48 protein-coding genes and 1 other RNA gene (2 of these 49 only partly in view) are annotated in these 57,671 nt (G+C 70.4%); 38 read left to right on the top strand and 11 right to left on the bottom strand.

The features are described from left to right. Together ACZ6KY_RS11455 and ACZ6KY_RS11450 are read right to left on the bottom strand one after the other, a co-directional pair. Positions 1-451 carry the beginning of an ABC transporter substrate-binding protein gene (locus ACZ6KY_RS11455; RefSeq protein WP_469310086.1) on the bottom strand. 965 nt of this gene lie to the left of the window's left edge, so the window shows 451 of its 1,416 coding nt (coding positions 1-451); it begins with the start codon at positions 449-451; the stop codon falls past the left edge of the window. Between the two features lie 498 nt (positions 452-949). Continuing rightward, positions 950-4,867 carry an FHA domain-containing protein gene (locus ACZ6KY_RS11450; RefSeq protein ID WP_469310085.1) on the bottom strand — a complete coding sequence of 1,306 codons (3,918 nt, stop codon included), beginning with the start codon at positions 4,865-4,867 and terminating at the stop codon, positions 950-952. 512 nt (positions 4,868-5,379) lie between these two features. Here ACZ6KY_RS11450 and ACZ6KY_RS11445 point away from each other — a divergent pair. The 4 genes from ACZ6KY_RS11445 to ACZ6KY_RS11430 all read left to right on the top strand — a co-directional run bounded on the left by ACZ6KY_RS11445 (position 5,380) and on the right by ACZ6KY_RS11430 (position 10,516). Then, a complete protein-coding gene (locus tag ACZ6KY_RS11445; RefSeq protein WP_469310084.1) occupies positions 5,380-7,059 on the top strand; it encodes a serine/threonine-protein kinase in 1,680 nt (559 codons plus the stop codon). Positions 7,060-7,164: 105 nt separating this feature from the next. Next, positions 7,165-8,409 (top strand): serine/threonine-protein kinase, encoded by a 1,245-nt coding sequence (locus ACZ6KY_RS11440; protein WP_469310083.1) that lies wholly within the window; start codon positions 7,165-7,167, stop codon positions 8,407-8,409. Positions 8,410-8,487: 78 nt separating this feature from the next. Then, positions 8,488-9,594, top strand: coding sequence for a peptide chain release factor 2 (prfB, locus tag ACZ6KY_RS11435; RefSeq protein WP_469310082.1), 1,107 nt, complete (start codon positions 8,488-8,490; stop codon positions 9,592-9,594). 337 nt (positions 9,595-9,931) lie between these two features. Continuing rightward, positions 9,932-10,516, top strand: a complete 585-nt coding sequence (locus tag ACZ6KY_RS11430; protein WP_469310081.1) for a hypothetical protein — start codon at positions 9,932-9,934, stop codon at positions 10,514-10,516. A gap of 116 nt (positions 10,517-10,632) precedes the next feature. Here ACZ6KY_RS11430 and ACZ6KY_RS11425 read toward each other — a convergent pair whose 3' ends face one another. Then, on the bottom strand, positions 10,633-10,824 hold the full coding sequence (locus ACZ6KY_RS11425; protein WP_028805018.1) for a hypothetical protein: 192 nt from the start codon (positions 10,822-10,824) through the stop codon (positions 10,633-10,635). Between the two features lie 301 nt (positions 10,825-11,125). Between ACZ6KY_RS11425 and ftsE the strand changes: the two genes are divergently transcribed. From ftsE to ssrA, 5 genes are all read left to right on the top strand, one after another. Then, positions 11,126-11,815, top strand: coding sequence for a cell division ATP-binding protein FtsE (gene ftsE, locus ACZ6KY_RS11420; protein ID WP_266759363.1), 690 nt, complete (start codon positions 11,126-11,128; stop codon positions 11,813-11,815). Between the two features lie 33 nt (positions 11,816-11,848). Continuing rightward, positions 11,849-12,769, top strand: coding sequence for a permease-like cell division protein FtsX (gene ftsX / locus ACZ6KY_RS11415; protein ID WP_389068256.1), 921 nt, complete (start codon positions 11,849-11,851; stop codon positions 12,767-12,769). Positions 12,770-12,836: 67 nt separating this feature from the next. Then, a complete protein-coding gene (locus ACZ6KY_RS11410; protein ID WP_469310080.1) occupies positions 12,837-14,003 on the top strand; it encodes a S41 family peptidase in 1,167 nt (388 codons plus the stop codon). Positions 14,004-14,084: 81 nt separating this feature from the next. Further along, positions 14,085-14,618 (top strand): SsrA-binding protein SmpB, encoded by a 534-nt coding sequence (gene smpB / locus ACZ6KY_RS11405; protein ID WP_469310136.1) that lies wholly within the window; start codon positions 14,085-14,087, stop codon positions 14,616-14,618. 142 nt (positions 14,619-14,760) lie between these two features. After that, positions 14,761-15,149, top strand: a transfer-messenger RNA (tmRNA) gene (gene ssrA, locus ACZ6KY_RS11400). A gap of 84 nt (positions 15,150-15,233) precedes the next feature. Here ssrA and ACZ6KY_RS11395 read toward each other — a convergent pair. From ACZ6KY_RS11395 to ACZ6KY_RS11370, 6 genes are all read right to left on the bottom strand, one after another. Then, positions 15,234-16,247, bottom strand: coding sequence for a LacI family DNA-binding transcriptional regulator (locus ACZ6KY_RS11395; RefSeq protein WP_469310079.1), 1,014 nt, complete (start codon positions 16,245-16,247; stop codon positions 15,234-15,236). Beyond that, entirely contained in the window at positions 16,247-18,502 is a 2,256-nt protein-coding gene (gene yicI, locus ACZ6KY_RS11390) for an alpha-xylosidase (protein WP_469310078.1), read from the bottom strand. Before yicI ends, ACZ6KY_RS11395 begins: the two co-directional genes overlap by 1 nt. Before the next feature lie 11 nt (positions 18,503-18,513). Further along, on the bottom strand, positions 18,514-19,335 hold the full coding sequence (locus tag ACZ6KY_RS11385) for a carbohydrate ABC transporter permease (RefSeq protein ID WP_469310077.1): 822 nt from the start codon (positions 19,333-19,335) through the stop codon (positions 18,514-18,516). Further along, positions 19,332-20,300 (bottom strand): carbohydrate ABC transporter permease, encoded by a 969-nt coding sequence (locus tag ACZ6KY_RS11380; protein ID WP_469310076.1) that lies wholly within the window; start codon positions 20,298-20,300, stop codon positions 19,332-19,334. The genes ACZ6KY_RS11385 and ACZ6KY_RS11380 overlap by 4 nt, the downstream gene beginning before the upstream one ends. After that, positions 20,297-21,592, bottom strand: coding sequence for an ABC transporter substrate-binding protein (locus ACZ6KY_RS11375; protein WP_469310075.1), 1,296 nt, complete (start codon positions 21,590-21,592; stop codon positions 20,297-20,299). Before ACZ6KY_RS11375 ends, ACZ6KY_RS11380 begins: the two co-directional genes overlap by 4 nt. 257 nt (positions 21,593-21,849) lie before the next feature. Further along, on the bottom strand, positions 21,850-23,103 hold the full coding sequence (locus ACZ6KY_RS11370; protein ID WP_469310074.1) for an MFS transporter: 1,254 nt from the start codon (positions 23,101-23,103) through the stop codon (positions 21,850-21,852). Positions 23,104-23,186: 83 nt separating this feature from the next. Between ACZ6KY_RS11370 and ACZ6KY_RS11365 the strand changes: the two genes are divergently transcribed. From ACZ6KY_RS11365 to ACZ6KY_RS11305, 13 genes are all read left to right on the top strand, one after another. Further along, positions 23,187-24,179: a LysR family transcriptional regulator gene (locus ACZ6KY_RS11365; RefSeq protein ID WP_469310073.1), complete on the top strand. Its 993-nt coding sequence runs from the start codon at positions 23,187-23,189 to the stop codon at positions 24,177-24,179. Positions 24,180-24,610: 431 nt separating this feature from the next. Further along, a complete protein-coding gene (locus tag ACZ6KY_RS11360; RefSeq protein ID WP_469310135.1) occupies positions 24,611-25,561 on the top strand; it encodes a hypothetical protein in 951 nt (316 codons plus the stop codon). 109 nt (positions 25,562-25,670) lie between these two features. Beyond that, on the top strand, positions 25,671-27,905 hold the full coding sequence (locus ACZ6KY_RS11355; RefSeq protein WP_469310134.1) for a glycosyltransferase: 2,235 nt from the start codon (positions 25,671-25,673) through the stop codon (positions 27,903-27,905). Further along, positions 27,902-29,302, top strand: coding sequence for an acyltransferase family protein (locus ACZ6KY_RS11350; RefSeq protein WP_469310072.1), 1,401 nt, complete (start codon positions 27,902-27,904; stop codon positions 29,300-29,302). The genes ACZ6KY_RS11355 and ACZ6KY_RS11350 overlap by 4 nt, the downstream gene beginning before the upstream one ends. A gap of 290 nt (positions 29,303-29,592) precedes the next feature. Then, complete coding sequence (locus ACZ6KY_RS11345; RefSeq protein ID WP_469310071.1) at positions 29,593-30,249, top strand: hypothetical protein; 657 nt, start codon at positions 29,593-29,595, stop codon at positions 30,247-30,249. Beyond that, the gene (locus ACZ6KY_RS11340; RefSeq protein WP_469310070.1) at positions 30,237-31,283 is read left to right on the top strand and encodes a hypothetical protein; all 1,047 of its coding nucleotides are present in this window, start codon (positions 30,237-30,239) and stop codon (positions 31,281-31,283) included. Before ACZ6KY_RS11345 ends, ACZ6KY_RS11340 begins: the two co-directional genes overlap by 13 nt. Before the next feature lie 44 nt (positions 31,284-31,327). Beyond that, a complete protein-coding gene (locus tag ACZ6KY_RS11335; RefSeq protein WP_469310069.1) occupies positions 31,328-31,645 on the top strand; it encodes a hypothetical protein in 318 nt (105 codons plus the stop codon). After that, positions 31,642-32,982, top strand: coding sequence for a zinc ribbon domain-containing protein (locus ACZ6KY_RS11330; protein ID WP_469310068.1), 1,341 nt, complete (start codon positions 31,642-31,644; stop codon positions 32,980-32,982). Before ACZ6KY_RS11335 ends, ACZ6KY_RS11330 begins: the two co-directional genes overlap by 4 nt. Positions 32,983-33,179: 197 nt before the next feature. Continuing rightward, positions 33,180-33,695 carry a hypothetical protein gene (locus ACZ6KY_RS11325; protein ID WP_469310067.1) on the top strand — a complete coding sequence of 172 codons (516 nt, stop codon included), beginning with the start codon at positions 33,180-33,182 and terminating at the stop codon, positions 33,693-33,695. Between the two features lie 20 nt (positions 33,696-33,715). After that, positions 33,716-34,405 (top strand): hypothetical protein, encoded by a 690-nt coding sequence (locus ACZ6KY_RS11320; protein ID WP_469310066.1) that lies wholly within the window; start codon positions 33,716-33,718, stop codon positions 34,403-34,405. Between the two features lie 279 nt (positions 34,406-34,684). Next, entirely contained in the window at positions 34,685-35,341 is a 657-nt protein-coding gene (locus ACZ6KY_RS11315) for a hypothetical protein (RefSeq protein WP_469310065.1), read from the top strand. Next, positions 35,329-36,381, top strand: a complete 1,053-nt coding sequence (locus tag ACZ6KY_RS11310) for a hypothetical protein (RefSeq protein ID WP_469310064.1) — start codon at positions 35,329-35,331, stop codon at positions 36,379-36,381. The genes ACZ6KY_RS11315 and ACZ6KY_RS11310 overlap by 13 nt, the downstream gene beginning before the upstream one ends. 100 nt (positions 36,382-36,481) lie before the next feature. Then, a complete protein-coding gene (locus ACZ6KY_RS11305; RefSeq protein WP_469310063.1) occupies positions 36,482-37,510 on the top strand; it encodes a hypothetical protein in 1,029 nt (342 codons plus the stop codon). A gap of 7 nt (positions 37,511-37,517) precedes the next feature. On the opposite strand, the gene ACZ6KY_RS11300 is transcribed toward ACZ6KY_RS11305, so the two are convergent. Further along, complete coding sequence (locus ACZ6KY_RS11300) at positions 37,518-38,579, bottom strand: sigma-70 family RNA polymerase sigma factor (protein ID WP_469310062.1); 1,062 nt, start codon at positions 38,577-38,579, stop codon at positions 37,518-37,520. A gap of 238 nt (positions 38,580-38,817) precedes the next feature. On the opposite strand from ACZ6KY_RS11300, the gene ACZ6KY_RS11295 reads away from it, so the two are divergent. From ACZ6KY_RS11295 to ACZ6KY_RS11255, 9 genes are all read left to right on the top strand, one after another. Next, a complete protein-coding gene (locus ACZ6KY_RS11295; RefSeq protein WP_469310061.1) occupies positions 38,818-39,249 on the top strand; it encodes an SgcJ/EcaC family oxidoreductase in 432 nt (143 codons plus the stop codon). Positions 39,250-39,555: 306 nt separating this feature from the next. Beyond that, a complete protein-coding gene (locus tag ACZ6KY_RS11290) occupies positions 39,556-40,938 on the top strand; it encodes a nitrate/nitrite transporter (protein WP_469310060.1) in 1,383 nt (460 codons plus the stop codon). A 122-nt stretch (positions 40,939-41,060) separates the two neighbouring features. After that, on the top strand, positions 41,061-42,212 hold the full coding sequence (locus ACZ6KY_RS11285; protein WP_469310059.1) for a uroporphyrinogen-III synthase: 1,152 nt from the start codon (positions 41,061-41,063) through the stop codon (positions 42,210-42,212). A 195-nt stretch (positions 42,213-42,407) separates the two neighbouring features. Continuing rightward, entirely contained in the window at positions 42,408-42,995 is a 588-nt protein-coding gene (locus tag ACZ6KY_RS11280; protein ID WP_469310058.1) for a CGNR zinc finger domain-containing protein, read from the top strand. Between the two features lie 225 nt (positions 42,996-43,220). After that, positions 43,221-43,751 (top strand): sigma-70 family RNA polymerase sigma factor, encoded by a 531-nt coding sequence (locus ACZ6KY_RS11275; protein ID WP_037619265.1) that lies wholly within the window; start codon positions 43,221-43,223, stop codon positions 43,749-43,751. Positions 43,752-43,789: 38 nt separating this feature from the next. Continuing rightward, on the top strand, positions 43,790-44,572 hold the full coding sequence (locus ACZ6KY_RS11270) for an anti-sigma factor family protein (protein WP_469310057.1): 783 nt from the start codon (positions 43,790-43,792) through the stop codon (positions 44,570-44,572). An 83-nt stretch (positions 44,573-44,655) separates the two neighbouring features. After that, positions 44,656-47,046, top strand: a complete 2,391-nt coding sequence (locus ACZ6KY_RS11265; protein ID WP_469310056.1) for a HelD family protein — start codon at positions 44,656-44,658, stop codon at positions 47,044-47,046. 484 nt (positions 47,047-47,530) lie between these two features. Continuing rightward, positions 47,531-48,964, top strand: a complete 1,434-nt coding sequence (locus ACZ6KY_RS11260; protein WP_469310055.1) for an NAD-dependent malic enzyme — start codon at positions 47,531-47,533, stop codon at positions 48,962-48,964. Positions 48,965-49,338: 374 nt separating this feature from the next. Next, complete coding sequence (locus ACZ6KY_RS11255; protein WP_007382399.1) at positions 49,339-49,620, top strand: HU family DNA-binding protein; 282 nt, start codon at positions 49,339-49,341, stop codon at positions 49,618-49,620. 167 nt (positions 49,621-49,787) lie between these two features. On the opposite strand, the gene murA is transcribed toward ACZ6KY_RS11255, so the two are convergent. Beyond that, on the bottom strand, positions 49,788-51,128 hold the full coding sequence (gene murA, locus ACZ6KY_RS11250) for a UDP-N-acetylglucosamine 1-carboxyvinyltransferase (protein ID WP_328555266.1): 1,341 nt from the start codon (positions 51,126-51,128) through the stop codon (positions 49,788-49,790). A gap of 281 nt (positions 51,129-51,409) precedes the next feature. Between murA and ACZ6KY_RS11245 the strand changes: the two genes are divergently transcribed. From ACZ6KY_RS11245 to ACZ6KY_RS11215, 7 genes are all read left to right on the top strand, one after another. Further along, entirely contained in the window at positions 51,410-51,982 is a 573-nt protein-coding gene (locus tag ACZ6KY_RS11245; protein WP_469310054.1) for a YqgE/AlgH family protein, read from the top strand. 86 nt (positions 51,983-52,068) lie between these two features. Next, on the top strand, positions 52,069-52,365 hold the full coding sequence (locus ACZ6KY_RS11240; RefSeq protein ID WP_103554931.1) for a DUF3039 domain-containing protein: 297 nt from the start codon (positions 52,069-52,071) through the stop codon (positions 52,363-52,365). Positions 52,366-52,755: 390 nt separating this feature from the next. Next, on the top strand, positions 52,756-53,325 hold the full coding sequence (locus tag ACZ6KY_RS11235; protein ID WP_469310053.1) for a hypothetical protein: 570 nt from the start codon (positions 52,756-52,758) through the stop codon (positions 53,323-53,325). Further along, on the top strand, positions 53,316-54,974 hold the full coding sequence (locus tag ACZ6KY_RS11230; protein ID WP_469310052.1) for a beta-N-acetylhexosaminidase: 1,659 nt from the start codon (positions 53,316-53,318) through the stop codon (positions 54,972-54,974). The genes ACZ6KY_RS11235 and ACZ6KY_RS11230 overlap by 10 nt, the downstream gene beginning before the upstream one ends. A 280-nt stretch (positions 54,975-55,254) precedes the next feature. Then, on the top strand, positions 55,255-56,148 hold the full coding sequence (locus tag ACZ6KY_RS11225; RefSeq protein ID WP_469310051.1) for an FAD binding domain-containing protein: 894 nt from the start codon (positions 55,255-55,257) through the stop codon (positions 56,146-56,148). Then, complete coding sequence (locus ACZ6KY_RS11220; protein WP_469310050.1) at positions 56,145-57,617, top strand: (2Fe-2S)-binding protein; 1,473 nt, start codon at positions 56,145-56,147, stop codon at positions 57,615-57,617. Before ACZ6KY_RS11225 ends, ACZ6KY_RS11220 begins: the two co-directional genes overlap by 4 nt. Beyond that, positions 57,614-57,671, top strand: the 5' end (the start) of a protein-coding gene (locus tag ACZ6KY_RS11215) for a xanthine dehydrogenase family protein molybdopterin-binding subunit (RefSeq protein WP_469310049.1). The gene runs 2,249 nt beyond the window's last position; 58 of the gene's 2,307 nt are visible here — the first part of the coding sequence; its start codon is at positions 57,614-57,616; its stop codon lies beyond the right edge, outside the window. Before ACZ6KY_RS11220 ends, ACZ6KY_RS11215 begins: the two co-directional genes overlap by 4 nt.

Below are 57,671 nucleotides of genomic sequence, written 5' to 3'. Positions count from 1 at the left end.
CGGGCTTCGCCCACTTCTTCTCGACGGCCTGCTTGACCGCGCCGACCTGGGGGAGCAGCGCCACGTCCGGGGGCGCTCCGCCCGCGATCTTCGAACCGAGGAAGTTGATGATCGGGTCCTGCGCCGGTACGAAGGTGACCTTCGCGCCGGTGCGCTTCTCGAACTCCGCCAGCACCTTCTTGAAGTTGGCCTGTTCCGCCCCTGTCCACACGGCGGCGACTTCCAGGGTGGCGCCGTCGAGCTTGGGGAGGGTGACGGAGCCCGAGTCGGTGCCGCCGCTCTGCGTACCCGTGCCGCTGTTGTCTCCCTTGTCCTTGCCACCGCCGCTGCCACCGCAGGCCGTGAGCGTGAGAGCACCCGCGACGACGGCGGCCGCGGCGGCCTGTGCGGCTCTGCGCGAGCGGCGCGTGGAGTGATCGGGCGACCTGCGTATCTGAGGATTGCTGCGCATCACTGCCCCGTTCTTCGTTCTTCGTTGAACGTCAAAGCGGCTGCCCCGTGGGCTCCGGTCTACGCCAGGTCGCTCGGGGGCGGCAAGACCGCCGGTGCTGTCAAGTAGGCGATCGTGATTGGGTCGTGACGTGAGGTCAGGGAAACCGAAGCGCACAAAAGAGGTATGCCGGTTTGCCCCGTGACCCCGGCGCGCGCACCGGCGCCGGGCCCGGCGCGGTGACGCGCGGGGCCCGAAGAGGCGCCGTGGCACGCGGGGGCCGCGGCACTGCGCGCCCGCGCCCGGCGTGACGCGTGCTCCGCAGCACCGGGTGACCCGTGAGGCGCGGGCTGGAGCAGCGCGCGCCCCGCGACGCGGGGGCCGCAGCAACGCGCCCCGTGATGTGCGGGCAGGAGCAGCGCTGCGGGTTGGAGTAGGGCCGGTCCCGTGACGTGCGGGTTGGAGCGGTGCCGGTCCCGTGACGCGCGGGTTGGACCGCGGCCGGTCCCGACGCGCGGGCTACAGCAGGGACGGCATCTCGACCGCGGAGACGGAACGCGCGGCCCGCTCCAGGGCGCTGGCGAGCAGGGCCAGGTCCGTCGGACCGTTGCCCAGCTCGCGGACCGGGCGGCGGGCCGGCGGGTCGCCCATGCGGTGCCACTCCAGGGGGACGACCGTGGGTCGGAGCGTGGCCGTACGGGGAATGCGCCCCGTGACCCGCCCGCCCTGGAACGGCGTCTCCCGGCCGTCCGGACGCAGCAGCCGGCCCCGCCCGGGGGCGGGTTCCTCGGGTCCGGGCGACGGTGCTTCGAGAGTGACGCGCAACGCGGCGGAACGCGCCAGTTCCGACGCCCCCGTACGGCCGCCGACACCGGACGCGGCCACGAGGTGCACCCCGAGCCGGTCCCCTTCCCGGGCGACGGCCTCCAGCGCCCGTACGACCGAACCGGCCGCCGGGCGTCCCGGGGACCCGAGCGGTGGTGACAGCAGGGCGTCCAGATCGTCGACGACCACGACCAGGCGGGCCAGCGCGGGCCCCGGCTCGGTCCGCTGCCGTGCGGCGGCGGGCCGCAGCCGCAGCGTCGAGCTGGCCGGTGTGTCGAGGTCCGAGGCGCCCAGGGACGAGGTCCCGGCCGAGCGCTGGGCCACGATCCGGCCGGGGACCGTCCGCCCGGCGTGCCACTCCGCGAAGCCGAGCCGGCCCAGCAGCTCGGACCGCCGCTTCAGCTCGGCACTCAGCGACTGGGCGAACTCCCGCATCCGTACAGGGTCGTTGGCCGTCAGGTGCGTGGTGACGTGCGGCAGGTCCGTGCAGACCTGAAGTCCTTCCCCGCCGTTCGCCGCGCCATGACCTCCCGTGCCGTCGCGTCCGTCCATCAGGACTATTCCGAGCCGGTCGGGCCGTTCGGCGGCGGCGAGGGACGCGGCGACCGAGCGCAGCAGTTCCGTACGGCCGCTGCCCGGCGGGCCCTCGATCAGCAGGTGCGGGCCCTCGACGGGCAGGTCGACGGCGACGGGTCCGCGCGGTCCGGCGCCGAGCACGGCCCGTGCCCGTCCGCCGAACGCCTCGGAGTCGTCCGCGGCGTCCGCCCAACGCGCCATCAGGGAGGCGGGGGTGGCCCGCGCCAGCCCCAACTCGTCGAGCAGGCGCGCCATCTGGGGCAAGGGCGCGGACACGCGCGTGTGCCGGTCCCCGAGCGCTCCGTCCGTCCGCAGCGGGGCGAGGGACCGGGCGAACCGCTCGGCCCAGGCGAGGGACACGGCGTCCACGGCGGCGACGGTGCCATGGCCCACGGGGCCGCGCGGCGGCTGTCCGGCCATGCCGGAGGACGTACGGACCGTGCGCGGCGCGGTGGTGCCGGCGGGTCCCGCACCGCCTCCGGAACCCGTTCGCCCCGCGGCTCCGGGGTGAGGGATGCCCTTGTGGGTGGATCCGTCGTGCCGGGGACCGGAGTGCGACGGCGCGGTGTGCGTGGGCCCGGAGCGCGGTGATCCGGTGTGCGCGGGCCCGCGTCCGGTGCGGTCGGGTCCGGCGCTGGTGGGTCCGCCGTGCCGGGAGTCGGCGTGGAAGGCTCCCGCGTGCGGCGCGCCCTCCGGGGAGCGCTCGCCGGTACCGCCCGGTGCCACCCGCATCAGCCGCAGCGCCGTCGCCACGTCCCCGCTGAGCAGCGCCACCGCCCCGCACTCGCGGAAGGCCGGCGAGGCCGCGCAGGCCGCCTCGTACGTCTCCGTCACCGGCGACGCGGGCGACGCCGCCGCGGTCTCGGCGAGGCACACCAGATGGATTCCGGCCCGCGCTCCCTCGTGCGCGAGGCGCATCACGGCCTCCCGTACGTCGGCGCTCCCGGGGTCGCCGTCCACGACTACCACCGTGAACGGGCCGTCGTAGCCGTCGTCCGTGTCGTCGGCGCGTGCCCAGGAGGGACGCCGCACCGGGCCCCGCGGGCCGTCGTCGCCGACCGGGGCGACACGCCCGTCGTCGTCATGCGTCCCGGACCGGGCGGCCGGAACGGTCGCGCCCGCGCTTCCGGGCAGCGGGCCACGGCTGCCCGGCGCGCCCTCCGCCTCCGCGAGGCGGTCCTCCAGACGGCGCAGGAGTTCGTCGGTGCGCGCCGCCGCCTGCTCACGGTCGTACGCGAGAAGGAGACGGCAGTCCTGGCCGTGGGCGGGACGCAGATGCGGGAGCCAGCCGAGCCAGGACCACTCGGCGCTGCGCTCCTCCACCGTGCGGGCCCGGTCGGTGCTGATGAGGACGATTTCCAGGGTGTCGGGGGAGTGCAGCGCGGCGAGCTGCGCGACGACCGCGCGGGCCAGCCCCGCGAGACGCGCCCGCGGTCCGGCCAGGCCCAGTGAGCCGGCCTCCCGGAGCCCGGCGGTCACCGGCACCGCGGGGAGCAGGCCCGAGCCGTCCGGCGCCGCCCGGTCGGCCGTGCCCAGCCGCACCGTCAGCGCCTCGGGGTGTCCTGGACCCCGCTCCCACAGCCGGGGACCCGGGCCCAGCGCGGTGAGCAGCAGGGTCGCCGGGTCGGGCCAGCTCTCGGGCGAGCGCCGTACCGCGGGAAGGAGTTCGTCCACCGCGACGGCTCCGTCGTCGTACGCCTCGCGCGCGGTCCCGGCCGGTCCGCCGCGGCCGCCGGCCAGCCGCCGGGCCCACGCGCCGATGCCGCCCCGCCTGCGCTCCCCCGGCGGGATGTCCGTGCCCCGCGTCGGCGTGCCTTTGCGCGCACCCGGGATGCCCGCTCCGAAGGTGCCGGACGCGTCGGCGGCCCGGGGGCCGGAGTTCCCCGCGTTCGCGGTCTCCGTTCCGTGCCGTCCACCGGAAGTCTCCGCGGGCCCGTCGGCGCGACCCGCCCCGCGCGTGGAGGCAGCGGGGCCGGAACCGCGGCCCTCCGCCGTCGTGCCTGGCGGCCTGCTCTCGATCCGGGGTGCTCCGCCCTGCTCCGGGACGGCGGGGGGCACCGCCCGTCCGTGCTCCAGCGCTCCGGGGACGCCGCCACCGGAGGCCCCCCACTCCGCGGTCCCGTACGCGTGATGCGTCTCGCCCATGGGCGGCAGAGCACCGCCCTGCGCGAGGGAGGCGCTCTCCCCGCGCGCGTGGGGGACGGCACCGCGCGGCTGCCGCGGCGCATCCGGCGCCGAGGAGGGCGCGCCCGGCCGGGCGGCGGTCCCGGCGCCCGCCCGGTCGCCGTGCCCATCGAATCGGTCGGACCCGTCGGACCCGTCGACCCCGGAGGGACCGTCCTCGGCCGACCCGGCCCGTACTCGCACATGGCCTTCGCCGTCCGGCGCCGTCTCCACGACGCCCGGGCCTCCCGGCGGGGCGAGCCGCAGGGCGGACTCGCCGACGCGCAGCAGCGCGCCCTCGGTGAAGGGGATCGGACGGCCGCCGACGCGGGAGCCGTCGAGTGTCGTGCCGTTCGTGGAGCCGGTGTCGGCGACCGAGACGCGGCCCTCGGGGGTGACCGTGATCGCGCAGTGCAGGCGGGACACGTCCGGGTCGTCCAGGGGCACGTCGGCGTCCGCGGAGCGGCCGATGCGGATCTGGCCGCCGTGCAGCAGGTGCACACCGCCGGCGTCGGGTCCGGCGACCACATGGAGCTGGGCCGAGACGGTGTCCAGGTCGGGACCGGGCTCGGCGGGCGCGCCCAGACAGAGCACGGCCCCGTCGGTCAGCGGCGGCTCGCCGAGTGTGCAGCGCTGGGCGTCGAGCCGCTCCGCGCCCGCGTAGAGCACGATCTGGCCCCCGCCGGGCTCACGGCCCCGCTCGCCCTGGGAGGTACCCCCGCCGCTTCCCCCGACCGCCGCGGCCAGCCCCGACGCGACCGCGGCCAGCGCCGTCCCGGCGGGCGCGGTGACCAGCACATCGCAGGCCGTGGCTCGCCCCCGCGGTTCCGAGGGCGGGCCCAGCGGGTCTACGACGGTCAGCCGGATCTGCATCGCCGTCAGGGGTCCCTTCCGCGCAGGTGTCCGCGACGAGGACGAGGCTGCGCTGCGGTCCCCCACCGCAGATTCCCCCACCGCACACGGGCACGTCGGCCAGTACTGGAGGCATCCTCGCACCTGCCACTGACAACACGCCCGCCCCCCACCCGTAAGTGATCTTGATTGGTCGGCTCTGCCCGTAAAAGTGCCTGACCAATGCCCGCCGGGTGTCCGCTTGAGATCGGTCACGCCCGGCCCCGGCAACCAACCGACCGGAGTGAGCGTCTTTCCGTCGAACACGAGCGAGCGACTTTCCGTGGACCCTGGTCCGTGGACCGTCGAACAACAACGGGGACGCATACGTAAGCGCTTATGCGGACCACAGGTGCGCATGGGACCTATGGGAAAGCACACGAGGAGGACAGCCCTGTGCCGGGCAGGGCGGCACTACAGTGGGTCGGAAACTCCTGTACCACGGTGATCACGGTGGACGGACCAGGCAGAGCAAGCAACAGGGAGCGCATGACGTGCGGCCGGTAGGGAGCAAGTATCTCCTTGAGGAGCCGCTGGGGCGCGGCGCCACAGGCACGGTCTGGCGAGCCCGCCAGCGGGAGACCGCGGGCGCCGAGGCGGCCGTCGCCGGCCAGCCCGGCGAGACCGTGGCGATCAAGGTCCTGAAGGAAGAGCTCGCGAGCGACGCGGACATCGTGATGCGGTTCCTCCGGGAGCGGTCGGTGCTGCTGCGCCTGACCCACCCGAACATCGTGCGCGTACGCGACCTCGTCGTCGAAGGCGATCTCCTCGCCCTCGTCATGGACCTGGTCGACGGCCCCGACCTGCACCGCTACCTGCGCGAGAACGGGCCGTTCTCGCCCGTCGCCGCCGCCCTGCTGACCGCCCAGGTCGCCGACGCCCTCGCCGCCAGCCACGCCGACGGCGTCGTGCACCGCGACCTGAAGCCCGCGAACGTCCTGCTCAAGCAGGACGGCGGCGGGATGCACCCGATGCTGACCGACTTCGGCATCGCGCGGCTCGCCGATTCCCCCGGCCTCACCCGCACCCACGAATTCGTCGGCACGCCCGCGTATGTCGCCCCGGAGTCCGCCGAGGGACGCCCGCAGACGTCCGCCGTCGACATCTACGGCGCGGGCATCCTGATGTACGAGCTGGTCACCGGGCGCCCGCCGTTCGCCGGCGGATCCGCCCTCGAAGTGCTCCACCAGCACCTGAGCGCCGAACCGCGCCGCCCCTCGACCGTCCCTGACCCGCTGTGGACGGTCATAGAGCGCTGCCTGCGCAAGAACCCCGACGAGCGGCCCAGCGCCGAGAACCTCGCGCGCGGACTGCGCGCCGTCGCCGCGGGCGTCGGCGTGCACGCGACCCCCGCGCAGATCGCCGCCGCCGACGGCGTGGGCGCCCTGCTGGCCCCCGACCCGGCCCCGGCGCCCGTCCCGGGCATGCCCGGCGCGGCCGACCCCACGCAGGTGCTTCCGCAGGGCGCGGGCTCCTACGACCCGTACGGCGCGACCAGCGTGCTGCCGCACACCTCCGGCGCCGCCGACCCGACCGCCGTGCTGCCGCCCGTGCCGCAGCACCAGCCGGGCGGACCGGGCGGACAGCCCGGCCAGGGCGAGGACCCGCACCCCTGGCAGAACCAGCTCCGCGCGGCCCGCGACCGCAACGAACAGACGCAGGTCCAGTACCTCGACCCGAACGAGGACCCGCTGCGCCGCCGCCCCCAGCGGCAGGTCGCACGGCCGCAGCAGCAGCCCCAGCAGCAGCGTCCGCAGCGAGGCCAGCAGCCGCCGCCCGGCTACGGATACCCGCAGGGGCAGCAGCAGCAACAACAGCAGCAGCAGTACGCGCCGCAGCACCAGCAGCAGCCGCAGCGCTACGCCCCCGAGCCGCAGCGGCAGCCCCAGCCGCAGCGGTACGCGCCCGAGCCGCAGCGGCCCCAGCAGCCCGCGCCGCGCGAGCCCAGGCAGCGAGGCGCCAACCCCATGAAGATCCCGGGGCTGGGCTGCCTCAAGGGGTGCCTGTTCACGATCATCATCCTGTTCGTCGCCGGCTGGCTGGTCTGGGAGTTCAGTCCTCTCCAGCACTGGATCCACTCCACCAGGAGTTTCTGGGGCGAGCTGACCCACAGGTACGACCAGGTCAGCAGTTGGATCGGCGATCTCGGCTCGAACACCTCCTCGGGCAACTGACTCTGGGGATTTGTCGATATCTGACGGGTGATTTCGGTCTCGGGAGTGAAGGTTGGCTCCGCGGGCGCGTACTTTAAGCGGCAACACGCGTCTGTAGGAGCAGTCTTGGCACGCAAGATCGGCAGCAGGTACACCGCGCACCAGATCCTGGGGCGGGGGAGCGCCGGCACGGTGTGGCTGGGCGAGGGACCCGAGGGGCCCGTCGCCATCAAGCTGCTGCGCGAGGACCTCGCGTCCGACCAGGAGCTGGTGGGACGCTTCGTGCAGGAGCGCACCGCACTGCTCGGTCTCGACGATCCCCACGTGGTGGCGGTCCGCGACCTGGTGGTGGACGGCAACGACCTCGCCCTCGTCATGGATCTCGTACGGGGCACCGACCTGCGCACCCGGCTCGACCGGGAGCGGCGGCTCGCCCCCGAGGCCGCGGTCGCGATCGTCGCCGACGTCGCGGACGGACTCGCCGCCGCGCACGCCGCCGGCGTCGTCCACCGCGACGTGAAGCCCGAGAACGTCCTGCTCGACATGCAGGGCCCGCTCGGCCCCGGCGGCTCCCACCCGGCCCTCCTGACCGACTTCGGTGTGGCCAAGCTCATCGACTCACCGCGCCGGACCCGGGTCACGAAGATCATCGGTACGCCGGACTACCTGGCACCCGAGATCATCGAGGGCCTGCCGCCGCGCGCCGCCGTCGACATCTACGCGCTGGCGACCGTGCTCTACGAGCTGCTCGCCGGTTTCACGCCCTTCGGGGGCGGACACCCCGGCGCGGTCCTGCGCCGCCATGTCACGGAGACCGTGGTCCCGCTCCCGGGCATCCCGGACGAGCTGTGGCAGCTGATCGTGCAGTGCCTGGCCAAGGCGCCCGCGTCCCGGCTGCGGGCGTCCGAGCTGGGGGCGCGGCTGCGGGAGCAGCTGCCGATGCTGGCCGGGATGCCGCCGCTGGACGTGGACTCGCCGGACGCGGAGTCCGAGGACGGGGACGAGGAGTACGAGGAGACCGCGGCGCCGTCCGCGCCCGCGGCGGCACGTGAGCGGCGCGGGGCCGTCCCCCTCGTGCCGGGGGCCGCGCCCGACTCGAACCGGGACACGCACACCTCGATGCGGGTGCCGGCGCCCGACGAGCTGGCCGGCGGGGCCCGGGGAACGGCTCGGGCGCCCCGCGCCGCGGGCGCGCCCCGGCCCGGGTCCGCCCGGCACCGTGCCTCCGCCCGCCGGCGGCGGATCACGCTGGGGGCGGCGGCGGTCGTCCTGGTCACCGCGGTGGGCGTCGGCACCTGGCTCGCCACCTCCGGTGACGGCGCCGACGCGACCCCCCAGGACACGAAGAACTCGGCCCCGGCCTCCCCCTGACCTCCCGGGCAGGGGCGAGGCGAGGCCCCTCGGGGGCGAAGGGCGAGGCCCGGTTGTCGTAACCGTTACGCTGGAGGCGTGGCAGTCGTCGATGTATCCGAAGAGCTCAAGTCCCTCTCCTCGACCATGGAGTCGATCGAGGCCGTCCTGGACCTCGACAAGCTGAGGGCAGATGTCGCCGTGCTCGAGGAGCAGGCGGCCGCGCCGTCCCTGTGGGACGACCCGGACGAGGCGCAGAAGATCACCAGCAAGCTGAGCCACCTCCAGGCGGAGGTCAGGAAGGCCGAGGCGCTCCGCGGGCGTATCGACGATCTGAGCGTGCTCTTCGAGATGGCCGAGGAGGAGGACGACCCGGACACCCGTGCCGAGGCCGATGCCGAGCTCGTCTCCGTCAAGAAGGCGCTGGACGAGATGGAGGTCCGCACGCTCCTGTCCGGCGAGTACGACTCCCGTGAGGCCGTCGTCACCATCCGTGCCGAGGCCGGCGGCGTCGACGCCTCCGACTTCGCCGAGAAGCTCCAGCGCATGTACCTGCGCTGGGCCGAGCGCCACGGCTACAAGACGGAGCTCTACGAGACCTCGTACGCGGAAGAGGCGGGCATCAAGTCCACCACCTTCGTCGTCCACGTGCCGTACGCGTACGGCACGCTCTCCGTGGAGCAGGGCACGCACCGGCTGGTGCGCATCTCGCCGTTCGACAACCAGGGACGCCGCCAGACGTCCTTCGCCGGTGTCGAGATCCTGCCGGTCGTCGAGCAGACCGACCACATCGAGATCGACGAGTCCGAGCTGCGGATCGACGTGTACCGCTCGTCCGGTCCCGGCGGCCAGGGCGTCAACACCACCGACTCCGCGGTGCGCCTGACCCACCTCGCCACCGGCATCGTCGTCTCGTGCCAGAACGAGCGGTCGCAGATCCAGAACAAGGCCTCGGCCATGAACGTTCTGCAGGCCAAGCTCCTCGAGCGGCGCCGGCAGGAGGAGCAGGCCGCGATGGACGCCCTCAAGGGCGACGGCGGCAACTCCTGGGGAAACCAGATGCGTTCGTACGTCCTGCACCCGTACCAGATGGTCAAGGACCTGCGCACCGAGTTCGAAGTCGGCAACCCCGAGGCCGTGTTCGGCGGCGAGATCGACGGCTTCCTTGAGGCCGGAATTCGCTGGCGCAAGCAGCAGGAGAAGTAGACACGCGCGAGGCGCGGCGCCGGCGGACTTCTCCGCCTCCCGCGAAACCTCTTTATCGACAAAGGCAACTGCCGTCCACCGGACGGCAGTTGCCTTTGTCGTGGGCCTTGTCCGGGTTTTACGTCACAGTCAGATGTCCGCACGCCAGGCAAACGATGGTGTTCCGGACATCGCGTACGCAACGACCTTGACGCTGCTCTGGAAACTGGGAAGGGTGACGTGTGGCACGCGTATCACCGGGGCGCATGTGAACCGGGGGGCCGACCGAAAACCTCCTGTGACGCCGTGGCTCCGGACGCTGCTCCATTGACGATCAGCTACTGGGGGTAGCAGGCAGATGACCAAGAAGACGCGGATTCTCGCGGCACGAATAGCGGCCGGCGTGGTGATCGCCGCCGGTGCCTCACTGACCGCCGCGGGTGTCGCCTCGGCGACCGCCGCCGACGACCCGACCCCGACCCCGACCATCACGGGTATCCCTGAGTCGCCGGTGCCTCCGACGTCGGAGCCTCCCACCGAGGTGCCCCCGACGTCGGAGCCTCCCACCGAGATACCTCCGACGTCGGAGCCTCCCACCGAGATACCTCCGACCTCGCCGGCCCCGACGGCCGGCACGCCCACCGGGAACCCGACCGAGCCGACGGAGGAGCCGACCTCCGGCTCGTCCTCCGCGCCCGCGGGCGGCACCGGCGGCAACGAGAACGACCCCAACGGTGGGTCCTCCACCCAGGAGGAGGGCTCCTCGGCCCTCACCGACACGGGCTCGGACACCAAGGCCCAGGGCAAGGACGGCGCGCTGGCCGAGACGGGTGCCGGTCAGACCGCGTTCCTGCTCATCGGTGCCGCCACGATGATCGCCGGTGGTATCGGCTTCCGGCTGCTGCCGCGCCTCGCCGGCGGCCGCGGCGGTGCCGCCGCCTGACGGGCACACGCGTGACGAAGGGCCCGGAGCAGCTCGCTCCGGGCCCTTCTCGTGTCAGGGGTCCTTCTTCGGGTCAGGGGCGGCCGGCGGGGCCGCTCGGCGCGTCCGCGCGGCTCTCACACCGTCTGGTGGGCCACCAGCGCCAGCGCCGCGATCAGTACCGCGAGCAGGGCGATCAGTGCCATGGGGTTCAGTCCCGCGAAGGGGCTCTCCTGCTGGAGCCGTTCCCGGTTCGCGCGGCAGACGGGGCAGCGGCCCTCGCTGACGGGTGCCGCGCAGTTAGCGCATACCAATCGGTCGTACGTCATGCGCCGGCCCTCCTTGCGACGTCTCCGCGCACGCAGCGTTCTCGCGTACACATCGCTCTCTTAACGCTTCGGCGAACGCAACCGTTCCCTTACCACTGTGCCAGGTTCCGCGGATTTCGGCGCGGCTCGCCCTATCCTGCCCCGCCCGGAGAGCCGTCAGCCGTTCGGATCCGGTGTGAATCGCGCCTCAGATCCCTGACAAATCGTGCAAGCCGCGCGCAACCCCGTACGCCGACTGCGCTCGTACACCCGGTTCGCGTATGGTCACGCACACCTACCCCCGGCGACCCGTGGTGCACCCGTGATCCGATTCGACAATGTCTCCAAGGTCTACCCCAAGCAGACCCGCCCCGCTCTCAGGGATGTCTCCCTGGAGGTCGAGCGCGGAGAATTCGTGTTCCTCGTGGGGTCCTCCGGCTCCGGAAAGTCCACCTTCCTGCGGCTGATCCTCCGCGAGGAGCGGACCAGCCACGGTCAGGTGCACGTCCTGGGCAAGGACCTCGCGCGCCTCTCCAACTGGAAGGTGCCGCAGATGCGCCGCCAGCTGGGGACCGTGTTCCAGGACTTCCGTCTGCTGCCCAACAAGACGGTCGCCGAGAACGTGGCCTTCGCCCAGGAGGTCATCGGCAAGTCCCGCGGCGAGATCCGCAAGTCCGTGCCCCAGGTGCTCGACCTCGTCGGCCTGGGCGGCAAGGAGGACCGGATGCCCGGCGAACTGTCCGGTGGTGAGCAGCAGCGTGTGGCCATCGCGAGAGCCTTCGTGAACCGGCCCAAGCTCCTCATCGCCGACGAGCCGACCGGAAACCTCGACCCACAGACCTCCGTGGGCATCATGAAACTGCTCGACCGGATCAACCGGACGGGCACCACGGTGCTGATGGCGACGCACGACCAGAACATCGTGGACCAGATGCGCAAGCGCGTCATCGAGCTGGAGCAGGGCCGTCTCGTCCGCGACCAGGCACGCGGCGTCTACGGCTACCAGCACTGATCATCGTCCACGGAAAGGTCTGAGGAAGACGCCATGCGCGCGCAGTTCGTTCTGTCGGAGATCGGTGTCGGTCTCCGCCGCAACCTGACCATGACCTTCGCGGTCGTCGTCTCGGTCGCCCTCTCGCTCGCCCTGTTCGGCGGCTCGCTCCTCATGAGCGACCAGGTGAACACCATGAAGGGCTACTGGTACGACAAGGTCAACGTCTCGATCTTCCTCTGCAACAAGAGCGACGCCGAGTCCGACCCGCACTGCGCCAAGGGCGCGGTGACCAGTGACCAGAAGAAGCAGATCGTCGCCGACCTGGGCAAGATGTCCACGGTCGTCCAGAAGGTCACCTACGAGTCCTCGGACCAGGCGTACAAGCACTACAAGGAGCAGTTCGGCGACTCCCCGCTGGCCAGCTCCCTCACGCCGGACCAGATGCAGGAGTCGTACCGGATCAAGCTGAAGGACCCGGAGAAGTACCAGGTCATCGCGACCGCCTTCGACGGCCGTGACGGCGTGCAGTCCGTGCAGGACCAGAAGGGCATCCTGGACAACCTGTTCGGGCTCCTGAACGGCATGAACTGGGCCGCGCGCGCGGTGATGGCGATGATGCTCGTCGTCGCGCTGATGCTGATCGTCAACACCGTCCGCGTATCGGCGTTCAGCCGGCGACGCGAGACGGGCATCATGCGGCTCGTCGGCGCCTCCGGCTTCTACATCCAGGCGCCGTTCATCGCGGAGGCCTCGGTCGCCGGACTCATCGGCGGCGGTGTCGCCTGCGGCTTCCTGCTGATCGCCCGGTACTTCATCATCGACCACGGGCTGGACCTGTCCCACAAGCTGAACCTGATCAACTTCATCGGCTGGGACGCCGTGTTGACCAAGCTCCCGCTCATCCTCGCGACGAGCCTGCTGATGCCCGCAGTGGCCGCGTTCTTCGCGTTGCGCAAGTACCTGAAGGTGTGACGCATACCAAGAGGGCCGTACCGTCAACCGGCGGTGCGGCCCTTCGCGTTGTCCTAGACTCACCGGCATGTCAGGCCGTGACCTGTTCTGCGAGCCCCGCCGCATCCGCCGCGGGGCGGCCCTGACATTGGTGTTCGCGAGTGTCCTCGTCGCCGGTGCGGCGACCGGATCGTTCTCCGACCCCGTCCGGAAGACCCCGGCCAGGACGCCCGGTTCGGCGGCGGCACGCCACCACGACGAGGTCGCCGAGGCCGCCGCCGAGGCGATGGCCGACGGCAAGTCCCCCATGGAGGCCGCCGAACGCGCCGTCAGCCGCAGCGGAGACCGCTGGGGCGCCGTCTACTCCCAGGGCGAGTACGAGGAGTTCGAGGAAGCCCTCGACGGCCAGTACACCGGCGTCGGCCTGTGGGCCCGCCGTGAGCGCGACGGAAGCATCGAGGTCACCCGCGTCAGCGCCGGCTCGCCCGCCGCCGCCGCGGGCATCCACAAGGGCGACCGGCTGCGCACCGTCGACGGCGCGAAGGTGGACGGCAGGCCGGTCACCGAGGTCGTCTCGTTACTGCGCGGTGACGCGGACGACGCGAGTGCCGGCACGAAGGTCTCCCTCGGCCTGGAGCGCGGCACGCAGTCGTGGAGCCGGACCCTGCGCCGCGCCAGGCTCTCCACGGACTCCGTGACCGTCAGCAGGCTTCCCGGCGGTGTCACCCTGATCAAGGTCGACGCCTTCACCAAGGGTGTGGGCGACGCCGTACGGGCAGCCGTCGGCCGGGCGCCGGGCCGGGCCGGGATCGTCCTCGACCTGCGCGGCAACTCCGGCGGTCTGGTCACCGAGGCCGTCACCACCGCCTCCGTCTTCCTCGACGGCGGCCTCGTCGCCACGTACGACGTGAACGGCGCGCAGCGCGCCCTGCACGCGGACTCCGGCGGCGACACCACCAGACCCCTGGTCACGCTCGTCGACGGCGGCACGATGAGCGCGGCCGAGCTGCTCACCGGGGCCCTCCAGGACCGCGGGCGCGCGGTCGTCGTGGGGTCGAGGACCTTCGGCAAGGGCTCGGTCCAGATGCCGAGCCGGCTGCCCGACGGCTCCGTCGCCGAGCTGACCGTCGGGCACTACCGGACCCCCGCGGGGCGTTCCGTCGACGGCCGGGGCATCACCCCGGACCTGGAGGCCGACACAGAGTCGCTGAAGCGCGCCGAGACCGTGCTGAGCGGCCTCGGGGACCCTTCCTGAGCGCCGGACCGCGACTCCGGTAATCGGCTTTCCCCCGAGCCCCCCTGTAGTGCGAAAATGGCCAGCACTATGAGCAAGGGAATGTACGTACCGAAGGAGTCCCAGCCCAAGCAGGGCGGCCAGGGCTCCGGCAAGGCCAAGGACGGCAAGCGCAAGATCGTCGCGCAGAACAAGAAGGCGCGGCACGACTACGCGATCGTCGACACCTACGAGGCCGGGCTCGTCCTGACCGGCACCGAGGTGAAGTCGCTCCGCCAGGGGCGCGCCTCGCTGACCGACGGCTTCGTCCAGATCGACGGGAACGAGGCGTGGCTGCACAACGCCCACATCCCGGAGTACAGCCAGGGCACCTGGACGAACCACACCGTGCGCCGCAAGCGCAAGCTCCTCCTGCACCGCGAGGAGATCGACAAGCTGGAGGCGAAGACCCAGGAGACGGGTCACACGATCGTGCCGCTCGCCCTGTACTTCAAGGACGGCCGGGCGAAGGCGGAGATCGCGCTCGCCCGCGGCAAGAAGGAGTACGACAAGCGGCAGACCCTGCGCGAGAAGCAGGACCGGCGCGAGTCGGACCGCGCGATCGCGACGGCCAAGCGGAAGCAGCGCGGCGAGTAACGCGCCGAGCGGCCGGCCGGGCGGAGCGGGTCCGCTGGAATAGGCTGGCACCGTCGTGCGTCGGTCGCGTACGATGGCACTTGCACCTCACAGCGGGTGCGGGGTTCCTCCTCGGAGGGGCCGAGCTTTGAAAAATCAACATGGGGATGATCGGTTTCGACAGCGGATGTTGAAGCAGGGGAAGCGTGTCGAGGAAGCGGCAATGATCTCGTAAACCATATGTCGCAAAAAATAATCGCCAATTCCAAGAGCGATTCCCAGTCCTTCGCCCTCGCTGCCTAATAAGCAGTGAGTGAGGGACCCTTAATGGGTGTCAGCCCGGGAGTGTTCCCGACCCGGATCCTGGCATAATCTAGGGGACTAAACCAGCGGGCCCGGTCACGGGGTTCGCTGGGAAATCAAACAGTGACTGAGCCCGTCGGCGACTTGTTCGCGTGATTGCCGGGGCTGAGAAAATCACAGCGAACTGCGCACGGAGAAGCCCTGATTTTGCACCGTTGGACGCGGGTTCGATTCCCGCCATCTCCACTCATCCCATGTTTTGATTGAATATCGTGACGAAGGCCCCGCTGCTCCGGCAGCGGGGCCTTCGTCGTGTTCCCGTGCCCCGTCTCCTCAGGAAGTCAGCGTGCGCGGCGCCGTACTCGCGCGTTCCGTCAGCCGGGGAGTCAGTAGAGTCGCCTCCGCGACCGGTGTGCCCGCCAGTTTCCGCATCAGCAACTCCACCGCCCGCGCGCCCACTTCCGCCGACGGGATGGCGATGGAGGTGACCGGGACGCGCAGGCTTCCGGCGAGTTCGTCCGGGCAGATGGCGGTGACCGACAGGTCGGCCGGGACCCGCAGGCCGAGTTGTTCGAAGGCGTCGATCAGCGGCTCCAGGACCGGTTCGTTGTGGACCACGACCCCGGTCAACGCGGGCTGTTCCCGCAGCAGTTGCTCGGCGATCCGGCGGGCGGCGGCGGGCGTGGCCTCGCAGGGGTGGACGGACGAGGCGAGGCCGCTGCGGTCGGCGGCGGCCGTGAACCCCTGTACCACCCGTTGCGCGAACGCCGTGCCCCGCACATACACCTCCGGCGGTGACCCGACCAGCGCGACGACCCGGTGCCCGAGTCCCGCGAGCCGCTCCACGCACAGCTCACCGGCCGCCTTGAAGTCCAGGTCGATGCAGGTGAGCCCGTCGGCGGCGGCCGGGAAGCCGATGAGCACCGACGGCCGGTCCAGCGCGCGCAGCAACGTCAGCCGGGGATCGTGGAGTTGGACGTCCATCACGATCAGCGCGTCCACCAGCGCGGTGTCCGCGACCCGGCGCAGCCCGTCCTCGCCCTCCTCCTGGGTGAGCAGCAGGACGTCGTGGTCGTGCAGTCGGGCCGCCGTCACCACCGACACCGCGAACTGCATCACCACCGGCACATGGATGCCCGCCCGCAGCGGGACGACCAGCGCGAGGACGTTCGACCGGCTGCTGGCCAGTGCCCTGGCCCCGGCGTGCGGGCGGTAGCCGAGCCGGCGGATGCTCTCGGCGACACGCTGCCGGGTCTCCTCGGAGATCGGCCGCTTGCCGCTCAGCGCGTACGAGACGGTGCTGGGGGAGACCCCGGCGTGCCGTGCCACATCGGTGATCTTGACCATCACTCGGACTCCAGGTCCAGGGAGAGGAAGCCCGTCCCGGCACGGGCCCGTACCTCGCGCCCGCCCGCGGCCAGCCCCCAGGGCGCGGAGGGATCGGCGCAGGACGCGCGCAGGGTGGCCCCCTCGCGTACGACGGTGAAGGTCACGCCACCGACCGGCACCGTCACCCGGGCGCCCCGCTTCAGGCCGTACGCGCGCAGGGTGACCCCGTCGGCGTGGTCGTAGTCGGGGCGGTCGTCCACCGCGCCCACCGGGATCACCGCGCCCGGCCGCACGAGCAGCGGCACGCTTCTGAAGCCGTGCCGCTCGCGCACCCAGCGCGGTCCGGTCACCGGCGGCCCGCCGAGGTAGGGGGTCCAGGTGCCCCCGGGCACGTAGTACGAGACGTCCCCCTCGTCGCTGAAGACGGGCGCGACCAGCAGATCCGGGCCGAGCATGTACTGCCGTTCCAGATGCGCGCACCCCGGATCGTCCGGGAACTCCAGGACCATCGCCCGCATCATCGGCACCCCCTCCGCGTGGGCGGTGCGGGCGGCCTCGTAGAGATACGGCATGAGGCCGAGCTTCAGCCGGGTGAACAGCCGCAGGACGTCCACGGCCTCCTCGTCGAACAGCCAGGGCACGCGGTACGAGGACGAGCCGTGCAGCCTGCTGTGCGAGGACAGCAGCCCGAAGGCGATCCACCGCTTGAACAGCGCGGGCGTCGGTGTGCCCTCGAAGCCGCCGATGTCATGGCTCCAGAACCCGAACCCCGACAGGCCGAGGCTGAGCCCGCCGCGCAGCGACTCGGCCATCGACGCGTAGGTCGCCTCGCAGTCGCCGCCCCAGTGCACCGGGAACTGCTGGCTGCCCGTGGTCGCCGAGCGGGCGAAGACGACGGCCTCGTGCTCCCCCCGGTGTTTGCGGAGCACATCGAAGACGGTCTGGTTGTAGAGGTACGTGTAGTAGTTGTGCATCCGCTCCGGGTCGGCGCCGTCGGCGTACGCCACGTCCACCGGGACCCGCTCGCCGAAGTCGGTCTTGAAGCAGTCGACGCCCTGTTCGAGCAGCGCCTCCAGCTTCGCCGCGTACCAGTCCCGGGCGTCCGCGCTGGTGAAGTCGACCAGCGCCATGCCCGGCTGCCACAGGTCCCACTGCCAGACGCTTCCGTCGGGCCGCCTGAGCAGATGCCCGAGGGCCCGCCCCTCGGCGAACAGCGGTGAGCGCTGCGCGATGTACGGGTTGATCCAGACGCAGATCCGCAGCCCTTTGTCCTTCAGCCGCGCCAGCATCCCCTCGGGATCGGGGAACACCCGTGGATCCCACCGGAAGTCGCACCAGTTGAACTCGCGCATCCAGAAGCAGTCGAAGTGGAAGACGGACAGCGGGAGTTCACGGTCCCGCATGCCGTCGATGAAGGAGGTGACGGTGTCCTCGTCGTAGGAGGTGGTGAAGGACGTCGACAGCCACAGGCCGAAGGACCACGCGGGCGGCAGGGCCGGACGCCCGGTGAGCGCCGTGTAGGTGCGCAGGATGTCCTTCGGGGTGGGGCCGTGGATGACGTAGTACGTCAACTGCTGGGTCTCGGCGCTGAACTGGACCCGGGAGACCGCCTCCGAGCCGACCTCGAAGGAGACCCGGCCCGGGTGGTCGACGAAGACGCCGTAGCCCGCGTCCGTCAGGTAGAACGGCACGTTCTTGTAGGCCTGTTCGGTGGCCGTTCCGCCGTCCGCGTTCCACATGTCCACGACCTGGCCGTTCTTGACGAGCGGCCCGAACCGCTCGCCGAGGCCGAAGACCTGCGTGCCGACGCCGAGGTCGAGCTGCTCGCGCAGATAGTGGGCGCCGTCCGCGTCCCGCATGATGCCCATGCCCTTGGGGCCGCTGCTGGTGAGGACGCGGCCGTGCGCGAGGAAGTCGATGTGCCAGGGGGTGGTGCGGGAGAACCGGGCGGACAGCGCGCCGGCGGTGATGGTCGCGTGGCCGTCGTCGTACTCCACGAGCGGTGCGAACTCGGTTCCGCGCACCTCGAACCGGGGCCCCCGCGGCTCCTCGCCCTGGAAGTGGGTGAACGTGACGCCGATGACACCGGGCATCGGCGCGTGGGCGCTGATCGTCACGACCGGTCCCTTCAGCAGGTCGCCGCGGTGCCGGATGGGCTGCGTCGGCGCGTGGATCTCCAGGCCGCCGGCGCCCGAGGTCACGTCGAGGACCTCGACCGGATGGGCCGCGGTGACACCCTCGCGCAGCAGCCAGTAGCCGTCCGTGAACTTCACTTTCGTACCCCCTACTTGACTGCGCCGACGGCGATACCGCGGGTCAGGGTCCGCTGGAAGACGAGGAAGAAGACGATGGCGGGCAGGACGCCCAGCAGGGCGGCCGCGTTCGTCATCGTGGCGTCCATCAGGCGCTGGCCCTGGAGGACACCGAGGGCCACCGACACCGTCTGGTTGTCGTTGGAGATCAGCATGACCAGCGGCAGCAGGAACTCGTTCCACGTCCAGATGAAGAAGAAGACGAGGAGCACGCCGATCGTGGGGCGGCTGACCGGGACGACGATCCGCCACAGCACCTGCCACTGGTTCGCGCCGTCGATCCGCGCGGCCTCGATGATCTCGCGCGGGAACCGTCCGAGGACGGAGGACAGGAGGTAGGTGCCGAAGGACGCCTGGATCACCGTGAAGACGATGATCACGCTGAGCCTGGTGTCGTAGAGGCCGGCCTGCTTGCTCAGGTAGTAGACCGGGTAGACCAGGGCCTCCTGCGGCAGCGTGTTCGCGAGGACGAAGAAGGCGAGCACCCAGGTGCGGCCCCTGATGCGGCCGATGCCGATCGCGTACGCGTTCAGGACCGACAGGACGGCCGCGCCGACCGCCACCGAGCCGGAGATCAGCACCGAGTTGAGGAGCTTCCGCCCGAAGTCGACGCGCTGCCAGAAGTCCTCGATACCGTCGAGGTAGAGGCCGTGCGGGAGGCTGAGGGGTCCGTGCGCGGAGTACTCGGCGGGCGACTTGACCGCGTTGACCGCGACGACGGCGAAGGGCAGCACCATGAACAGCGCGCCGATGACGAGGGCCGCCAGAACCGGGTAGCGACGGAGGGCTGTCATACGCGGACCCCTTCCTCGGCGTCCTCGGCGCGCGTCTGGAACCTCAGCCCGATCAGCGCCAGGGCCAGGATGATCACGGTCAGGACGGTGGAGATCGCGGCGCCGTAGCCGACCTGCGTCTTCTCGAAGAAGGTCGTGAACGAGAAGTACGACGGCACGTCGGTGGCGCCGCCCGGACCGCCCTTCGTCAGGACGTACACCGCCCCGAACACCTTCAGCGCGGCGATCGTGCACCACAGGAGGACCACCGAGATCTCCGGGCGGATCTGCGGCAGCGTGATGTGCCAGAACCGCCGCCACCAGCCCGCTCCGTCCAGCTCGGCGGCCTCGTAGAGCTGCGGGTCCACGCGTTGCAGCCCCGCCATGAAGACGACGAGCGGGAAACCGATCTGCACCCACACCATCACGCCCATGACGCTGTAGAGCGCGAGATCGGGGTCGCCCAGCCAGTCCTGCTGCCAGGAACCGAGGCCGACGGCCTTGAGCAGTTCGTTGAGCGAGCCGTTGTCGGGCGCGAGGATCCAGCTCCACACGATGCCGGCGACGGCGATCGGCAGGACCTGGGGAAGGTAGAAGCAGGCGCGGAGCACGGCCGCCGTCCGCGTCCCGAAGTGCTTGGCGACGAAGTCGAACAGGGCGGCGGCGAGGACGAGTCCGACGGCGGTCGGTACGGCCGCCATCGCGACGACCATGAACAGGCTGTGCCGGAAGGACGCCCAGAACTCGGAATCGTCCATCAGCGCGCGGTAGTTGGCGAGCCCCGACCAGGTGGGACTGCCGACCCCCTGCCAGTCCGTGAAGCTCACACCGGTGTTCATCAGGAAGGGCACGACCACGACCACGAGGAAGGCGGCGAACCCGGGCAGCAGGAACAGGGCGTAGGAGGTGCGGGGACGGCGCGGGCGCGTCGTGGCGACGTGGTGGCCGCGGGCGGTCCGGCCGCCCCGCTCGACGGTGACCGTCATGTCTTCGGTACGCCCTGGTCGTACGCCTTCTGCAGCGCGGACAGGTAGGCGTCCGGTTTCTCGCTCCCGGTGATCAGTTTCTGGGTCTCCGAGACGAGGACGTCGTAGAAGCCGGCGACGGGCCAGTCCGGGTAGAAGGCGAGCCCGTCCTTCCCGGAGAGGGTGTTGAAGTCGCCGATCAGGGTCTTGGCCTGGGGGTCGGTGATGGCGGCGGGGTCGGCGGCCACCGGGACGCCGCCCTTGTTGCCCAGCAGGTTCTGGATCTTCTTCGACAGGGTGATGTCGATGAAGTCGTAGGCGAGGTCCTTGTTCTTCGCGCCCTTGGGGACGACCCAGATGTTGCCGCCCGAGCCGAGGGTGAGGTTGCTGTCGGGCCACAGGAAGGTGCCCCAGTCGAACTTGTTCTCCGTCTTGAAGCGGCCGTACCACCAGCTGCCGGAGAACAGGATCGGGCTCTTGCCCTGGATGAACGAGACGCCCGCGTCCTCGGCCTTGAGCCCGCTGGACTTCTTGCCGATGTAGCCCTTCCTCACCCAGTCGGCGAAGGTGGTCGCGGCGTACGTCCAGGCCGCGTCGTGGAAGTCCGCCTTGCCCTTGTACAGCTCGTACGTGTCGACCCAGGAGCGGTCGGCCTTGGACAGGGCCAGCTGGTAGAGGTACTGCTGGGCCATGTACTCGGCGCCCGCGTCGGCGAGCGGGGTGATGCCCTTCGCGACGAACTTGTCCATGGCGGAGGTGAGTTCCGCCAGCGTGGTGGGCTGGGCGATGCCGTACTTCTTGAAGAGGTCCTTGTTGTAGAACACCATCGTGTACTCGGCGTAGTCGGGCACGCCGTACCACTTGCCGGAGCCCATGACCCCGCCCGTGTCGTACTGGCTGATGGTCCGCACCCCGCCGCTGATCTTCTTGTCCCAGCCGCGCTCGGTCGCTTCGGCCGTGAGATCGGTGAGGAGGCCCTGCTTGGACAGGAGTCCGGCGGTCGCGTTGCCCTTGTTGTACTCCATGATGTCCGGGGCGTCGTTCGAGTTGAGGACCATGGGCGCCGTCTTCTGGATCTGCTCGAAGCCCTTCTCCTCGAACTTCACCTTCACGCCCGGGTGTTGCGCTTCGAATTCCTTGATGGCCTCCTTCCAGGCCACCCCCATCGCGCTGTCCGGCCCTTCGTAGTGCCACAGCTTCAGTGTCTTGCCATCGGAGGAACCGCTGTCCGAGCCGCCGCAGGACGTCGCCAGCAGGGCGCCCGCCAAGGCCACCGCCACTGCCGCCGTCACACGCCTTCGTGTCGTCAACATCCACTGCCTCCAGAGGAGTTGGATGGGTATCGGGCCGTCACGCACCACTCGTCGAATCGTTTCGACGCATGACGTCGAAGCGCTTCGACGGGGGAAGGTAGGTGGAGGCCGTGAGCACGTCAATGGGCTGAGCCGGAATTGGGGCAGGGGTTCGACGGGCCGGACGGCGGGGGCTCCGTGGGTCGGCGCTGGGGTGTCTGCCGGGTCAGCGCTGGGGTGTCTGCCGGATCGGACTACGGGGTGTCTGCCGGGCCGGACTACGGGGTGTTCGCCGGGTGGATCTCAAGGCGGTGCTCCTGACGCCGTACCGCGCCCGTCCTCGCGCCCAGCGCGGCTATGGCGAACGCGGCCGTCGCCGCCGCGACCGGCACCGTGTACCCCGCGGCCGGCGACACGTGCTCCACCACCCATCCGCCGGCCGCCGAGCCGCCGGCGATCCCGCCCAGCAGGCCGGTCACCGCGAGGGTCATGCCCTCGTTCAACCGGCCCTCGGGCGTGCGCCGCTGGACCAGCGTCATACCGGTGACCATGGTCGGAGCGGTCGCCATGCCGGCCACGAGCAGCGCACCCGCGAGAACCGGGAGCGAGCCGGTGAGCCGGACGGCGAGCAGGGGCAGCGTCAGCAGAACCGCCATGGCGCCGACGCACAGCACATACCGCCGTACGGGAAGCGAGGAGCCGGAGGAGGGGGCGCTCCCCGCGACGGCTCCGTAGAGCAGCCCCGCCACGCACGATCCCGCCGCCTGCAGGGCGAGTACCGCGCCCGCGGCGGACCTGTGTCCCCGCTGGTCGGCGAACGCGATCGTCACCACCTCCATCGCGCCGAACACCGCGCCGGTGGCGAGGAAGGAGAGGAGCAGCGGAGGCATCCCGGGCGCGAGCACGGGCGACGCCGACGTCACGGCCGGCTGGGGCGGCGGCTGCGTCGAACGCTGTGCGGTGAAGAGCAGCACGCCCGTCATCAGCAGCGCGCACCCCACGAGCATGCCCGCCTCCGGGGAAACCGTCCCGCACAGAAGGGCCGCGAGCACCGGGCCCAGCATGAAGCACAGCTCGTCCACGGCCTGCTCGAAGGAGTTCGCGGTGTGCAGCGACGCCGCGTCACCCTTGAGCAGGTGGGCCCAGCGCGCGCGGGACATCCCGCCCGTGTTGGGGGTCGTGGCGGTGGCGGCGTACGCGGCGAAGAGGGCCCAGTCGGGCGCGCCGAAGCGCACGCACAGCACCAGCCCGATCCCGCCGAGCAGCGCGAAGGCCGTGGCGGGCACGGCCACCCGGGCCTGCCCGTGCCGGTCGACGAGCCGCGCGGTCCAGGGAGCGACCACCGCCGTCGCGGCGAGACCCGTCGCCGTGACGGCGCCGGCGAGCGCGTACGAGCCCCGCGAACTCGCGATCATGATGACCGCGCTCACGCTGAACATGCCCATGGGCAGCCGTGCGACGAGGTTGCCGAGGGTGAAGGCACGGGTGCCGGGAAGCGCGAACAGACGGCGGTACGGGGCGAACGGCGACATGGGTGAACCGTCGCCCGGCGCCCCGGAAGCGGTCCAACACTTACTCCGTCGCGATTGACGCACCTGGGTTGTAGGTTCACGTGATGCCTGGTCAACGCCCCTTTCCCGGTCATCTGGACCCCCGTCTGCTGCGCGCGTTCCTCGCCGTCGCAGAGGAGCTGCACTTCACCCGTGCCGCCGCCCGGCTGTATGTCGCCCAGCAGTCCCTGAGCCGGGACATCCGCCGGCTTGAGCGGGAGCTGGGGACGGAACTGTTCGTACGGACGACCCGGCAGGTGACGCCGACGGTGGACGCCGAGCGGCTGCTGCCGTACGCGCGCCGGATGCTGGATGCGCACGACGCCCTGCTGGACGCCTTCGCGGGGCGCGGCGGCGAGGAGAGACCGCTGCTCGTCGATGTCAATTCCCCCGGCCTGGTGTCCAGTCGCATCCTCGACCGGGCCCGCGACCTGGCCCCCGACAGTGAACTGATGGCCCGTTACGAGAGCGGGCTCACCGGTGCGGCGGCGGACCTGCTCGCCGGCCGCCTCGACGCCTCGTTCGGCCGGTTCGCCGGACTCGACCCGGCCGTCCGGGCCCGGCTGGAGCAGCGGATCGTGCGCTACGAGCCCCTGGCCGTCGTCCTGCCCGACGACCATCACCTCGCCGCGCTGGACGCGGTGCCGCTGGCCGCGCTCGCGGGCGAGACCGTGTACGCGGGAGCGGGAAACCCACGGACGCTGGAGTGGACCGACCTGGCGCGTCACCTGTTCGAGGGACGAGGTATCCAACTCGCGTCACCCGCACCGGTGGCCGTCGGAGCCGAGGAATTCCGGCGGGTCATGGCGAAGAGGCGGAATCCCGTCCTTGCCGTAGTGGAGTTTCCGGCCATGCCCGGGACGGTGTCGAGGCCTCTGACGGACCCCGTTCCCCTGTCGCCCGTGTCACTCGTGTGGCGCATGGGGCTTGTTCATCCGGGGATCGATGCGCTCAAGCGAGCTGCTGCCGAACTCGCGAGCGAAGAAAAATGGCTCCTGAGCCCCCAGGAAGGATGGATTCCAGCCACCGATGCCCTCGTTTTCATGAGAGGTGCATGAGACGTACCCACACGAGTCCCACCCGTGCGCTACATTCCTCGTCCGGGCGCGGTGTGATATTGGGGGGCGATCGGACCGGGTGGGGGCTCGGTCCGGACGACATAGAGAGTATTTGCCCGGAGTCGTCGCGCACCCGTGAGCAGTCCCGTGGGGGGATGCACGTGCGCGTAGAGAACTGGCGGAAAGACGCCCAACCGGCTGGACGCGATGTCGGTCAGCGGGACGGGCGCCTCGTCGATCCGTCACCTGGGCGAGACGCCGAGGAGCCGATCGACGGACCAGGGCCCAGCAGAACGGTTTCGTGGCCGAATATGGGAGTTGGCATCAGTCCTGAGCGTGGGGAACGCGCCGAGCGAGCAGCCGGCGGACGTCCCGAGCGAACCCCGGAGCCGGAGACCGAACTGCTCGTCGGTCGCGCCGCGGAGACCGACGTGTTCCCTGGCCGTGGATCCGACACCTTCTCCGGCCTTTGGCCCGAGGCGAGTTCACCGTCCGAGCGTGAGACCGGCGCGTGGTTCAGCGCCGCGCCCTCGGCGAAGGCCGCGGCGCCTGTCGCCCGTACGACGGAGACCGCTCGCATGACGGAGACCGCCCGTACGAAGGAGGCCGCCCGTACGAAGGAGACGCGGCCCTACTTCAGCGACGGTCCGGAGACCGAGCTGCTCACCGGGTCCACGCCGGACCTCGATCCTTCGCTGTCCCCTTCGTGGGAGCACACGGTCAGACCGGCGAACGGCCACGACCCGCACGGAGACACCGTCCAGCTCGACAGCGCGGGCCCTCGCCTGGAGGACTGGCTGGTCCGGCAGGCCAAGGACGCCCCGGAGGCCTCCGACGGCCCCGTCTTCGTCGACGAGTCCGGCCGCCGCAGCCGCCGCTTCCGCCGTCTCGGCATGCTCGTCGCCGTGGCCTGCGCGGTCTACGCCGTCGTGATCGTCGCCACGCTCCTGTCGGGCAACTCGAACGCACCCTGGCTCCTGGTGCCGGGCCAGGAGGAGGACCAGCCCGCCGGCCGGGTCGACACCTCGCCGTTGCCCACGCAGTCGGTGAACCCGCCGAGCACGGGCGGTGCCACCGCGCCCGGCGCCGTGGCGACGGCCGGTGGCGTCACGACGCCCTCACCCGGCTCGACCCCCACACCCGGCGCCTCGGCCAAGACCAGTGCCCCGAGCGCGTCGAGCGACCCCAAGCCCAGCACATCGGCGACCAGGAAGGCGCCCCCGGGCGTCACCACCAAGGACCCGGACCCCGACCCCAAGCCGTCCTCCTCGGCGGACAGTCAGCCCACGGTCTCCGCCACGGCGACCCCCTCCAGCACGCCCACTCCGACGGAGTCCACGGGCCCCGGGGGTTCCACCGGAGCGGGGGCCGGCACCCCATGAGCCGCCTTCTCCGGCGGACACCCGCCGGGCAGAACCACGGGGAGTCCAGGCAGCCGAGCCTCCTCGGTCCCCCGTACTCCCTCTCCCACTCGTCCCCGGAGAACCTCCTCTGATGTCCCGCACCAGCCGTCACGGTCCTGCGCCCAGCGCGCCGGGGCGTGACCCGAGCACCACCCCGCGGCAGGACCGCAACGCCAGGCGCCGCCGTCTGCCCATGCGCTTCCTGCTGCCCACGACCATCCTGCTCGCCCTGATGGCGATGCTGATGCTGCGCGGTTACGTGCACAGCGAGATCCTCGCCGACCACCGCATCCAGCCCGAGGCGGCCACCGACAAGGTGCCGGAGAAGATCCTCGACGGCGGCCCGGTCATCGACACCCGCAGCGGCCGTACGACCAGCCTGAGCGTCCCCGACCACCGTCTCGTCCTCACCTTCGACGACGGCCCGGACCCCAAGTGGACCCCCAAGGTCCTGGACGTCCTCAAGGCGCACCACGCCCACGCGGTCTTCTTCGTCACCGGCACCATGGCCTCGCGCTACCCGGACCTCGTCGCGCGCATGGTGCGGGAGGGCAACGAGGTCGGCGTGCACACCTTCAACCACCCCGACCTGTCGTACCAGTCCAAGAGCCGTATCGACTGGGAGCTGTCGCAGAGCCAGCTGGCGCTGGAGGGCGCGGCGGGCATCCGCACCTCGCTCTTCCGTCCCCCTTACTCCTCGTTCGCCGACGCCATGGACAACAAGTCCTGGCCGGTGACGCAGTACGTCGGCACCCGCGGCTACATCACCGTCGTCAACAACACCGACAGTGAGGACTGGCAGAAGCCGGGCGTCGACGAGATCATCCGCCGGGCCACGCCCAAGGGCGGCAAGGGCGCCATCGTCCTGATGCACGACTCGGGCGGCGACCGCCACCAGACCGTGCAGGCGCTGGACAAGTTCGTGCCCGAACTCCAGAAGCAGGGCTACGACTTCGAGAACCTCACCGAGGCGCTCGACGCGCCGAGCGCGCAGACCCCGGTGACGGGCCTCGACCTGTGGAAGGGCAAGGCCTGGATCTTCCTGGTCCAGGCCGCGGAGAGGATCACCGACGTCCTGATCGTCTGCATCGCGATCATCGGCGTGCTGGTCTTCACCCGCTTCGGCATGATGCTCCTGCTCTCCGCCGCACACGCCCGCCGGGTCCGCCGCAAGGGCTTCCGCTGGGGCCCGGCACCGGTCACCGAACCGGTGTCGGTGCTGGTCCCGGCGTACAACGAGGCCAAGTGCATCGAGAGCACCGTGAACTCCCTCATGGCGAGCGAGCACCCCATCGAGATCATCGTCATCGACGACGGATCGAGCGACGGCACCGCGCGCATCGTCGAGGACCTGCACCTGCCGAACGTCCGCGTCGTGCGCCAGCTCAACGCCGGCAAGCCCGCCGCCCTCAACAGGGGCCTGGCGAACGCCAGTCACGACATCATCGTGATGATGGACGGCGACACCGTCTTCGAACCGGCGACCGTCCGCGAACTCGTCCAGCCCTTCGCCGACCCGCAGGTCGGGGCGGTCGCGGGCAACGCCAAGGTCGGCAACCGCGACTCCCTCATCGGCGCCTGGCAGCACATCGAGTACGTGATGGGCTTCAACCTCGACCGCCGCATGTACGACATCCTGCGCTGCATGCCGACCATCCCGGGCGCGGTGGGAGCCTTCCGCCGCTCGGCCCTGGAGCGCGTCGGCGGCATGAGCGACGACACGCTCGCCGAGGACACCGACATCACGATGGCCCTCCACCGCGACGGCTGGCGTGTCGTCTACGCCGAGAAGGCGCGGGCCTGGACCGAGGCCCCGGAGTCCGTCCAGCAACTCTGGTCCCAGCGCTACCGCTGGTCGTACGGCACCATGCAGGCGATCTGGAAGCACCGCGGGGCTCTGCTCGAACGCGGTCCGTCGGGCCGATTCGGCCGGGTCGGCCTGCCTCTCGTGTCCCTCTTCATGGTCCTTGCCCCGCTCCTCGCGCCCCTGATCGACGTCTTCCTCCTGTACGGCGTCGTCTTCGGCCCGACCCAGAAGACGATCATCGCCTGGCTCGGTGTCCTCGCCATCCAGGCGGTGTGCGCGGCGTACGCGTTCCGCCTGGACAAGGAACGCATGACCCATCTGATCTCGCTCCCCCTCCAGCAGATCCTGTACCGGCAGTTGATGTACGTGGTCCTGCTGCAGTCCTGGATCACCGCCCTCACCGGCGGCCGGCTGCGCTGGCAGAAGCTGCGCCGCACGGGAGTCGTGGGGGCGCCGGGATCGGTCCCGCAGCCGCGGGCGTCACACAGCGGGAACGAACGGAGGCCGGTCGGATGACCACGCACGAGTACCCGGTGGGGGCGACTCCGCCGACTCCGCCGCTGGGCACCCCGAAGGTGGCGGTCCCGCATCCGCGTCCGTACCCGGGAGCACCGGCGGACGACTGGCTGCGCCCACGGCCGGAGGCCGTTCCTGACGCGGCGCCGCACCCGGATCCGACCCCGGCACGGCAGACGGCACCGGAGACGGCACCCGCGTCGGATCCCGCGCGGCAGTCCGCTCCGCGCCGCCCGGGCCGTGACCGTTACCTCGACCTGCTCCGCTCCATAGCCCTGGTCCGCGTGGTCGTGTACCACCTGTTCGGCTGGGCCTGGCTGACGGTCCTCTTCCCCTCCATGGGCGTGATGTTCGCGCTGGCGGGCTCCCTGATGGCGCGTTCGCTGAGCCGGCCGCCGCTGAGCGTGATCCGGGGACGCCTGAGGCGTCTGCTGCCCCCGCTCTGGGCCTTCGGCGTGGTGGCGCTGACCATGATGTTCGTGGGTGGCTGGAACCCCGCGAAGGACCCGGACCTCGGCGGTACTTGGGGCCCGATCGAACTGCTCGACTACATCGTCCCGATCGGCGCCCCTCCGTACCCCGCGCACCTCGGCTCCGAGTCGGGCCTGCTGGAGAGCGACTGGGCGGTCCAGGGCGCGGGCGTGCTCTGGTACCTGCGCGCGTACCTGTGGTTCGTGGTCGCGTCCCCGCTCCTGCTGTGGGCGTTCCGCCGTGTTCCGTGGGCGACCCTGCTGGCTCCCCTCGCCCTGACGGCGGTGGTCGGCACCGGGCTGGTCACCATCCCCGGCGAAACGGGCAACGCCATCACCGACTTCGCCGTCTACGGCGGCTGCTGGGTCCTGGGCTTCGCCCACCACGAGGGAATGCTCGCGAAGGTCCCGCGCTACATCGCCATCTCGTGCTCGACCCTGATGATGGCCTTCGCCCTGTGGTGGGCCTCGGGTCATCTGGGCCCCGACGGCTGGGACTTGAACGACATCCCGCTCGCCGACGCGATGTGGTCCTTCGGTTTCGTGGTGATCCTGCTCCAGTACAGCCCGTCCTGGCAGCAGTTGCCGGGCCGCCTCGCCAAGTGGGACAAGCTGATCACGCTGTCCAACAACCGCGCGGTCACGATCTACCTCTGGCACAACATGCTCATCATGGCCACGGTCCCGATCCTCGACCAGGCCTACAACCTCCCCTTCATGCAGAGCGACCGCGCGGTGTCGGCCCTCGACGCCACGTACATGCTGTGGATGTTCGTCCTGGTGTGGCCCCTGATCGGCCTGACCATCCTGGCCTTCGGCTGGATCGAGGACATCGCCGCGAAGCGAAGCCCCCGCCTCTGGCCGAACGGCGCCGGCGGCCGCAAGTCCAACGGCCGTGCGGCGCGGGGGCGTCGGGGGAAGGCCTGAGCGAACGCTGAGTGAGGGGGCGCTCTCCGGATTGGGGCGCCCCCGGTCTGAGGCCTCGCGGCGGCCCACCCAACCCAGGCGCCGCGCCCCACCCCGCGCTGTCACTTTCACGCTCACGGTCACGGTTACTGTCACTCAATCGAAGGTTCTCGGCGGCCGGTTGGTCACGCTATGAACCCTTGTACCCACCTCCTGTTGCCCGCCAGGCACCCCGCGTTCTGGTGTCGTCGCGCGGGCCCCCGATAGCGTGTTGCTGCCCTTCCACACCCCACGCCGCACAGGAGCCCGCCGTGAACCGCCGCCCCCGCCTGCTCACCACAGCCGCCGCCGGAGCGACAGCCGCGCTGCTTCTGACCGCGTGCGGAGGCGCCGACACCGAGCCGAAGGGCAACGACAAGATCGCGGGGGCGGACACCGGGGGTGCTACGTCGGCTGCGCCGGGCCCGAGCGCGACGCAATCCGCGGGGCGACCGAAGATCGAGCTGCCGTCGGATCTCACATACACCTTCGAGTGGCCCAAGACGGGCGACAAGGACAAGGACGCGGTGCTGAACGACAGCGAGCAGTTCATCAAGGCTGTTGATATGGCCATTGCTGAACAGGACCCGCTGCACAAGGCGTACCGCTTCTACTCCGAGGGCACCGCGGCAGCCGGGAGTCAGAAGTTCATCCAGGAGTTCGTGGACTACAAGGACCGCATCACCGGCGCGAAGCGCTACTACAACTCCGACGTGAAGATCAATTCCGATGGAACTGCGGGCTTCGTCTACTGCGAAGATCAGAACAAGGCCTACAACAAGAACTTGAAGACGGGCAAGATCGAAATGACTCCGAAGTCGAAGGACAACTACGTCCTCTACAGCAGCCTCCTTCGGGTCAACAAGCAGGACGTCTGGATCACGGAGAAGCTGACATCGCAGCGGGGGAGCACCGCATGTCAGTCCTGACGTATCGCAAGACCGGAGCAGTTGCCGTCGTAGCTTCCGCGGCCCTGATGATCTGCTCGCCCCAAGCCTTCGCAGGGTACGGGCACGATGGCAGCACCAACGGCCAAAATGCCAACGCATCAGGTGACTCTGATGGCCACGGCAATCTCTCTGCGACGGCGGGTGCTGTTGTTTTCGATCGTTCGAGGAACGGGTCGGGTGACTCTGCAGGGCCGGTGGCGACTGTGTCGGGTAACTGGACTCCGCCTGCTTGTTATTACGCTCCGAAGTACACGCCGGATAAGTTGCAGGAGTATTTGGAGCCGATCTGGAATGCCGAGTCGACGGGTCCCGAGTGGGACTTGGAGCAGCGGAACAAGTATGTCAACGGCGGTGAGTACAAGGATTTCAACAAGGCCAAGGCAGGCAAGGGCTATTGGTGGGACTCGTACGTGACCAAGGGCCATGAGGGTGACCCGGGTGCGTTGGCTTGCAGTAAGCCGATTTTCTGGGTCGACAAGGGTGCCGCTCCGCCGGCGGACATTCCCGAGGCGGTCACTCCGCAGGTGTTGGCGCAGCTCGCGTACGGCGAGATTCGTGTGCCGTCGACGAAGGTGGACTTGGCGCCTGCTGGTACGACGAAGGTGAATCTGCCGACGTGGGCGTGGTTGGACACGGCGAAGTTCAAGCCGGTGTCGGTGTCGGCGTCGGTTCCTCTGCTCGGGGTGAGGGCGACGACGACGGCGGAGCCGGTCTCGCTGAGGATCGGGCCGGGGACGGCGGATGCGGAGACGTATCCGGCGTCCGGTGTCTGCGAGATATCCGGTGATCACATCGGTGAGGCGTTCGCGAAGGGAAAGGCCAAGGAGACGCCGCCTTGCGGGGTGAAGTACCTCCGCTCCTCGGGCGACGGCTCGTACAAGTTGCGGGCGACGATCACCTGGAAGATCCACTGGACGGGTACCGGCGTGCCCGACGAGCGGAACCTGCCGGACGGCACGTTCGGAGCCGACCAGGACGTCGTGGTGCAAGAGATCCAGTCCATCAACCGCTGAGTCCGGCCCTCCGGACTCACTGAGATCCGGAAGAGGCAGAGGGCGTGGCGGAGCGGCTGGCCGTCGACGGCGATGAGCTGTCGCACTTCATGAAGATGCTCCAGAAATCGAGCAACTCGTTGAAAGGCCTGCGCAGGGCGTTGGAGGACGCCACGGTCAGCGGTCTGGGAACGGACGATCTCGACTGTGCCTGCGAGGACTTCCAGGACAACTGGAAATACGGGGCCGACCAGATCGGTGAGCAGACCGAGGACCTGTCCAAGATCATCGGGAAGAGCAGGGACAGCTACCGCGAGGTGGACAAGGCCCTGGAACAAGCCCTGAAGAAGGCCGGGAACGGCAGGGGCGGCGGTACGAGGTGACGTATCAGCCCGAGGACACGGGAGCGGCGCTCGATCCCCGGTCCCTCGCCGACCGCGACAAGCCACAGGGCCTCAAGTCGGCCCCGCGCATCCCCAACCCCGACTACCCGCATCTCGGGTTCAACCCGGCGCCGGGCAGCACGGAGACCGTGAGCGGCCTGCGCAAGAAGCTCACGGGGTGCGCGAAGGTTCTCGAAGAGACGCATGAACTCGTCACCAGGTTGATGGACGGCAGCTATTGGAAGGGCGACGCGGCCGTCGCCTTCCGCGAGCAACTGGGCGGCGGCCCGCTCCCCCTGAACCTGAAGAACGCCGCCCACTCCATCCGCAAGGCCGCCGGACAACTCGGCCGCTGGGAAGGCGAACTCGACGACTTCCAGCGCCGGGCGAAGCGACTCGAACAGGACGCGAAGGACGCGCAGGCCGCCGTCGACCGGGCGAAGGGCCACGCCACGAAGGCGGGTGACAGCCCTGACCTGGACGGGAAGGGCGCCGGGCACGATGAGGCGCGGAAGGCCTTGACCAAGGCGAAGACGGCGGTGGACGACGCCGATGAAGCTCTCCGCAAGATCCGCGGCAAGGCACGCGAACTCGCGGAGGAACACGAGCATCAGGCCCAGCGTCGAGCAGGCAAGATCCGCGACGCCACGAAGAAACTGACTCCCCACGAGCCGGGCTGGTTCGACTCAGCACTCGACTGGGTCACGGAGAATCTGCCGGACATTTTGAGCACGGTGGCAGCGGTAATCGGTTTGGTAGCGCTGTTTGTCGTGTCCGGTGGGACAGTTGCCGCGGCACTTCTGCTTGCCGCTGCGGCGTTGAGTGCGACGTCATTGTCAATCCGGATCACTCAGGACCCAACCGTGTGGGCATCGCTCAAGGATGGGTTCACCAAAGGTGAACTCGATACAGACTTCTGGAGTAACTTCGTTACTGTCGGGGGTGATGTCCTCGGTGCGCTACCTGGACTAGGTGCGGCTGGGAAGGGCGCGGTAATCGCGCTGAGGGCTACTGGTGAAGCGAGCGAGTTTCTCACCATCGGTCAACGCGTGGCCCGATTCGGAGGCGCGACGATCGAGCACGCGAAGGCCATTTCCGACCTGGACAACTCCTTGCTCGGATTCACCATTCGAGGTGCCCGAGCGGCCCAAGTCACCAAAGCCATCGAGGTCACGTCGGCTTCGGTCGGCGTGACAACCGCCGGCTTCGGCTTGGCCATGACCGCTGTAGACACGGACGATGACGGAATCAAGGACGGCTCCGTGGCAGGCATTGACGGAGTGCGGCTGGGTCTTGATGGCGGAGCCCTATTTGAACTTGCCCGTCATGTCTTCTAGCCCGAGCAGGAGGCTCTCACCGCATGCACCCGACTAAGTACCCGACTGCTTGGGATCATCCACCGACCAGACGGGCTTGGATGCAACACATGGTCATGATTGTTGCGCGACTGGTGGGTTGGACGGCAGTCTGGATTGGCTCCCTAGGAGTGCTTGTCTCGTTTCTGAGCCCGGGCTATGCCTTCCTATTCATTCCGGTGCTTCTCTATTCGGCATTCCGAGCCGTCCTCCAGCTCGCCTACATCCGCCCCTCCATCTACATCCAGCGCGTCCTCTGGCAGTACCCCTGGCAACTCCTCGCCGGCGTTCCCCGAGGCCGGAACAAGCATCCGCAGGTTCAAGAGGACGAGATGTGGCTGGAGTTGCCCAATCCTGAGGCGCCGGAGGAGCAGATCCCTCTGCTCTTCCTTTCCGGCATGCGTACCTTCTGGTGGATGCGCCGCTTCGGCACCGCTCGTACGAAGCCGGAGTTGAAGGCGCAGATCGAGCCGCTCTGGTTCGCTGGTGATCCCCGCTTCATCGCCGTCATCGCGGCCACCAGCCGCAGGGGCGGGGCACCCAAGAGGCTGCATCTGCTCTATCAGCGGACGGCCACGGGCCGCCGGGGCATCGAGCCGACCGACTGGAACGCGAGCCCGGCCGCCGTCGAACGCGCACGCCGTTCCGGCGCCCATGTTCCCGACGTGGTGCGCCCGCGCCCGCGTACCTCATGACTCCTCCCCGGCAGGACAAGATGACCACCGCCCCCCACTTCACCGTCGCCGATTCGGCCGAAGACCCCGACGCCGAGGTCTGGTTCGCGGAACCCGCGGGCTTCACCGCTGTGCCCATCGAGGCGCTGCTCCCGGCACCTGACTCCCCAGGGGCCAATGACCTGCGTACCGCCCTCACGCCCTTTCTCCAGGCGGCTCCCGACGAGTTGAACCGGCAGCAGTTCATCGCTCAGTTCACACAGGGGCAGCGACTGCTCGGTGCTCTGAGGGAAGCCGGAACTGTCCATTGCTCGATCGGCCTGCACCGCGATGACGTCGATGAGTCGGCCACGAGCAGCAGTGGCCGGCCGCTGTTGTCGTTCTTCACCGTCTCCTGGCGGGCGACGGCGGTGTCGCCGCGAGCCGTGACGGCTGCACGTGCGGTGAGCGGGCTCGACGCGGCGGGCATCGAATACGTCGAACTGCCTTGTGGACCAGTCACGTTCAGCGAATCTGTGCACATCCCCAGGGCGGTCGACGGCCTCCCGCAACTGCCCCTGGTCCAGTTCCGTGCCCACCTCCCGCATCCGGACTGCAAGCGACTGGCTGTGTTCACCCTGAGTACGACGGCTGTGGGACGCCGTGACCAATACCGTGCGATCCTCCGCCACATCGCGGCCCTGGCCACCTTCGAGAACCCGCTGGTGCCGGCTTCCCCTGAGGCGCCTTGACCGCGGACGCCGGGAGCTCAACGGGGCGCGAGTGGCGGGAACATGACGGTCACTTGGCTGAGGCGACTGGAGGCATAGCTTTGCGGACGCCAACTAGGTGAACCGTCTCACCGGCGAGCCTCACTCAATCGGAGCTTTTCGGGAGCCAGTTGGCCGCTCTATGGGCTGCTTTGTCCAACGCTTGTTACTCGCTTGGCACCATTCGCGCTGGTGTCGTTGCGCGGGCCCCCGATAGCGTGTTGCTGCCCTTCCGCACCCCACGCCGCACAGGAGTCCGCCGTGAACCGCCGTCCCCGCCTGCTTGCCACAGCCGCTGCCGGAGCGACAGCCGCGCTGCTTCTGACCGCGTGCGGCGGTGGTGGCGACAAGCCGAAGGCCAACGACAAGATCGCGGGCGCGGACACCGGGAGTGCGACGTCGGCTGCGCCCGGCCCGAGCGCTACGCAATCCGCGGGGCGACCGAAGATCGAGCTGCCGTCGGATCTCACATACACCTTCGAGTGGCCCAAGACGGGCGACAAGGACAAGGACGCGGTGCTGGCGGACAGCGAGCAGTCCATCAAGGCTGTTGACCTGGCTATCGTCAACCAGGACGCCCTCGACAAGGCCTATCTCTTCTACTACGAGGGTGAAGCCGCCGCGGAAACCCAGAAGTTCATCGAGGCGTACGTCAAGGCTAAGGCTCGTACGACTGGGGCCTACCGCTACTACGACGCGGCAGCGGACGTGAATGGCTCAGACAGTGCGTCGCTCGTGTACTGCGAGGACCAGGGCAAGGCGTACGACATGTACCTGAAGCCGAAGAAGGTCGACAAAACCGCCGTCACGAAGAACAGCTACGTGCTCTACAACACCCAGTTGCACAAGAATGACAAGGGTGTCTGGGTCATTGAGAAGCTTCTTTCCCAGAGGGGGAGCGCAAAGTGCCAGCCTTGAGCGCCGGTTCACGAGTTCTGGTTTCCTCCGCGCTGATCGGTTCGATCTGCCTGGGTGCCGCGCCCGCCATGGCCGACAACAAGATCGGCGGCGGAGCTCAGACGCCTCATCCCGGTGGCAAAGCGTCTGGTGACTCGGACGGCAACGGCAACCTGTCCGCGACGGCGGGTGCCGTTGTTTTCGATCGTTCGAGGAACGGGTCGGGTGACTCTGCTGGTCCGGTGGCGGCTGTGTCGGGTAACTGGACTCCGCCTGCTTGTTATTACGCTCCGAAGTACACGCCGGATAAGTTGCAGGAGTATTTGGAGCCGATCTGGAATGCCGAGTCGACGGGTCCTGAGTGGGACTTGGAGCAGCGGAACAAGTATGTCAACGGCGGTGAGTACAAGGATTTCAACAAGGCCAAGGCAGGCAAGGGTTATTGGTGGGACTCGTACGTGACCAAAGGCCGTGAGGGTGACCCGGGTGCGTTGGCTTGCAGTAAGCCGATTTTCTGGGTCGATAAGGGTGCCGCTCCGCCGGCGGACATTCCCGAGGCGGTCACTCCGCAGGTGTTGGCGCAGCTCGCGTACGGCGAGATTCGTGTGCCGTCGACGAAGGCGGACTTGGCTCCCGCTGGTACGACGAAGGTGAATCTGCCGACGTGGGCGTGGTTGGACACGGCGAAGTTCAAGCCGGTGTCGGTGTCGGCGTCGGTTCCTCTGCTCGGGGTGAGGGCGACGACGACCGCGGAGCCGGTCTCGCTGAGGATCGAGCCGGGGACGGCGGATGCGGAGACGTATCCCGCGTCCGGTGTCTGCGAGATATCCGGTGATCACATCGGTGAGGCGTTCGCGAAGGGCAAGGCCAAGGAGACGCCGCCTTGCGGGGTGAAGTACCTCCGCTCCTCGGGCGACGGCTCGTACAAGTTGCGCGCGACGATCACCTGGAAGATCCACTGGACGGGTACCGGCGTGCCCGAGGCGCGGAACCTGCCGGACGGCACTTTCGGAGCCGACCAGGACGTCGTGGTGCAAGAGATCCAGTCCATCAACCGCTGAGTCCAGCGCGGGCCGGTGAATTGATCGTGTGAACGGGTTGGTTCCGTGGGGAGTTGGGGGCGGCGTGGGTAAGCGGCAGGTCCGGCGGATGTTCCGGTTGATGGCCGCGGGGCAAGCGGTGCAGCTCACGAGTCCTATGGCCTCGGTGAAGAAGCTCGCCCGACTCGCCTTCGTCGCCCAGCAGTTCGGGTACGAGTACGCGGACGTACGGCAGGGCGGCGGGCGCAACAACGCGCTCACGATGCTCATCGTGCCCGACCCCGGCCCGCAGGCTCAGGCGCGTGCCGCGCAGAACTGGGCGCAGTATCCGCAGGCCGGCGACGGGGTGTCGTTGCCGCCCGTCGTCCCTGACGCGTTGGAACTCCTCAAGGCCCGTATCAACTTCGACCTCACCGGCAAGAACGCCGAGAAGCGGATGGTGTACGCGGCGGTCGGTCTCACCGTCGGGTGCGTCGTCCTCGGGGTCCGGGCGGGTGGGAGTTCCGGCGCCTTCACGGTGGCCGGTGTCCTGTGGGCCTTGCTGATGGTCGTCCTAGGTGTCGGTCTCGTCGTCACGCGCAAGCGCAACGCCAAGTTCGCGGCGTTGCTGCGGGCGGCGGGGTTCGCGCCCGTGACGGAGGAGGGCGGGCGCGTGCGGTATCTGCCGCCGACGGCGGGGTACGCCGGACAGCAGGCCGGTCCGTACGGCCCCTACACCCCGCACGCGGGCCACACCCCGCACCCCGGCCCGGCTCCGTATGCGGGCCACCCCCCGTACACCGGCCCGGCTCCGTACGCGCCCCAGATCCCATACGCCGGCCGGGCCCCGCACTCTCCCCAGGCGGCCCCGTACGCCGGCCCGACCCAAGCCGAGATCCAGGCCCCTGTCGACGCCCCGGTCCAGCCCCACGCCCCGGTCCAGGCGCACCCGCACCCGCAGCCCCCGACCCCGGGTCCCTACGGCTCCCCAGCCCCCGGCCCCTACAGCCGGCAAACCCCTGCCCCCGTCTCGGACGCCCCCGACAACCCGTACGCCTCCCAGCCGAGCAGCCCGTACGCCGCCCAGCCCGGCCCCGTACCCCAGCAGCCCTCCCATCCCGACCCCGACCCCGACCTCAAGCCGAGTAACCCCCAACCCCCGCAGCAGTAAGGCGTGTCTACTCCTCCCATACCTCCGGCAGTCCGAACGCCGTGAACACCGTGGGGAGTTGGAAGACCACCGTGTGGCTCACCGCTCCGCGGTCCGCTGTGAAGACCTGCAGGGTGTGGAGGCGGTGCTTGTCGTCGCCCGGGGCGCGGACGTAGGCCGCCAGCGCGGGCTGTCCGTTCGCCGAGGTGGGACGCAGGCGCCAGTCCGTGCCGCGCATCGCGAAGACGCGGGCGATGAAGGCGACATAGGCGTCGGGGCCGACGTACCAGTTGAGGACCGGGGGCATCTCCAGGACGACGTCCTGGGTGAGCAGGGTGCGCAGGGCGTCGAGGTCGGCGTCCTCGAAGGCGCGCAGATAGCGGTCGATCACCGCACGCTGCTCATGGTCCGGCGGTTCCGTCACCTCGTCCTCCGTCAGGCCGGCCTCGCCGAGCCGTGCGCGGGCCCGTTGGAGCGCGCTGTTCACGGAGGCGGTCGACGTGCCGAGGGCTTCGGCGACCTCGGTCGCCGGCCAGGCCAGTACGTCGCGCAGGATGAGGACCGCCCGCTGGCGCGGGGGCAGCAGCTGCATCGCGGCGATCAGCGCGAGGCGCAGGCTGCCCCGGGCGACGACCACACCCGCGGGATCCCCGGCCGCCGCCGCGGCTCCGGCGCCGAGGGCGAGCCCGGTCGTGCCCCCGCCCGGGAACGGTTCCAGCCACGGCACCTCCGCCCCCAGCGCCATCGGCGCCCCCGGGTCCTCCAGCGCGCCGACCAGGCCCGACGGCAGGGGTCTGCGGGCGCGGCCGCGCAGCGCGGTCAGACACGTGTTGGTGGCGATGCGGTACAGCCAGGTGCGCAGGGACGCGCGGGCGGCGTCGTACCGGTCGTACGCGAGCCAGGCCCGCAGCATCGTCTCCTGCACCAGGTCCTCGGCCTCGTGCACCGACCCCAGCATCCGGTAGCAATGGGTCAGCAGTTCGCGGCGATAGGGGGCCGTCCGCTCCTCGAAACCGTCGCGGCCCCGGCCGTTCCGGCTGTCGCCGTCGCGCCCCTGGCCCTCCCTGCCGTCGTCATCAGGCGTCTCCATACTCTGCCCCTCGGCTCCTCTGCTCGTCGGCACCTCTGCACCTCCGCACCCAGAGCCTCCGCACCTCGGTGGCTCGGCGGCTCGGTTCCTCGTGGCCCAGCCTTCGGGCCCCTCGCTCACCGGTACGTACCTCCGGGCCGGCCGGAACTCATCGCCCCGGCACCGATGAGTTCCGGCGTCCGCGGAGGTACGTACCGGAGCCGAAGCAATCCGGACCAGTCCGAGGAGAAGGATCACCATGGACGCCACCGACATCAGCGCCGACGACTACACCGGCAGCAACACCGACGACACCCAGGCCATCCGCGCCGTCCTCGACCGTCTCTACTCCGCCTGGGCGGACTACGACGCGGACGCGTTCGCCGAGCTGTACACCGAGGACGCGACGGTCGTGATGCCGGGTGTCTTCAACGACGGGCGGGAGGAGATCCGTGCCTACATCGCGGCCGGGTTCGAGGGGCCGCTGAAGGGTTCCCGGCCGCTCGACGAGCCCCGGCGGATCCGCTTCCCGCGTCCCGACACCGCCGTCGTCGTCAGCGAGGCCGGGATTCTGCTGGCCGGTGAGAGTGAAGTGCCCGCCGACCGGCACCACCGTGCGACCTGGGTACTCGTCCGCGATCCCGCCGCCGGTACCTGGGCCATCACCTCGTACCACAACGCCGCCGTCTGACGGACGCGCCGCCGGTACCCGTCCCGGACGCCCCCCACCTGGTCCGTCCAGTGCCGGGCGGATCTCACCCGGTCCGTCCGGTCCCGACGCCCCTCACCCAGTCCGCCCGGTGCCGGAGCCCCCTCACCTGGTCCGCCCGACCCCGGACGCCTCTCACCCCGTCCCGCCCCGTCCTCACCGCCGGGTCCGGGACCGGGTGAGAGCAACGTTCCCTTCCGGTCACCCACAGCCACAGCGTGGAAACGCGCCCTCCCTACCTTCGGGAAACAGCAGCCAGTAAGCCCGGAGAACCGACGGAGGCGCGAGATGACTGCCCCAGCCACGAGTACGGCCCCTGCGCGGGGCGGTCGCTGGATCGAGGAGTGGGATCCGGAGGACGAGGCCTTCTGGGCGGAGAAGGGGGAGAAGGTCGCCCGGCGGAACCTGCTCTTCTCCGTGCTGTCCGAGCACATCGGGTTCTCCGTCTGGACCCTGTGGTCGGTGATGGTCCTGTTCATGGGACCGGAGTACGGGCTCACCCCGGCCGACAAGTTCCTGCTCACCTCGATGGTGACGCTGGTCGGCGCGGTCGTGCGGGTGCCCTACACCTTCGCCGTCGCGCTCTTCGGTGGCCGGAACTGGACCATCGTGTCCGCGAGTCTGCTGCTCGTGCCGACCGTCGCCGCGTTCGTGGTGATGGAGCCGGGCACCTCGTTCGCGACCTTCCTCGTGGTGGGTCTGCTGGCCGGTATCGGTGGCGGCAACTTCGCCTCCAGCATGACCAACATCAACGCCTTCTTCCCGCTGCGGAAGAAGGGCTGGGCGCTCGGCCTCAACGCGGGCGGCGGCAACATCGGCGTCCCCGTCATCCAGTTGGTGGCGCTCGCCATCATCGGGGCGGGCGGCGGGCCGCGGGTGCTGCTCGGGATCTACGTCCCGCTCATCGTCGTGGCCGCCGTCCTCGCCGCCCTCTTCATGGACAACATCGCCTCCGTCAAGAACGACACCGGCGCCGCCCTGGACGCCGCGAAGGACGCGCACACCTGGATCATGGCGTTCCTGTACATCGGGACCTTCGGGTCGTTCATCGGCTACGCCTTCGCCTTCGGGCAGGTGCTTCAGGTCGAGTTCGGGCGTACGCCGCTCCAGGCCGCCTACCTCACCTTCATCGGCCCGCTGCTCGGCTCGCTGATCCGGCCCGTCGGCGGCCGGCTGGCCGACCGCTACGGGGGCGCCAGGATCACCCTGTGGAACTTCGTCGCCATGGCCGTCGCGACCGGAATCCTCGTCGTCGCCGGCAGCGAGAGGTCGCTGCCGCTGTTCGTCGGCGTCTTCGTGGTGCTCTTCGTGCTCAGCGGGCTCGGCAACGGGTCGACGTACAAGATGATCCCCGGCATCTTCCAGAAGAAGGCCGTGGACAAGGGGCTCGAAGGGGAGGAGGCCGCGCGGTACGGGCGCCGGCTCTCCGGTGCCGCCATGGGGCTCATCGGTGCCGTGGGAGCGCTCGGCGGTGTCGGCATCAACCTCGCCTTCCGGCAGTCGTTCCTCGACTCGGGCTCCGGCACAGGCGCCTTCGTCACCTTCCTCGTCTTCTACGTGGCCGCCTTCGGGGTCACCTGGGCCGTATACCTTCGCCGCCCGGCCGGCGCCGGGACCCGGGCGAGTGTCACCGCCGAGGCGAACTCCCAGCTCAGCTACGCCGAGGTGTGACGTAACACGCCCGACATCACCGTGATCCGAGCCTGTCACGGTCCGTTGACAGGCTCGGATCCGCCGCGGACGTACGACAGCACAGACCCGTACGACGACTCGACGAGCGCGAGACGAGAGCCATGTACGACGAACAGCAGCGACCCGACCACGGGCCTCTCTCCGGGTTCACCGTGGGGGTGACCGCCGCGCGCCGGGCCGACGAGCTCGGCGCGCTGCTCCAGCGGCGCGGGGCCACCGTCGTCCACGCGCCGGCCCTGCGGATCGTGCCCCTCGCCGACGACAGCGAACTGCTCACCGCCACCAAGGAGTTGGTCGACAACGCGCCGGACGTGGTGGTGGCCACCACCGCCATCGGATTCCGCGGGTGGGTCGAGGCCGCCGACGGCTGGGGCCTCGGCGAGGAACTGATCGCGCGGCTGCGGGGCGTGGAACTGCTCGCCCGCGGGCCCAAGGTCAAGGGCGCCATCCGGGCCCAGGGGCTGACCGAGGAGTGGTCGCCGTCCTCCGAGTCGATGGCCGAGGTGCTCGACCGGCTGCTCGAAGAGGGTGTCGACGGCCGTCGTATCGCCGTACAACTGCACGGTGAACCGCTGCCCGGGTTCGTGGAGTCGCTGCGGGCCGCCGGCGCCGAGGTCGTCCCCGTGCCCGTGTACCGGTGGATGCCGCCGGAGGACATCGGGCCCGTCGACCGGCTGCTCGACGCGGCCCTCACCCGCGGCCTGGACGCGCTCACCTTCACCAGCGCGCCCGCCGCCGCCTCCCTGCTGTCCCGGGCCGAGGACCGGGGTCTGCGCCCCGAACTCCTCGCCGCACTGCACCACGACGTCCTGCCCGCCTGCGTCGGACCGGTCACCGCGCTGCCGTTGCAGGCCCACGGCATCGACACCGTCCAGCCCGAGCGCTTCCGGCTCGGCCCCCTCGTACAACTGCTCTGCCAGGAACTTCCGGGCCGGGCGCGGGCGTTGCCCGTCGCCGGGCACCGGGTGGAGATCCGGGGGCACGCGGTGCTGGTGGACGGGTCGCTGCGGCCCGTGCCGCCCGCCGGGATGTCGCTGCTGCGGGCCCTCGCGCGGCGGCCCGGCTGGGTGGTGGCGCGGGCCGAACTGCTGCGCGCGCTGCCGGGATCCGGCCGTGACGAGCACGCCGTGGAGACCGCGATGGCCAGGCTGCGTACGGCACTTGGCGCGCCCAAGCTGATCCAGACGGTCGTCAAACGGGGCTACCGGCTCGCCCTCGACCCGGCCGCGGACTCCAAGTACGCCGACGACTGAGGCCGCCGGTACCGGCACAGGAAAGAGGCGGGACGGGCCCGCCGTCGCGGTGCCGGCGGCACCGTTCCGAACTCCCGCCCGGTGCGCGTCCGGTACACGTCCGGTACGGGGCCGGTGCTGAGTCTTCCGGCGGAGCGCCAGGGCATGCACTGTAGGAGGTACCACGGCAGGTGACCCCAAGGCGGTGACAGGCGCATGGCATCGGGCATGGCCACAGCCTCGTACGAGCTGCGGTTCGACTCCGGGCGGATCTGCCTGGACCTGACGGCGACCACCCATCCCGAGGAACGCCTCGACTCGGCCGCCCGGTTGGGTGCCTGGGTCCTCGCGTCCGGGCTGGTGCCCGCGGGCACCCCGCCGGCCGCCGTGGAGGTCTCATGGCTGCTCGGCTTCCGGGAACTGCGCGGACATATCGCCCAGTTGGTGCGCGGCGAGCTGGACGGGCGGCCCGCGGACAGCGCGCTCGCCCGCGTCAACGCCGCCGCCCTCGCCGCGCCGCCCGCCCCCTGGGCCGTCCGCGCGGGCGACGGCTCGCTGTGCCGCGGGCTGCACGCCCCGCCGAACTGTGCCGAACTGCTCTCCGTGGTGGCCCGGGACGCCCTCGACCTGCTCACCGACCCGCGGGCGCGGGCGAGTCTGAGACAGTGTGAGGGTGACAACTGCCCGATCGTCTACCTCGACACCTCGCGCGGCCGGCGCCGGCGCTGGTGTTCGAGCGAGGTGTGCGGCAATAGGGAGCGAGTGGCCCGGCATCGGCGGCGGGCGGCTCTGGCACGCGCCTGATCACACCCGTACGTGATCTTCCAGTGACCCGAGGTGATCGATACGCATTCTTTTCGCTGTCTACACATCTTCAACAGAAAAAACCCTGAACACTTTGAACACCCGCGTACCTACACACGTACCCGGTGATGAGCGACCGACTGGGGGAACCCCCGGACACCGGAGGTAGGCGTGCGCAAGGATTCAGCCGTGGCTGATGAACACAGGCCAAGGGCCCGACATCGCATGTCTCAGCAGTCTTCGTCGACCGAACCCGACGAGGAGCTGATGCGTGCGCTGTACCGGGAACACGCGGGGCCCTTGCTGGCCTATGTGCTGCGCCTGGTCGCAGGAGACCGGCAGCGTGCCGAAGACGTTGTGCAGGAAACACTCATCCGTGCCTGGAAGAACGCCGGCCAGCTCAATCGAGCGACCGGTTCGGTACGCCCCTGGCTGGTGACGGTCGCCCGACGCATCGTCATCGACGGCCACCGCAGTCGGCAGGCCCGGCCGCAGGAGGTCGACCCGTCGCCGCTGGAGGTCATCCCCGCGGAGGACGAGATCGACAAGGCGTTGTGGCTGATGACACTGTCGGACGCGCTGGACGACCTGACCCCTGCTCACAGGGAAGTACTGGTCGAAACATACTTCAAAGGGCGTACCGTCAACGAGGCGGCCGAAACGCTCGGCATTCCCAGCGGCACTGTGCGCTCACGGGTTTTCTACGCCCTGCGGTCGATGAAGCTTGCGCTTGAGGAGCGGGGGGTGACGGCATGAACACGTACGGGGGTTACGGGACGGGTGGTCCGGGAGCCATGCAAGGTCCACGAGGACAGCAAGGATCCGGGGACATCCACGAGACTGTCGGCGCCTACGCGCTCGGCATTCTCGACGACGCGGAGGCGACAGCCTTCGAGGAGCACCTCGCCTCCTGCGAGTGGTGCGGCCAGCAGCTCGACGAGCTCGCCGGTATGGAGCCGATGCTCGCCGCCCTCGCCGACCTGCCCGCCTCGCAGGGCAGCCCGGCCATCGCGGAGTCCCTCTCGGCCCGCCCGAGCCCACGGCTCGCGGAGCGGCTGGTCGACGAGGTCTCGGTGCGCCGCGCCCAGAAGCGCAGGCGCGGCATGTACCTGGTGGCGGCCGCGGCCGCGCTGATCATCGGCGGTCCGCTGACGGTCATGGCGGTCAACGGCGGCAGCGACACCGGCACGAACACGCCGCAGGCGATGGCGACCAGCCCGGCCAAGGCGGCCTTCGAGGTCATGACCGACAAGTCGGAGGCCACGGACCCGAAGACCAAGGTCAACGCCGTCGTCGCCATCGAGCCGAAGGACTGGGGCACCCACGCCGTCCTCCAGCTCAAGAACGTCAAGGGTCCGCTGAAGTGCTCCCTGATCGCCGTCGGCAAGAACGGCGAGCGTGAGACGGTGACCTCCTGGGCGGTTCCGGACCGGGGTTACGGGCTGTCCAACACGAACAACGCGGAGGCCAAGCAGCCGCTGTACGTGCACGGCGGCGCGGCCTTCACACCGAACCAGATCGATCACTTCGAGGTCATGACCTTCGAGGGAAAGCGACTGGTCGAGGTGAACGCGTGAGCGGACTCCGGGCGCGCACGTAGCCTCAGGGGCCTCCCTTCGCGTACGGTTGACGGCTGCCCAGCACGTCAGAAGGGGGCCCGGTGGCCGCTCAGGCTCAGCAGGAAACCGCGCTCGGCTCGGTCCACGTTTCCGTACCGGACGAATCCGTCAAGGACGACTCCGTACGGGACCGTGAGATCGGCGTCGAACAGGAACATCTGGACCGGGTCTACCGGCGCCTCGAGGAGAAGATCCACGAGGCCGAGTTCCTCATGCACGACGCCGCCCAGCGCGGTCACGTCGGGACACCGGGGGCGCTCGCGGAGCGGGACGCCCAGGTGTTCCGCGCGGGAATCCACCTCAACCGTCTCAACAACGAGTTCGAGGACTTTCTCTTCGGCCGGATCGACCTGCTCCGCGGGAAGGACGGAACGAAGGGCGCCGACGGCGCCTACACGGCGGTGGAACCCGCCGAGGGCGCGGTCCGCGAGGACAACACGGCCGACATCGCGGAGACGCTCCACATCGGCCGTATCGGCGTCCTGGACGCCGACTACGCGCCGCTGGTGATCGACTGGCGGGCGCCCGCCGCGGCCCCGTTCTACCGCTCCACCCCGGTCGACCCCGGCCGGGTCGTACGCCGCCGGGTCATCCGCTCCAAGGGCCGCAGGGTCCTCGGCGTGGAGGACGACCTGATGCGCCCGGAGGTGACGGCCTCCCTCGACGGCCGCGAGCTCCCCGTCATCGGTGACGGCGCGCTCATGGCCGCGCTCGGACAGGCCCGCAGTCACACCATGCGGGACATCGTGGCGTCCATCCAGGCCGAGCAGGACATGGTGATCCGCGCGCCCGCCGCGTCCGTGACCTATGTCGAGGGCGGCCCCGGCACCGGCAAGACGGCGGTGGCCCTGCACCGGGCCGCCTACCTGCTCTACCAGGACCGCCGCCGGTACGCGGGCGGCATCCTGATCGTCTCCCCGACCCCGCTGCTCGTCGCCTACACCGAGGGCGTGCTGCCCTCGCTCGGCGAGGAGGGGCAGGTCGCGATCCGCGCGATCGGCTCGCTCGTCGACGGCGTGGGCGCCACGCTGTACGACTCCCCTGCGGTGGCCCGCGCCAAGGGCTCCTACCGGATGCTGAGGGTGCTGCGGAAGGCGGCGCGCGGGGCGCTGGAGAGCCCGAACGGCACCACCAGGGGGAATTCCGGCCAGCTCGCCCTCGGGGAGCCGGACGGGGCCCCCACGGGTCCCCCCACCCGGCTCCGGGTCGTCGCCTTCGGGCGCCGGCTTGAGCTGGAGTCCGCCGAGCTGGACCGCATCAAGAACAACGCGCTCAGCGGGACCGCGCCGGTCAACCTGATGCGACCGCGCGCCCGCAGACTGCTGCTCGACGCGCTGTGGTCGCGCTCGGGCGCCGGGACCCGGCACGCTGACCCCGAGCTGGCCGCCGAGCTGCGCTCGTCGTTCGACGAGGACGTCACCTCCGAGGACAGCTTCCTGGCGTTCCTGGACGCCTGGTGGCCGGAGCTGACCCCGCGCGGGGTACTGGCCGCCATGGCCGACGAGCGGCGGCTCGGGCGCTGGGCGCGCCGGATCCTCAACCCCGGTGAGGTCCGCCGGGTGGCGCGCTCGCTCAAGCGGGACGGGTTCTCCGTGCACGACGTGGCGATGCTCGACGAGCTGGAGGCGATCGTCGGGGCGCCCGCCCGGCCCAGGAAGCGGCGCGAGCTGGACCCGCTGGCCCACCTCACCGGTCTGGAGGAGCTCATGCCCCAGCGCGAGGAGACGCAGCGCGAACGCGCCGAGCGCCTCGCGCAGGAGCGGACCGAGTACGCGCACGTCATCGTCGACGAGGCGCAGGACCTCACGCCCATGCAGTGGCGGATGGTCGGCCGGCGCGGCCGGCACGCCACCTGGACGGTCGTGGGCGACCCGGCGCAGTCCTCCTGGTCCGACCCCGACGAGGCGGCGGAGGCCCGTGACGAGGCGCTCGGCACCCGTCCCCGGCGCCGCTTCACGCTCACCGTCAACTACCGCAACCCGGCGGAGATCGCCGAGCTGGCCGCCAAGGTCCTCGCCCTCGCCATGCCGGGTTCGGAGTCGCCGTCCGCCGTACGGTCCACGGGCGTCGAGCCCCGGTTCGCGGTCGTACGGGACTCCCTGGCGCAGACCGTGCGCGCCGAGGCCGCCCATCTCCTCGACCGGGTCGACGGCACCGTGGGTGTCGTCGTCGCCATGAACCGGCGCGAGGAGGCCGCCCGCTGGCTCGCCGGGCTGGGGGACCGGGTGGTGGCCCTGGGAAGCCTGGAGGCCAAGGGGCTGGAGTACGACGCCACGGTGGTCGTGTCGCCCGCGGAGATCGCGGACGAGTCGCCCGCCGGACTGCGTGTCCTGTACGTCGCCCTGACCCGGGCCACGCAGCAGCTCACCGTCGTCTCCAGCGACCGCGACGAGCCCGACCCGAACGGAGTCCCCGACCTCCTGCGGGACTGACGGACCTCCGGCGGGCCCGACGCCGTCACCGTCGCCCGTCCGGCCCACGGGCCGCCGCCCCGTCCGGGTCCCCGGGCGGCGCGGCGCGTCCGCCCCGCATCCCGTCCCGGCCGAAAAGAACTGCCGGGACGGGAATTGCCTTACGGGAATCCTTTGTTACCTTTGACGTGGCACCGGCCCGATCCAAGCCCCCGGGCCCAACCTTCGTCGCTACGAGCGACCACTTGCCGCGAGGCGAGCATGGCGGGTCGGTGTCATTGAACGTCGTCCTTCACCGAAGGACCTGAAGAGGCCCACGTCACGTGACGTGGGCCTCTTTCGTCGTCCGACCCACTCTCGTAGGGTGGAATCGGTTTTCCGAAAAAGCGAACCCCCGGCGAACAAAACGTTCGCAATCCGGGGTGACTACCACGTACTCAGGGGTAGGTGCGACGATCGGACGGCACAAAGCAGTGACACACGGTGAAAGCAGAGGAAGTCGGCCATGGCAACGGCGCCCAGCGTCTCCTACTCGATGACGGTCCGGCTGGAGGTGCCCGCGAGCGGAACCGCGGTCTCCCAGCTCACCACGGCCGTGGAGTCCCACGGAGGCTCGGTGACCGGCCTCGACGTGACCGCCTCCGGCCACGAGAAGCTCCGGATCGACGTCACCATCGCGGCGACCTCCACCACGCACGCCGACGAGATCGTCGAGCAGCTGCGGCACATCGAGGGCGTGACCCTCGGCAAGGTCTCCGACCGTACGTTCCTCATGCACCTCGGCGGCAAGATCGAGATGCAGTCCAAGCACCCGATCCGCAACCGTGACGACCTGTCCATGATCTACACCCCGGGCGTGGCCCGGGTGTGCATGGCCATCGCCGAGAACCCCGAGGACGCCCGCCGCCTCACCATCAAGCGCAACTCCGTTGCGGTCGTGACGGACGGCTCCGCCGTGCTGGGCCTCGGCAACATCGGCCCGATGGCCGCGCTGCCCGTCATGGAGGGCAAGGCGGCCCTCTTCAAGCGCTTCGCCGGCATCGACGCCTGGCCGCTGTGCCTGGACACCCAGGACACCGACGCGATCGTCGAGATCGTGAAGGCGATCGCCCCCGGCTTCGCGGGCATCAACCTGGAGGACATCTCCGCGCCGCGCTGCTTCGAGATCGAGGCCCGGCTGCGCGAGGCCCTCGACATCCCCGTCTTCCACGACGACCAGCACGGCACGGCCATCGTCGTCCTCGCGGCCCTGACCAACGCGCTTCGCGTCGCGGGCAAGGCGATCGGCGACATCAGGGTCGTCATGTCGGGCGCCGGCGCGGCCGGTACGGCCATCCTCAAGCTGCTCATCGCCGCGGGTGTGAAGAACGCCGTCGTCGCCGACATCCACGGTGTCGTGCACGCCGACCGCGCCGATCTCGTCGACGCCGCGACGGACTCGCCGCTGCGCTGGATCGCCGACAACACCAACCCCGAAGGCCTCACGGGCACGTTGAAGGAAGCGGTGCGCGACGCCGACGTGTTCATCGGCGTCTCCGCCCCGAACGTGATCGACGGTGACGACGTGGCCGCGATGGCCGAGAACGCCATCGTGTTCGCGCTCGCGAACCCCGATCCCGAGGTCGACCCGGCAATCGCCCGCCAGACCGCGGCAGTTGTGGCCACCGGCCGTTCCGACTTCCCCAACCAGATCAACAACGTCCTGGTGTTCCCGGGCGTCTTCCGCGGCCTCCTGGACGCCCAGTCGCGTACCGTCAACACGGAGATGATGCTGGCCGCCGCCACCGCCCTCGCGAGCGTGGTGACCGAGGACGAGCTCAACCCGAACTACATCATCCCCAGCGTCTTCAACGACAAGGTCGCGGGCGCGGTCGCCGGAGCGGTGCGCGACGCGGCGAAGGCGGCGGGGGCGACGGACGCGGCCAACACGGCCGTATAGCACGGGCCGAGCCGGGCCGCACGCCCGCGTCACGGCGGCCGTCGTCCCGTCTGTGACGGGCGCCACGACCGCTCGGAACCCGGCGCGTCGCGGAACGCGGGGCCGGTGGCCGCCTCTAGGGTGGCGGCCAGGCTCAGGCCTCGCAAGGGCCTCTTCGTGTGACCCCCAAGGGTGTTCGTGTGACTCCCGGGGGTGCCGGATTGGCTTTCCCGCCGCAGGTGGGGGCAGGATGCGTCTTCGGGCGCGACGGTCTGGCTACGGACCCGGGTCCGGGGGCCGACCGAGGACCCTGGCAGCATCGGCTTCACTGTGCCCGATATGCGGCTCCGCCGCGTGGCACGCCTCAACAGCAAGAAGAACACGGGAGTAACAACATGAACCGCAGTGAGCTGGTGGCCGCGCTGGCCGACCGCGCCGAGGTGACCCGCAAGGACGCCGACGCCGTTCTGGCCGCTTTCGCCGAGACCGTCGGCGAGATCGTCGCCAAGGGCGACGAGAAGGTCACCATCCCCGGCTTCCTGACCTTCGAGCGCACCCACCGTGCCGCTCGCACCGCGCGCAACCCGCAGACCGGCGACCCGATCCAGATCCCGGCCGGCTACAGCGTGAAGGTCTCCGCGGGCTCGAAGCTCAAGGAAGCCGCCAAGGGCAAGTAAGGCCCGCCGGTACGTTCCCGCCGACGCGGGAGGCGTACAAGGCGCAGCAACGCCAATGGGGCGGCCCCTTTCAGGGGGGCCGCCCCATCGTCGTACGTACGCCTGCCGCGCCGCCCCGGCCAGCCTCTAGCCGAGCGCCTTGCCCGGCAGTTCGGCCTCGGCTGGGGTCAGCCCAGTGCCTTGCCCGGCAGTTCGACCTTCGCGCCGAGCTCCACGAGCTTCTCCATGAAGTTCTCGTAGCCGCGGTTGATCAGCTCGATGCCGTGGACGCGGGACGTGCCCTGCGCCGCCAGCGCCGCGATCAGGTACGAGAAGCCGCCGCGCAGGTCGGGGATGACCAGGTCGGCGCCCTGGAGCTTCGTCGGGCCCGAAACGACCGCGGAGTGCAGGAAGTTGCGCTGGCCGAAGCGGCAGTTGGAGCCGCCGAGGCACTCACGGTAGAGCTGGATGTGCGCGCCCATCTGGTTCAGCGCGGACGTGAAGCCCAGCCGGGACTCGTACACCGTCTCGTGGATGATGGACAGGCCGGTGGCCTGCGTCAGGGCCACGACCAGCGGCTGCTGCCAGTCGGTCTGGAAGCCGGGGTGGACGTCCGTCTCCAGGGCGATGGACTTGAGCTGCGAGCCCGGGTGCCAGAAGCGGATGCCCTCGTCGTCGATCTCGAAGGCACCGCCCACCTTGCGGTAGGTGTTCAGGAACGTCATCATCGAGCGCTGCTGGGCGCCGCGGACGTAGATGTTTCCCTCGGTCGCCAGCGCCGCGGAAGCCCACGAGGCGGCCTCCAGGCGGTCCGGGAGGGCCGCGTGGGTGTAACCGCCGAGCGAGTCCACACCGGTGATGCGGATCGTCCGGTCGGTGTCCATCGCGATGATGGCGCCCATCTTCTGCAGGACGCAGATCAGATCCTCGATCTCCGGCTCCACAGCCGCGTTCGAGAGCTCCGTGACACCCTCCGCGAGCACGGCGGTCAGCAGCACCTGCTCGGTCGCGCCCACGGACGGGTACGGCAGCTGGATCTTGGTGCCCCGCAGTCGCTGCGGGGCCTCCAGGTACTGGCCGTCCTCGCGCTTCTCGATCTTCGCGCCGAACTGCCGCAGCACCTCGAAGTGGAAGTCGATCGGCCGGCCGCCGATGTCGCAGCCGCCGAGGCCCGGGATGAAGGCGTGGCCGAGGCGGTGCAGCAGCGGGCCGCAGAAGAGGATCGGGATGCGCGACGAGCCCGCGTGGGCATCGATGTCAGCGACGTTCGCGCTCTCGACGTGCGAGGGATCGAGGATCAGCTCGCCGGGCTCCTCACCCGGACGGACGGTCACACCGTGCAACTGAAGCAGTCCGCGTACGACACGTACGTCGCGGATGTCGGGGACATTGCGCAGCCGGCTCGGCCCGCTTCCCAGCAGGGCGGCGACCATGGCTTTCGGTACGAGATTCTTCGCACCGCGGACACGGATCTCGCCCTCAAGCGGGGTTCCGCCATGGACAAGCAGGACATCGTCGTTGACGGTCATGAATCTCGCGTTCCGATGAGTTGGGCAGGTGTGGGTCGTCGGCCGGCCGGTCGTACGGGTGCCGAACAGCAAGGGTAATGGCCGCCCACCCCGGCGTAGTAAGCCCACGGAGGACTCAGCTGGGTCATAGCTTGGCCACAACACGAACCGTTCCGAATCGGGCACACGGGGTCACCGGTCCCGGTGTGCGCGGGCAACGCTCCGTTGCGCCCTGAGCTGCGTTCACTCCCGTACGTGTATTGGCTCCCCACATGAAGGGAATCTGGGGGATCATGTCTGGCATGACCGAGGTGTCCTCGCTCACAGGGCGGCTGCTCGTGGCCACGCCCGCCCTGGCGGACCCGAACTTCGACCGTGCGGTGGTGCTGCTCCTCGACCACGACGAGGAGGGCTCCCTCGGTGTCGTCCTCAACCGTCCGACCCCGGTGGGCGTCGGCGACATCCTGGAGAACTGGGCCGGACTGGCCGGGGAACCGGGTGTCGTCTTCCAGGGCGGCCCCGTCTCGCTGGACTCGGCGCTGGGGGTGGCGGTCATCCCGGGCGGCATCGCAGGGGAGCGCGCGCCACTCGGCTGGCGGCGGGTGCACGGCGCGATCGGTCTGGTGGACCTGGAGGCCCCGCCCGAGCTTCTCGCCTCGGCCCTCGGTTCCCTGCGCATCTTCGCCGGATACGCGGGCTGGGGACCGGGCCAGCTGGAGAACGAACTGGTCGAGGGCGCCTGGTACGTCGTCGAATCCGAACCGGGAGACGTCTCCTCCCCGTCACCGGAGCGCCTGTGGCGCGAGGTCCTGCGCCGCCAGCGCAGCGAACTGGCGATGGTGGCGACGTACCCCGACGACCCCTCCCTCAACTGACGGGCGCACCGGCCCCCGACGCTTCCGTCACGGGCGCGCGACCCTTCCCTCAACTGATGGGTGCGAGCCCCAGTACCCTTGGCTTCATGAGCACTCTTGAGCCTGAGACCCAGCCCCAGCGAGGCACGGGGACGGGGACCCTCGTAGAGCCGACGCCGCAGGTGTCGCACGGCGACGGGGACCACGAGCGCTTCGCCCATTACGTCCAGAAGGACAAGATCATGGCGAGCGCGCTGGACGGCACGCCCGTCGTGGCGCTGTGCGGCAAGGTGTGGGTACCGGGCCGCGACCCGAAGAAGTACCCCGTGTGTCCCATGTGCAAGGAGATCTTCGAGTCCATGGGCGCCGGTGGCGACCAGGGCAAGGGCGGCGACAAGAAGTAACGCCGACGCTCTCCCCGGCGCAGTACGCCGCGTAGACGGAACACGGCCGCGACGCCCCAGGTGAGGGGCGCCGCGGCCGTGTCGTGTGCGAGGCCGAACCCCGCCGACCCTGCGGGCGTGCGCCCCGAGGTCACGGAGTGGTTGAGACCTCTTGTGGGCGGTTCACACACTCCATAGCCTCCGGAGTGTTGTGCGGTGCGAAACCGCCATTGCGCATGCTGCAACAGGGCCCGGCTGGAGGACGCTCGATGAAGCTCGCTGTTCCCGGACTCCTCGCGGCCCGGACGGCGATCGTTCCTCTGCCGGATGGCGCTCGGCGCTTTCGGGCCGACGGGAGAGCGAGGGGCCGCCGAGCCCCTGATCCGGTCGCTTTCACGCTCCCCGGATTCCATGCGGCGCTTCTTCCGGCAGCAGGAATTCGGCCGACACTTCCTGGAGTTCCTTCTCGCGGCGGGCTCCGCGGCGGTCGTCCCGGCGCTCATCGGGTTTCTCCCGGCGACGGCGGCGAGGCGATTCCGCTTCCGATTCCGGACCACCCTGCTGATCATGTTCCAGGCGGCCCGGACGATGCCCGTCGAGGCCCTGGCGATCTCCCTCGCCGAGGCCGTCCGGGACGCGCCGGAGGTGGCCACGCGCATGCGCGGAGCGAGCCGCACGCGATTCCTCCGGCGGACACATTTCCCGCTCGTCTTCACCGGGTTCATGGCCACCGGGATGTTTTCCCCCGGCCCGGCCGGGAACGATTTCCCGTTCCCCAAGTCCCTCTTCCCCGGCGGCATCCGGCAGTCCCCGCGCCGACGGTCCTTCTCGTCCTCCGTAAGCCGGTGGAGCCCGACCGGACGGTATGGCGACCGCCTCCGCGGTGATGACGATTCAGGTGCCGACTTCTTCGTACGCGTACACCGGCGACCCGCCTCCGGCCTCGGCGGCGGTAAAGAACTGAAGGACGGATGGACATGATGGATACGGGTCTGATTCCCGCGCCCCGCGTCGTCGAAGACGCCACGCGCGGCCGGTTCGCGCTGGACGCGGACACCGTCCTGTGGGCCGCGCCCGGCACGGACACCACCGAACGCTGGCTGCGCTCGACGCTCGGCGCCGCACTCGGACTACCGCTGCGACCTGGGCCGCAGGACGCACCGGGCGCCGTACGCCTGCTCCTCGACGACACCCTGGAAGCGGAGGCGTACCGGCTCGGCGTAGGCGACGACGGCGTCGAGATCCGCGGCGGCGACGCGGCCGGCGTCTTCTGGGGCGCGCAGACACTGCGTCAACTGCTCGGCCCCGACGCCTTTCGCCGCGCCCCGGTCCGCCCGCGGACGGCGTACGAAATCGAGCACCGGACCATCGAGGACGCGCCCCGATTCCGCTGGCGCGGCCTGATGCTCGATGTCTCCCGGCACTTCATGCCCAAGGAAGGCGTCCTGCGCTACCTCGACCTGCTGGCCGCGCACAAACTCAACGTCTTCCACTTCCACCTCACCGACGATCAGGGGTGGCGTGTTCAGATCAAGCGCTACCCGAGGCTGACAGAGGCCGGTTCCTGGCGGGCGCGCACCAAATTCGGCCACCGGGCCTCGCCGCTGTGGGAGGAGAAGCCGCACGGAGGCTTCTACACACAGGACGACATCCGCGAGATCGTCGCGTACGCGGCCGAGCGGCATATCGCCGTCGTCCCCGAAATCGACATCCCCGGCCACTCGCAGGCCGCCATCGCCGCGTATCCGGAACTGGGCAACACCGACGTCATCGACACGACCTCCCTGACCGTCTGGGACAACTGGGGCGTCTCCAAAAACGTACTCGCCCCCACTGACAACACCCTGCGCTTCTACGAGGGGGTCTTCGAGGAACTCCTCGACCTGTTCCCGGCGGACCCCGCGCGCTTCCCGGAGTTCTCGGGCTTCTTCCACGTCGGGGGCGACGAGTGCGCCAAGGACCAGTGGAAGGAGTCGGCCACGGCGCAGGCGCGCATCCGGGAACTCGGGCTCGCCGACGAGGACGAGTTGCAGTCCTGGTTCATCCGGCACTTCGACAACTGGCTGTCCGCGCGCGGGCGTCGGCTGATCGGCTGGGACGAGATCCTGGAGGGCGGTCTCGCGCCGGGCGCCGCGGTGTCGTCGTGGCGCGGCTACCAGGGCGGCGTCACGGCCGCGCGCGCGGGCCACGACGTCGTCATGTGCCCCGAGCAGCACGTGTACTTGGACTACCGCCAGGCCGCCGGCGAGGACGAACCGGTGCCGATCGCCTATGTGCGCACACTGGAGGACGTCTACCGCTTCGAGCCGGTTCCACCGCAGCTCACCGAGGTGGAGGCGCGCCATGTGCTGGGCACACAGGCCAACGTGTGGACCGAGGTGATGGAGGACCACACGCGCGTGGACTACCAGGCGTTCCCGAGGCTCGCCGCCTTCGCCGAGGTCGCCTGGAGCCGGCTGCCGGCCCCCGCGGAGCGGGACTTCGCCGGCTTCGAGCGGCGGATGAGCGCGCACTACGAGCGACTCGACGCCCTCGGAGTGGCCTACCGCCCGCCCACGGGACCGCGGCCGTGGCAGCGGCGGCCCGGGGTGCTCGGACGCCCGATCGAGGGGGCGCCCCCGAACGTGTGAGACGCCTCACGACCGGTGTGCCCCGGTGCCAGTGCCCTGGCACCGTTGCCCCGCAAGGGAAAAGGCCCCCAAGAGTCACCGAAGGGTGACAATGCGCGCCCACCGGCGATGCCATGCGAAAACCGGCCATCCCCCTGGTGAGAGGGGCGAATGCCTCCTAGCGGACCCCCGCGTCGAGGGCCGGGGAAGATGTGCCAGAGTTGCCACGTCCGCCCTGTCAGCACGTACCGTACGGCAGCACAGGTGGGACCAGGTGGGGCAGCGGGAAGGGGCAACCGGTTTGACCACGCACGCACCGCAGACGGCGCAGGCCGTGACGCTGCCCGTCTCGCTGGACGAGGCGGTGGCGGCGCTGTCCGCCATGCCCACGGCCGTTCCGGTGGCAGGCGGCACGGATCTGATGGCCGCGGTCAACTCCGGACAGCTGAGGCCGGCCGCGCTCGTCGGCCTCGGCCGGATCAGCGAGATCCGCGGCTGGCAGTACCAGGACGGCCACGCCCTGCTCGGCGCCGGCCTCACGCACGCCCGCATGGGCCGCCCCGACTTCGCCGCCCTCATCCCGGCGCTCGCCGCCGCGGCGCGGGCGGCGGGACCGCCGCAGATCCGCAACGCCGGCACCCTCGGCGGCAACATCGCCTCGGCCGCCCCCACGGGGGACGCGCTGCCCGTGCTGGCCGCCCTGGAAGCCACGCTGATCATCGCGGGGCCGGGCGGAGCGCGCCGCGAGATCCCCGTGTCGCATCTGCTCGCCGGCGTGGACATGCTCCGCGGCGGAGAACTCATCGGCTACGTGCGCGTGCCGCTGCTGCACGCCCCGCAGGTCTTCCTGAAGGCCACCGGGCGCACCGGACCCGGGCGCGCCATCGCCTCCGTCGCTGTCGTCCTCGACCCGGCCCGGCGCGGTGTGAGGTGCGCCGTCGGCGCCATAGCGCCGATGCCGCTGCGGCCCCTGGACGCCGAGGCGTGGGTGGCCCAGCTGATCGACTGGGACAACAGCCGCGCGATCGTCCCGGAGGCGCTGACCGCGTTCGGCGAGTACGTCGCCGCGGCCTGCATCCCGGACCCCGTCCCCGCCGAGGACGGATCCCTGACACCGCTTCCGCCCGCCGTACTGCATCTGCGGCGCACCGTCGCCGCGCTGGCCCGACGAGCACTTGGGAGGGCACTGTCGTGACCGACGACCAGCACGAAGAGGGCGCTCCGCGCGGCGGCGGCCGCTGGGATCCGCTGCCCCAGGGCGACTACGACGACGGCGCCACCGCCTTCGTCAAACTCCCCGAAGGGGGCATTGAGGCACTCCTCGCCGCCCGGGAGCCGCTCGCCGCGCCCGGACACGGCTATGTGCCCCCGCGGATCGCCGTGACGCCAGCCCCGCCCGAGGCGGCGGACCCGGCGGCCGGCGGAACGTGGGCCGGGCAGGGCGGCAACGCCCCGTGGCCGGACCCGAACGCCGCACAGCCGGGCCCCGGAGCCCACGACGACCGGTTCTCCTACCACCCCGGGTCCACCGGGCAGTGGGAGTTCGACGACGCCGCCCGTGACGGCGGCCCCGGGCACGGCCAGGGACACGGTCCCGGGCAGGACGTGACCGGGCAGTGGTCGATTCCGGTGGCCGGAGGCGACCTTCCGGACGAATCGGGCGAGTTCACCACATCCGCACTCGTCGAGCAGTGGGGCGGCACGCCGCCCGCCACGCTCCCGGGCGGCGCGTCCGCGCCCTGGGCCAACGAGATCGGGCAGCCCTGGACCGCCGACGCGCACGAAGCGGCCACCGAGGCCCCCGTGGGGCGCCCGGGGCAGTCGGAGGCCGAATCGCCCGCGCGGGCGGCCCAGTACCCCGTACAGCCCGTCCGTGAGGCCCCTGAGCCCGTCGCCGACCCCGAGCCGGTGACCGCGGGGACGCACGAGGTGTCCGAGCCCGATCCGGCGCACGAGGCCACCGGGACGCGCGACGAGACGCTGGACGCGGACCACTCCGCCCCCGCCCCGCACGACGAACACCCCCTCGCCTCCTACGTCCTGCGCGTCAACGGCGCCGACCGGCCGGTCACCGACGCCTGGATCGGCGAGTCGCTGCTCTACGTGCTGCGCGAGCGCCTCGGCCTCGCGGGCGCCAAGGACGGCTGCTCGCAGGGCGAGTGCGGCGCCTGCAACGTCCAGGTGGACGGCCGGCTCGTGGCGTCCTGCCTGGTACCCGGCGTCACCGCCGCCGGCAGCGAGGTGCGCACCGTCGAGGGCCTGGCCGCCGACGGGCAGCCCTCCGACGTCCAGCGGGCACTCGCCAAGTGCGGCGCCGTGCAGTGCGGTTTCTGCGTCCCCGGCATGGCCATGACCCTGCACGACCTGCTGGAGGGCAACCCCGCGCCGAGCGAGCTGGAGACCCGCCAGGCACTGTGCGGCAACCTGTGCCGCTGCTCGGGCTACCGGGGTGTCCTGGACGCCGTGCGCGAGGTCGTCGCCGAACGCGAGGCGCACTCCGCCGCCGCGGCCGAAGCCGCCCCCGAGGCGGACGCGGCCCGTATCCCGCACCAGGCCGGCCCCGGCGCCGGCGGCGTCCACCCCTCCGCGTACGAGGACAACGCCGCCTACGGTTCCCGGGCCCAGCACGAACAGCCGTACGGCCAGGACGGAGGCCAGGCGTGACCAACCAAGCCGCGACCGCGACACCCACGGCGCACGAGACGGGCCCCGAGCCCC

The organism is Streptomyces sp. NPDC042002 (genome assembly GCF_055588305.1).
This window is presented reverse-complemented; position numbering and strand designations above follow the sequence as displayed.

Coding starts and splice junctions, on each gene's coding strand:
- ACZ6KY_RS11285 (WP_469310059.1), top strand. CDS start 41,061: ATGTACGACGAACAGCAGCGACCCGACCACGGGCCTCTCTCCGGGTTC.
- ACZ6KY_RS11340 (WP_469310070.1), top strand. CDS start 30,237: ATGTCAGTCCTGACGTATCGCAAGACCGGAGCAGTTGCCGTCGTAGCT.
- ACZ6KY_RS11280 (WP_469310058.1), top strand. CDS start 42,408: ATGGCATCGGGCATGGCCACAGCCTCGTACGAGCTGCGGTTCGACTCC.
- ACZ6KY_RS11300 (WP_469310062.1), bottom strand. CDS start 38,579: ATGGAGACGCCTGATGACGACGGCAGGGAGGGCCAGGGGCGCGACGGC.
- ACZ6KY_RS11375 (WP_469310075.1), bottom strand. CDS start 21,592: ATGTTGACGACACGAAGGCGTGTGACGGCGGCAGTGGCGGTGGCCTTG.
- ACZ6KY_RS11230 (WP_469310052.1), top strand. CDS start 53,316: ATGGACATGATGGATACGGGTCTGATTCCCGCGCCCCGCGTCGTCGAA.
- ACZ6KY_RS11255 (WP_007382399.1), top strand. CDS start 49,339: ATGAACCGCAGTGAGCTGGTGGCCGCGCTGGCCGACCGCGCCGAGGTG.
- ACZ6KY_RS11450 (WP_469310085.1), bottom strand. CDS start 4,867: ATGCAGATCCGGCTGACCGTCGTAGACCCGCTGGGCCCGCCCTCGGAA.
- ACZ6KY_RS11305 (WP_469310063.1), top strand. CDS start 36,482: ATGGCCGCGGGGCAAGCGGTGCAGCTCACGAGTCCTATGGCCTCGGTG.
- murA (WP_328555266.1), bottom strand. CDS start 51,128: ATGACCGTCAACGACGATGTCCTGCTTGTCCATGGCGGAACCCCGCTT.
- ACZ6KY_RS11295 (WP_469310061.1), top strand. CDS start 38,818: ATGGACGCCACCGACATCAGCGCCGACGACTACACCGGCAGCAACACC.
- ACZ6KY_RS11235 (WP_469310053.1), top strand. CDS start 52,756: ATGCGGCGCTTCTTCCGGCAGCAGGAATTCGGCCGACACTTCCTGGAG.
- ftsX (WP_389068256.1), top strand. CDS start 11,849: ATGCGCGCGCAGTTCGTTCTGTCGGAGATCGGTGTCGGTCTCCGCCGC.
- ACZ6KY_RS11380 (WP_469310076.1), bottom strand. CDS start 20,300: ATGACGGTCACCGTCGAGCGGGGCGGCCGGACCGCCCGCGGCCACCAC.
- ACZ6KY_RS11240 (WP_103554931.1), top strand. CDS start 52,069: ATGAGCACTCTTGAGCCTGAGACCCAGCCCCAGCGAGGCACGGGGACG.
- ACZ6KY_RS11260 (WP_469310055.1), top strand. CDS start 47,531: ATGGCAACGGCGCCCAGCGTCTCCTACTCGATGACGGTCCGGCTGGAG.
- ACZ6KY_RS11430 (WP_469310081.1), top strand. CDS start 9,932: ATGACCAAGAAGACGCGGATTCTCGCGGCACGAATAGCGGCCGGCGTG.
- ACZ6KY_RS11385 (WP_469310077.1), bottom strand. CDS start 19,335: ATGACAGCCCTCCGTCGCTACCCGGTTCTGGCGGCCCTCGTCATCGGC.
- ACZ6KY_RS11320 (WP_469310066.1), top strand. CDS start 33,716: ATGACCACCGCCCCCCACTTCACCGTCGCCGATTCGGCCGAAGACCCC.
- smpB (WP_469310136.1), top strand. CDS start 14,085: ATGTACGTACCGAAGGAGTCCCAGCCCAAGCAGGGCGGCCAGGGCTCC.
- ACZ6KY_RS11275 (WP_037619265.1), top strand. CDS start 43,221: ATGTCTCAGCAGTCTTCGTCGACCGAACCCGACGAGGAGCTGATGCGT.
- ACZ6KY_RS11395 (WP_469310079.1), bottom strand. CDS start 16,247: ATGGTCAAGATCACCGATGTGGCACGGCACGCCGGGGTCTCCCCCAGC.
- ACZ6KY_RS11245 (WP_469310054.1), top strand. CDS start 51,410: ATGACCGAGGTGTCCTCGCTCACAGGGCGGCTGCTCGTGGCCACGCCC.
- ACZ6KY_RS11370 (WP_469310074.1), bottom strand. CDS start 23,103: ATGTCGCCGTTCGCCCCGTACCGCCGTCTGTTCGCGCTTCCCGGCACC.
- ACZ6KY_RS11350 (WP_469310072.1), top strand. CDS start 27,902: ATGACCACGCACGAGTACCCGGTGGGGGCGACTCCGCCGACTCCGCCG.
- ACZ6KY_RS11270 (WP_469310057.1), top strand. CDS start 43,790: ATGCAAGGTCCACGAGGACAGCAAGGATCCGGGGACATCCACGAGACT.
- ACZ6KY_RS11425 (WP_028805018.1), bottom strand. CDS start 10,824: ATGACGTACGACCGATTGGTATGCGCTAACTGCGCGGCACCCGTCAGC.
- ACZ6KY_RS11290 (WP_469310060.1), top strand. CDS start 39,556: ATGACTGCCCCAGCCACGAGTACGGCCCCTGCGCGGGGCGGTCGCTGG.
- ACZ6KY_RS11365 (WP_469310073.1), top strand. CDS start 23,187: ATGCCTGGTCAACGCCCCTTTCCCGGTCATCTGGACCCCCGTCTGCTG.
- ACZ6KY_RS11410 (WP_469310080.1), top strand. CDS start 12,837: ATGTCAGGCCGTGACCTGTTCTGCGAGCCCCGCCGCATCCGCCGCGGG.